The organism is Cryobacterium fucosi, assembly GCF_004403515.1.
Taxonomy (GTDB): Bacteria; Actinomycetota; Actinomycetes; order Actinomycetales; family Microbacteriaceae; genus Cryobacterium; species Cryobacterium fucosi.
Window position 1 is genome coordinate 1 of the sequence record NZ_SOHH01000095.1, and the last position, 57,671, is coordinate 57,671.

51 protein-coding genes (1 of these 51 running past the window's edge) are annotated in these 57,671 nt (G+C 69.4%); 32 read left to right on the forward strand and 19 right to left on the reverse strand.

What is annotated here, in order from left to right; all coding sequences use genetic code 11:
* A partial coding sequence (locus E3T48_RS13705) for a transposase (RefSeq protein WP_174844175.1) occupies positions 1-241 on the forward strand: 241 nt, incomplete at its 5' end.
* A 256-nt stretch (positions 242-497) separates the two neighbouring features.
* Here the strand turns inward: E3T48_RS13705 and glgB are convergent.
* Together glgB and E3T48_RS13715 are read right to left on the reverse strand one after the other, a co-directional pair.
* Positions 498-2,753, reverse strand: coding sequence for a 1,4-alpha-glucan branching protein GlgB (gene glgB / locus E3T48_RS13710; protein WP_241986819.1), 2,256 nt, complete (start codon positions 2,751-2,753; stop codon positions 498-500).
* A gap of 77 nt (positions 2,754-2,830) precedes the next feature.
* Entirely contained in the window at positions 2,831-4,825 is a 1,995-nt protein-coding gene (locus tag E3T48_RS13715; protein WP_134524667.1) for an alpha-1,4-glucan--maltose-1-phosphate maltosyltransferase, read from the reverse strand.
* 195 nt (positions 4,826-5,020) lie between these two features.
* Between E3T48_RS13715 and glgP the strand changes: the two genes are divergently transcribed.
* Positions 5,021-7,606 carry an alpha-glucan family phosphorylase gene (glgP, locus tag E3T48_RS13720; RefSeq protein ID WP_134524603.1) on the forward strand — a complete coding sequence of 862 codons (2,586 nt, stop codon included), beginning with the start codon at positions 5,021-5,023 and terminating at the stop codon, positions 7,604-7,606.
* 22 nt (positions 7,607-7,628) lie between these two features.
* On the opposite strand, the gene ybaK is transcribed toward glgP, so the two are convergent.
* Together ybaK and glgX are read right to left on the reverse strand one after the other, a co-directional pair.
* Positions 7,629-8,123: a Cys-tRNA(Pro) deacylase gene (gene ybaK / locus E3T48_RS13725; RefSeq protein WP_134524604.1), complete on the reverse strand. Its 495-nt coding sequence runs from the start codon at positions 8,121-8,123 to the stop codon at positions 7,629-7,631.
* Between the two features lie 23 nt (positions 8,124-8,146).
* A complete protein-coding gene (glgX, locus tag E3T48_RS13730) occupies positions 8,147-10,189 on the reverse strand; it encodes a glycogen debranching protein GlgX (protein ID WP_134524605.1) in 2,043 nt (680 codons plus the stop codon).
* A gap of 81 nt (positions 10,190-10,270) precedes the next feature.
* Here glgX and E3T48_RS13735 point away from each other — a divergent pair, with 81 nt between their 5' ends.
* From E3T48_RS13735 to ligA, 5 genes are all read left to right on the forward strand, one after another.
* Positions 10,271-11,458, forward strand: coding sequence for a cysteine desulfurase family protein (locus E3T48_RS13735; RefSeq protein ID WP_134524606.1), 1,188 nt, complete (start codon positions 10,271-10,273; stop codon positions 11,456-11,458).
* Positions 11,459-11,701: 243 nt separating this feature from the next.
* Positions 11,702-12,067 (forward strand): ArsR/SmtB family transcription factor, encoded by a 366-nt coding sequence (locus E3T48_RS13740; RefSeq protein ID WP_241986820.1) that lies wholly within the window; start codon positions 11,702-11,704, stop codon positions 12,065-12,067.
* Positions 12,068-12,158: 91 nt separating this feature from the next.
* Positions 12,159-12,281, forward strand: a complete 123-nt coding sequence (locus tag E3T48_RS17435) for a hypothetical protein (RefSeq protein WP_255455834.1) — start codon at positions 12,159-12,161, stop codon at positions 12,279-12,281.
* A 131-nt stretch (positions 12,282-12,412) separates the two neighbouring features.
* Entirely contained in the window at positions 12,413-13,699 is a 1,287-nt protein-coding gene (mnmA, locus tag E3T48_RS13745) for a tRNA 2-thiouridine(34) synthase MnmA (protein WP_241986821.1), read from the forward strand.
* Entirely contained in the window at positions 13,692-15,965 is a 2,274-nt protein-coding gene (gene ligA, locus E3T48_RS13755; RefSeq protein ID WP_134524608.1) for an NAD-dependent DNA ligase LigA, read from the forward strand. Before mnmA ends, ligA begins: the two co-directional genes overlap by 8 nt.
* 1 nt (position 15,966) lies before the next feature.
* Here ligA and E3T48_RS17440 read toward each other — a convergent pair whose 3' ends face one another.
* Together E3T48_RS17440 and E3T48_RS13760 are read right to left on the reverse strand one after the other, a co-directional pair.
* Positions 15,967-16,092, reverse strand: coding sequence for a hypothetical protein (locus E3T48_RS17440; protein ID WP_255455835.1), 126 nt, complete (start codon positions 16,090-16,092; stop codon positions 15,967-15,969).
* Positions 16,093-16,185: 93 nt separating this feature from the next.
* The gene (locus E3T48_RS13760; RefSeq protein ID WP_166789744.1) at positions 16,186-16,524 is read right to left on the reverse strand and encodes a PadR family transcriptional regulator; all 339 of its coding nucleotides are present in this window, start codon (positions 16,522-16,524) and stop codon (positions 16,186-16,188) included.
* A gap of 411 nt (positions 16,525-16,935) precedes the next feature.
* On the opposite strand from E3T48_RS13760, the gene E3T48_RS13765 reads away from it, so the two are divergent.
* The 8 genes from E3T48_RS13765 (at position 16,936) to E3T48_RS13800 (ending at position 25,107) form a co-directional block, all read left to right on the forward strand.
* On the forward strand, positions 16,936-18,078 hold the full coding sequence (locus E3T48_RS13765; RefSeq protein ID WP_166789745.1) for an alpha/beta hydrolase: 1,143 nt from the start codon (positions 16,936-16,938) through the stop codon (positions 18,076-18,078).
* A gap of 36 nt (positions 18,079-18,114) precedes the next feature.
* Positions 18,115-18,411, forward strand: coding sequence for an Asp-tRNA(Asn)/Glu-tRNA(Gln) amidotransferase subunit GatC (gatC, locus tag E3T48_RS13770; RefSeq protein ID WP_134507059.1), 297 nt, complete (start codon positions 18,115-18,117; stop codon positions 18,409-18,411).
* Between the two features lie 2 nt (positions 18,412-18,413).
* Positions 18,414-19,961: an Asp-tRNA(Asn)/Glu-tRNA(Gln) amidotransferase subunit GatA gene (gene gatA / locus E3T48_RS13775; RefSeq protein WP_134524611.1), complete on the forward strand. Its 1,548-nt coding sequence runs from the start codon at positions 18,414-18,416 to the stop codon at positions 19,959-19,961.
* A complete protein-coding gene (gatB, locus tag E3T48_RS13780) occupies positions 19,961-21,466 on the forward strand; it encodes an Asp-tRNA(Asn)/Glu-tRNA(Gln) amidotransferase subunit GatB (protein ID WP_134524612.1) in 1,506 nt (501 codons plus the stop codon). Before gatA ends, gatB begins: the two co-directional genes overlap by 1 nt.
* The gene (locus E3T48_RS13785; RefSeq protein WP_134524613.1) at positions 21,466-21,765 is read left to right on the forward strand and encodes a hypothetical protein; all 300 of its coding nucleotides are present in this window, start codon (positions 21,466-21,468) and stop codon (positions 21,763-21,765) included. Before gatB ends, E3T48_RS13785 begins: the two co-directional genes overlap by 1 nt.
* A 2-nt stretch (positions 21,766-21,767) precedes the next feature.
* Positions 21,768-22,865, forward strand: a complete 1,098-nt coding sequence (locus E3T48_RS13790; RefSeq protein ID WP_134524614.1) for a VIT1/CCC1 transporter family protein — start codon at positions 21,768-21,770, stop codon at positions 22,863-22,865.
* Between the two features lie 89 nt (positions 22,866-22,954).
* Entirely contained in the window at positions 22,955-24,454 is a 1,500-nt protein-coding gene (locus E3T48_RS13795) for a sensor histidine kinase (RefSeq protein WP_134524615.1), read from the forward strand.
* A complete protein-coding gene (locus E3T48_RS13800; RefSeq protein WP_134524616.1) occupies positions 24,451-25,107 on the forward strand; it encodes a response regulator transcription factor in 657 nt (218 codons plus the stop codon). Before E3T48_RS13795 ends, E3T48_RS13800 begins: the two co-directional genes overlap by 4 nt.
* A gap of 66 nt (positions 25,108-25,173) precedes the next feature.
* On the opposite strand, the gene E3T48_RS13805 is transcribed toward E3T48_RS13800, so the two are convergent.
* The 3 genes from E3T48_RS13805 to E3T48_RS13815 all read right to left on the reverse strand — a co-directional run bounded on the left by E3T48_RS13805 (position 25,174) and on the right by E3T48_RS13815 (position 27,506).
* Positions 25,174-25,662 (reverse strand): hypothetical protein, encoded by a 489-nt coding sequence (locus E3T48_RS13805; RefSeq protein ID WP_134524617.1) that lies wholly within the window; start codon positions 25,660-25,662, stop codon positions 25,174-25,176.
* Between the two features lie 133 nt (positions 25,663-25,795).
* Entirely contained in the window at positions 25,796-26,281 is a 486-nt protein-coding gene (locus tag E3T48_RS13810; RefSeq protein ID WP_134524618.1) for a hypothetical protein, read from the reverse strand.
* A gap of 133 nt (positions 26,282-26,414) precedes the next feature.
* A complete protein-coding gene (locus E3T48_RS13815) occupies positions 26,415-27,506 on the reverse strand; it encodes an SLAC1 family transporter (RefSeq protein ID WP_166789746.1) in 1,092 nt (363 codons plus the stop codon).
* Positions 27,507-27,628: 122 nt separating this feature from the next.
* Between E3T48_RS13815 and E3T48_RS13820 the strand changes: the two genes are divergently transcribed.
* From E3T48_RS13820 to E3T48_RS13855, 8 genes are all read left to right on the forward strand, one after another.
* Positions 27,629-28,120, forward strand: coding sequence for a molybdenum cofactor biosynthesis protein MoaE (locus E3T48_RS13820; protein WP_241986822.1), 492 nt, complete (start codon positions 27,629-27,631; stop codon positions 28,118-28,120).
* Positions 28,121-28,207: 87 nt separating this feature from the next.
* Positions 28,208-28,540 (forward strand): DUF2249 domain-containing protein, encoded by a 333-nt coding sequence (locus tag E3T48_RS13825; RefSeq protein ID WP_134524620.1) that lies wholly within the window; start codon positions 28,208-28,210, stop codon positions 28,538-28,540.
* 59 nt (positions 28,541-28,599) lie between these two features.
* Entirely contained in the window at positions 28,600-29,787 is a 1,188-nt protein-coding gene (locus tag E3T48_RS13830; protein ID WP_241986823.1) for a hypothetical protein, read from the forward strand.
* On the forward strand, positions 29,784-32,432 hold the full coding sequence (locus tag E3T48_RS13835; protein WP_134524621.1) for a multicopper oxidase domain-containing protein: 2,649 nt from the start codon (positions 29,784-29,786) through the stop codon (positions 32,430-32,432). Before E3T48_RS13830 ends, E3T48_RS13835 begins: the two co-directional genes overlap by 4 nt.
* A gap of 297 nt (positions 32,433-32,729) precedes the next feature.
* The gene (locus tag E3T48_RS13840) at positions 32,730-35,135 is read left to right on the forward strand and encodes a nitric-oxide reductase large subunit (protein ID WP_241986824.1); all 2,406 of its coding nucleotides are present in this window, start codon (positions 32,730-32,732) and stop codon (positions 35,133-35,135) included.
* Positions 35,135-35,950 (forward strand): hypothetical protein, encoded by an 816-nt coding sequence (locus E3T48_RS13845; protein WP_134524622.1) that lies wholly within the window; start codon positions 35,135-35,137, stop codon positions 35,948-35,950. Before E3T48_RS13840 ends, E3T48_RS13845 begins: the two co-directional genes overlap by 1 nt.
* Entirely contained in the window at positions 35,947-36,780 is an 834-nt protein-coding gene (locus E3T48_RS13850; RefSeq protein WP_241986825.1) for a slipin family protein, read from the forward strand. Before E3T48_RS13845 ends, E3T48_RS13850 begins: the two co-directional genes overlap by 4 nt.
* Positions 36,780-37,085 (forward strand): hypothetical protein, encoded by a 306-nt coding sequence (locus E3T48_RS13855; protein ID WP_134524624.1) that lies wholly within the window; start codon positions 36,780-36,782, stop codon positions 37,083-37,085. Before E3T48_RS13850 ends, E3T48_RS13855 begins: the two co-directional genes overlap by 1 nt.
* Before the next feature lie 104 nt (positions 37,086-37,189).
* Here E3T48_RS13855 and E3T48_RS13860 read toward each other — a convergent pair whose 3' ends face one another.
* Positions 37,190-38,389 (reverse strand): TIGR04053 family radical SAM/SPASM domain-containing protein, encoded by a 1,200-nt coding sequence (locus E3T48_RS13860; protein ID WP_241986826.1) that lies wholly within the window; start codon positions 38,387-38,389, stop codon positions 37,190-37,192.
* 162 nt (positions 38,390-38,551) lie between these two features.
* Between E3T48_RS13860 and E3T48_RS13865 the strand changes: the two genes are divergently transcribed.
* The 6 genes from E3T48_RS13865 (at position 38,552) to narI (ending at position 47,092) form a co-directional block, all read left to right on the forward strand.
* Entirely contained in the window at positions 38,552-39,382 is an 831-nt protein-coding gene (locus tag E3T48_RS13865) for a helix-turn-helix transcriptional regulator (protein ID WP_134524625.1), read from the forward strand.
* A 7-nt stretch (positions 39,383-39,389) separates the two neighbouring features.
* A complete protein-coding gene (locus E3T48_RS13870) occupies positions 39,390-40,088 on the forward strand; it encodes a helix-turn-helix transcriptional regulator (protein WP_134524626.1) in 699 nt (232 codons plus the stop codon).
* Between the two features lie 169 nt (positions 40,089-40,257).
* Positions 40,258-43,956, forward strand: coding sequence for a nitrate reductase subunit alpha (locus E3T48_RS13875; RefSeq protein ID WP_241986831.1), 3,699 nt, complete (start codon positions 40,258-40,260; stop codon positions 43,954-43,956).
* Positions 43,957-45,618 carry a nitrate reductase subunit beta gene (gene narH, locus E3T48_RS13880; RefSeq protein ID WP_134524627.1) on the forward strand — a complete coding sequence of 554 codons (1,662 nt, stop codon included), beginning with the start codon at positions 43,957-43,959 and terminating at the stop codon, positions 45,616-45,618.
* A complete protein-coding gene (gene narJ, locus E3T48_RS13885; RefSeq protein WP_198417678.1) occupies positions 45,615-46,322 on the forward strand; it encodes a nitrate reductase molybdenum cofactor assembly chaperone in 708 nt (235 codons plus the stop codon). The genes narH and narJ overlap by 4 nt, the downstream gene beginning before the upstream one ends.
* On the forward strand, positions 46,319-47,092 hold the full coding sequence (gene narI, locus E3T48_RS13890) for a respiratory nitrate reductase subunit gamma (protein WP_134524628.1): 774 nt from the start codon (positions 46,319-46,321) through the stop codon (positions 47,090-47,092). Before narJ ends, narI begins: the two co-directional genes overlap by 4 nt.
* Positions 47,093-47,404: 312 nt before the next feature.
* On the opposite strand, the gene E3T48_RS13895 is transcribed toward narI, so the two are convergent.
* The 7 genes from E3T48_RS13895 to E3T48_RS13925 form a co-directional block, all read right to left on the reverse strand.
* Positions 47,405-48,730 (reverse strand): MFS transporter, encoded by a 1,326-nt coding sequence (locus E3T48_RS13895; protein WP_134524629.1) that lies wholly within the window; start codon positions 48,728-48,730, stop codon positions 47,405-47,407.
* Positions 48,731-48,881: 151 nt separating this feature from the next.
* The gene (locus tag E3T48_RS13900; protein ID WP_134524630.1) at positions 48,882-49,121 is read right to left on the reverse strand and encodes a MoaD/ThiS family protein; all 240 of its coding nucleotides are present in this window, start codon (positions 49,119-49,121) and stop codon (positions 48,882-48,884) included.
* On the reverse strand, positions 49,121-49,408 hold the full coding sequence (locus tag E3T48_RS13905) for a DUF6457 domain-containing protein (RefSeq protein WP_134524631.1): 288 nt from the start codon (positions 49,406-49,408) through the stop codon (positions 49,121-49,123). The genes E3T48_RS13900 and E3T48_RS13905 overlap by 1 nt, the downstream gene beginning before the upstream one ends.
* Positions 49,405-50,121, reverse strand: coding sequence for a molybdenum cofactor guanylyltransferase (gene mobA, locus E3T48_RS13910; RefSeq protein ID WP_198417679.1), 717 nt, complete (start codon positions 50,119-50,121; stop codon positions 49,405-49,407). Before mobA ends, E3T48_RS13905 begins: the two co-directional genes overlap by 4 nt.
* Before the next feature lie 2 nt (positions 50,122-50,123).
* Positions 50,124-50,606 (reverse strand): cyclic pyranopterin monophosphate synthase MoaC, encoded by a 483-nt coding sequence (gene moaC, locus E3T48_RS13915; protein ID WP_134524675.1) that lies wholly within the window; start codon positions 50,604-50,606, stop codon positions 50,124-50,126.
* Positions 50,603-51,937, reverse strand: coding sequence for a molybdopterin molybdotransferase MoeA (locus tag E3T48_RS13920; RefSeq protein WP_241986827.1), 1,335 nt, complete (start codon positions 51,935-51,937; stop codon positions 50,603-50,605). Before E3T48_RS13920 ends, moaC begins: the two co-directional genes overlap by 4 nt.
* A gap of 3 nt (positions 51,938-51,940) precedes the next feature.
* Entirely contained in the window at positions 51,941-53,152 is a 1,212-nt protein-coding gene (locus E3T48_RS13925) for a ThiF family adenylyltransferase (protein ID WP_134524632.1), read from the reverse strand.
* 175 nt (positions 53,153-53,327) lie between these two features.
* Between E3T48_RS13925 and fdhA the strand changes: the two genes are divergently transcribed.
* The 3 genes from fdhA to fdhD all read left to right on the forward strand — a co-directional run bounded on the left by fdhA (position 53,328) and on the right by fdhD (position 56,810).
* On the forward strand, positions 53,328-54,542 hold the full coding sequence (gene fdhA, locus E3T48_RS13930; RefSeq protein WP_134524633.1) for a formaldehyde dehydrogenase, glutathione-independent: 1,215 nt from the start codon (positions 53,328-53,330) through the stop codon (positions 54,540-54,542).
* Between the two features lie 192 nt (positions 54,543-54,734).
* On the forward strand, positions 54,735-55,853 hold the full coding sequence (moaA, locus tag E3T48_RS13935; RefSeq protein WP_134524634.1) for a GTP 3',8-cyclase MoaA: 1,119 nt from the start codon (positions 54,735-54,737) through the stop codon (positions 55,851-55,853).
* Between the two features lie 78 nt (positions 55,854-55,931).
* Positions 55,932-56,810, forward strand: a complete 879-nt coding sequence (fdhD, locus tag E3T48_RS13940) for a formate dehydrogenase accessory sulfurtransferase FdhD (RefSeq protein ID WP_134524635.1) — start codon at positions 55,932-55,934, stop codon at positions 56,808-56,810.
* Here fdhD and E3T48_RS13945 read toward each other — a convergent pair.
* Together E3T48_RS13945 and E3T48_RS13950 are read right to left on the reverse strand one after the other, a co-directional pair.
* Positions 56,792-57,325 carry a dihydrofolate reductase family protein gene (locus tag E3T48_RS13945; protein WP_134524636.1) on the reverse strand — a complete coding sequence of 178 codons (534 nt, stop codon included), beginning with the start codon at positions 57,323-57,325 and terminating at the stop codon, positions 56,792-56,794. The genes fdhD and E3T48_RS13945 overlap by 19 nt on opposite strands.
* A gap of 128 nt (positions 57,326-57,453) precedes the next feature.
* A protein-coding gene (locus E3T48_RS13950; RefSeq protein ID WP_134524637.1) for an FdhF/YdeP family oxidoreductase crosses the window boundary here: on the reverse strand, positions 57,454-57,671 show its final stretch. 2,098 nt of this gene lie beyond the right edge of the window; only the last 218 of its 2,316 coding nucleotides appear in the window; its start codon lies beyond the right edge, outside the window; its stop codon occupies positions 57,454-57,456.

A 57,671-nucleotide genomic window follows, 5' to 3' on the forward strand; every position in this document is an offset into this window, starting at 1 on the left:
CTGGCTGGTGCTGGCCACGATCGCGTTCAACCTCTCCCGCGCCATCGGCACGCTCGCCAGCACGGAGCTCGGCAAAGCGCGCAGCGGCACCATCCGCCGTAAACTCATCTCCATCCCGGCACGCCTCTCGACCTCGGCCCGGAAAATCGCCCTGCATTTGCCGAGCAGCTGGCCCTGGGAAACCGGATGGCAAACGCTGTTCACTGCGGCCTGCGGACCACCGCGAACCGCGACCATCTGACCACCCAGCCGAACGGCGCAACAGGACCAGGAACACCACCGGCAGCAAGGCCGGACGCACCGCCATGCCCGCGAGCAGAAAGCCCCGATCAATGGTTGGCGGCCTCACTCAACCAGGCTGACCGGTGGATCGAGGCTANACCAGGCTGACCGGTGGATCGAGGCTAAAGCCCAGCCCTCTTCCTCCCGGCGAGAGTGCAAAATCGGCCCCTTCACGCGAACTGAAGGGGCCGATTCTGCACTCTCGCGGACGTGGGTCAGCGGCGCAGGCGCAACCAGAGGCCGGCGAGCGGCGGCAGGGTGAGGGTTGCGGATGCCGGCCGGCCGGCCCAGGGCTCGGCCAGAGCCTGCACGGCACCGAGGTTTCCCACGCCGGAGCCGCCGAAGGTCTCCGCGTCCGTGTTGACGATCTCGTCCCACACACCGGCGAACGGGAGTCCGACCCGGTAGCCGGTGTGCGGCTGCCCGGAGAAGTTGAACAGGCACGCGACGGGGTTGCCGTCGTTGTCCCAGCGCAGGAACGAGATCACGTTCTGGGCGGCGGCACCGCCGTCGAGCAGCTCGAACCCGCCCGGGTCGTTGTCGCGCGCCCACAGGCTCGGATTGTCCCGGTAGGTGCGGTTGAGCGCGCCGACGAGGTTGAAGAGCCCGCGGTGGGCCGGCTGGTCCAGCATCCACCAGTCGAGGCCTCGTGACTCGCTCCACTCCGACCGCTGGCCGAATTCCTGGCCCATGAAGAGGAGCTGCTTGCCCGGGTGCGCCCACATGAACGACAGGTAGGCGCGCACATTCGCGAGTTGCTGCCACGAGTCGCCCGGCATCTTCGCGACGAGGGAACCCTTGCCGTGCACGACCTCGTCGTGGCTGATCGGCAGCAGGAAGTTCTCGCTGAAGGCGTAGACGAAGGAGAAGGTCATCTCGTTGTGGTGGTACGAGCGGTACATCGGGTCAACCTGCATGTACTCCAGGGAGTCGTGCATCCAGCCCATGTTCCATTTGAATCCGAAGCCGAGCCCGCCGCCGGAGGTCGGCGCGGTCACCCCGCCCCAGTTCGTCGACTCTTCGGCGATCATCACCGTGCCGGGGTTGCGCTTGTAGGCCGTGGCGGTGATCTCCTGGAGCAGGCTGATCGCCTCGAGGTTCTCGTTTCCGCCGTAGATGTTCGGCTCCCACTGGCCGTCCTCGCGGGAGTAGTCGAGGTAGAGCATGGAGGCGACCGCGTCGACCCGCAGGCCGTCGATGTGGAATTCCTCCAGCCAGTAGAGCGCGTTCGCGACGAGGAAGTTGCGCACCTGCTTCTGGCCGAAGTCGAAGACGTAGGTGCCCCAGTCCAGCTGCTCGCCGCGGCGCGGGTCGGGGTGTTCGTAGAGGGCCTGGCCGTCGAACCGGGCCAGGGCGAAGTCGTCCTTCGGGAAATGCCCGGGGACCCAGTCCATGATCACTCCGATCCCGGCCTGGTGCAGCCGGTCGATCAGGTAGCGCAGGTCGTCGGGGTGGCCGAACCGGCTGGTCGGCGCGTAATACCCGGTGACCTGGTAGCCCCAGGAGCCGCCGAACGGATGCTCGGACAACGGCATGAACTCGACGTGCGTGTAGGCGAGCTCCTCGAGGTAGGAAATGAGTTCGTCCGCGAGGTCGCGGTAGCCGAGCCCGGGCCGCCACGACCCGACGTGCATCTCGTAGATGCTCATCGGGCGGTCGTGCTGGTCGGTCGCCCCGCGCGCGGTCAGCCAGGCGGCATCCGCCCACTCGTACCGGGTCTCGCCGATGACCGACGCCGTCTTCGGCGGTATCTCCGTGTACCGGGCCATCGGGTCGGCCTTGCGCACCCAGTCGCCCGACTGGGCGAGCAGCTCGAACTTGTAGTTGGAGCCGGCGGTGAGTCCGGGCACGAACAGCTCCCAGACGCCGGTGCTGCCCATGTTGCGCATGGAGTGCAGCACGCCGCTCCAGCCGTTGAAGTCGCCGATCACCCGCACCGCTCGCGCGTGCGGAGCCCAGACCGAGAAGGACGTCCCGGTCGTTGTGCCCATCGCGCCGGCTTGCGGCCGGTAGTGCGCGCCGAGCACGTCCCACAGGCGTTCGTGGCGGCCCTCGCCGATCAGGTGCAGGTCGAGTTCACCCAGGGTGGGCAGGAACCGGTACGGGTCGTCGACCACCCAGGTCGGGGCGTCGCTGTAGCGCGCCTCCAGGGTGTAGTCGTGCAGGCCCAGCGTGCTCACGCCCTGCCAGATCCCGTGACCGAGGTGCGCCAATTCGATGTGCGCGCCGGTGGACAGGATGGCGAAGACCTCTGTGGCGAGCGGCCGCAGGGCACGGATGACCGTGAGCGGGTCGCTGATCGTTTGAGGACCGTTGCCCGACTGGCTCAGCAGGTGCTGGCCGAGGATCTCGTGCGGGTTGTAGTAGCGTCCTTCCGCGACCGCCTCGAGGATCTGGGCGGGGATGACGGGCAGCGCCGGCGAGACATCCTTCGCCGTTGCCGCGTTTGCCACGGCTGGGGCCTTCGTCACGGCTGGGGCCTTCGTCACGGCTGGGGCCTTCGCCCCTGCTGCGTCCTTCGGAACGGATGGATCCTGGTGGCCGTGCTTCATGTGACTGGTCCCTTCACGTGCAGGATGTGCACCGGTTCGGTGAATGCGTCGAGGCGCACGAAGTTGTCGGCGGTCCAGGTCCACCTGGCCCCGGTGATCAGGTCCTCGACCTCGAACGACGCGCCCTCTGCAATGCCGAAGCGGGTGACGTCGAGGTGCACGACGGTCTGCCGCACCGAGTGCGGGTCGACGTTCGCGACGATGACCAGCGCGTCGGGCTCGCCCGTGCCGGTGAACGGCGCGTCGAGGAACTTGCTGTAGACCAGCATCGCCTCGTCTTCGCTGGTGTGGACGTCGAGGTTGCGCAGCTGGCCGAGGGCCGGGTGCTCGGCCCGGATCCGGTTGAGCAGGGTGAGGTACGGCGCCAGTGAGGCGCCGCTCTTCTCCGCCTCCGCGAAGTCGCGGGGGCGGTACTCGTACTTCTCGTTGTCGATGTTCTCTTCCGCGCCGGGTCGCGCCACGGACTCGTAGAGTTCGAATCCGCTGTACAGGCCCCAGGTCGGCGCGGCGGTGGCGGCCAGGGCGGCGCGGATCTTGAACGCGGCCGGGCCGCCGAACTGGAGGTACTCGGAGAGGATGTCGGGGGTGTTCACGAACAGGTTGGGGCGCACGAAGTCGGCCGTCTGATGGGCGAGACCGTCGAAGAACTCCTCGAGCTCCTCCTTCGTGTTCCGCCAGGTGAAGTAGGTGTACGACTGCTGGAAACCGACCTTCCCCAGTCCCTGCAGCAGCGCCGGGCGGGTGAACGCCTCGGCCAGGAAGAACACGTCGGGCGCCTCCTCGGCGACCGCGGCGATCAGCCACTCCCAGAAGTCGAGCGGCTTGGTGTGCGGGTTGTCGACGCGGAAGATCTTCACCCCGGCGGCGATCCAGTGCCGCACGATCCTCAGCACCTCGGCGCGGATGCCGGCCGGGTCGTTGTCGAAATTGATCGGGTAGATGTCCTGGTACTTCTTCGGCGGGTTCTCCGCGTAGGCGATAGAACCGTCAGGCAGAGTGGTGAACCACTCCGGATGCTCCGTCACCCACGGGTGGTCGGGGGAGGCCTGGAGCGCCAGGTCGATCGCGATCTCCACGCCGCTCTCCTTCGCCGCGTCGAGGAAGAAGCCGAAGTCCGCCAGGGTGCCCAGGTCAGGGTGGATGGCGTCATGTCCGCCCTCGGCGGAGCCGATCGCCCAGGGAGATCCTGGGTCGTCCGGGCCGGCATGGAGGGTGTTGTTCGGCCCCTTGCGGTAGGCGCGGCCGATCGGGTGGATGGGCGGCAGGTAGACCACGTCGAACCCCATGGCGGCCACCGCCGGCAGACGCTTCGCGGCCGTGCGGAAGGTGCCGCTCTGCCAGGAACCGTCTTCGCGGCGCACGGCCCCCTCCGAGCGGGGGAAGAACTCGTACCAGGAGCCGACGCCGGCGCGGGTGCGTTCGACCAGGATCGTGCGCGGCTCCGAGACCGACTCGAGGCCGGTGATCGGTCGCACGGCGACGGCCGCGAGCAGCTTGGGGTCAGACAGGACGGTGAAGCGTGAATCGACGGATGCGGTGACGTCGCCCAGGGTCTTCGCCGCCGTCGTGAACAGGCGCCGCTCGGCCACCGGCCGGCCCGTGTCGGTGCCCGCGGTCGCGAGCATCTCCGCCCCGATCAGGAACATGAGCTCGACGTCGATCCCCGCGGGGATCTTCACCGACGCGTTGTGGTGCCAGGTCGCCCACTCGTCGGCATAGGCGCGGACGCGGTACTGCCACCGGCCCTGGCTGCCGAGGAGGACCTCGGTTTCCCAACGGTCGGTTCCCGGTGCGCCTGGGCTCATCGGGTGCCGGGTCAGCGTGCCGTCCGGGCTGGTCAGCAACAGCATGGCGCCGATCAGGTCGTGGCCCTCCCGGAACGCCGTCGCGCCGAAAGGCACGACCTCGCCCGCGAACGCCTTGACGGGCCAGAGGTTGTCCGGCAGTTGCGGGGAGAGGTCCAGGATCGGGATGCGCCCGATCCGCGTCATCGCAGGCGTCGCCCCCACCCCCTGCCGTGCCGCCGTGGTGCTGGTCTTCGGGATGGTCAGGGTCGCACCGGAGGATTCAGGAGCCGCGCCTGCGCGTTTTACTGTCTTAGCCACGTATTGACCGTAGCGCGAAATGTCGGCCCGGTGCGGTCCGCATTGACGCAATGGGCACATCCCGGCCCTAGGCTTAGGTGCGTGAAGGCGATCCGCAAATTTACCGTCCGTACCGTCCTGCCCGAGTCGCTTGCAGCGCTCGATGAGCTGGCGGGCAACCTGCGCTGGTCCTGGCATCAGCCGACCCGCCAGCTGTTCGAGCACATAGCCCCCGAGCTGTGGCGTGAGGTCGGCGCCGACCCGGTGGCGCTGCTCGGGTCCGTCGATCCGGCCAGGCTCGAGACGCTCTCCCGCGACCACGACTACGTGTCCTGGGTGAACTCCATCTGCGGCGACCTCAGGGACTACCTCGAGCAGCCGCGCTGGTACCAGGGCCTCGAGGGCGAGAAGCCCGAGTCGATCGCGTATTTCTCCCCGGAGTTCGGTATCGCCGCCGCGTTGCCGCAGTACTCGGGCGGGTTGGGCATCTTGGCCGGAGACCACCTGAAGAGCGCCTCCGACCTCGGCGTGCCGTTGGTCGGCGTCGGCCTGTTCTACCGGGCGGGCTATTTCAGCCAGGCGATCTCGCCCGACGGCTGGCAGATGGAAAGCTACCCGCTCCTCGACCCCGACGGGTTGCCGCTGTCGGTGCTGCGCCGGGCCGACGGCTCGGCAGTGCAGGTGTCGCTCGCCCTGCCGGACAACCGCACGCTGCACGCCCGGGTCTGGCAGGCCATGGTCGGCCGGATCCGCCTGCTCATGCTCGACACCGACATCCCGGAGAACGCGGACGACCTGAGGCTGGTCACCGACCGTCTCTACGGCGGCGGCGGCGAACACCGCCTGCTGCAGGAACTGCTCCTCGGAATCGGCGGCGCGCGCGCCGTCAAGCTGTGGAGCAACCTCAACGGGCGCCCGGACCCCGAGGTGTTCCACACCAACGAGGGCCACGCCGGATTCCTCGGCCTGGAGCGCATCTCCAGCCTGATCGGCGAGGGCCTGAGCTTCTCCGAGGCTCTGCAGGTCGCCCGTGCCGGAACGGTCTTCACCACCCACACGCCCGTCGCGGCCGGCATCGACCGGTTCGATCGGAGCCTGGTGCGGCGCTACTTCGAGACCGACCTGCTGCCCGGCGTGGCGGTCGACGACCTCCTCGCCCTGGGCGCCGAGAACTACCAGGACGGGTCGCCCGACGTCTTCAACATGGCGCTGATGGGCCTCCGCCTCGGGCAGCGCGCCAACGGCGTGTCCAAGCTGCACGGCGAGGTCAGCCGGCGGATGTTCAAGGGACTCTGGCCGGGCTTCGACGCGGAAGACGTGCCGATCGCCTCGATCACCAACGGCGTGCACGCGCCGACGTGGACCGACCCCGCGCTCCTCGCGCTCGCCCAGCACCGCCTCGGCACCAGCGACACCTCCGAGGCCGACTGGGCGTCAGACGCCGTGTCAGACGACGACCTCTGGCAGGTGCGCGGCCAGATGCGCCTCCAGTTCGTCGAGGATGCGCGCCGGCGGATTGCGACCGCCTGGCTCGCACAGAACCCGGGAGGGATCGTGCCGTCCTGGACCCAGAACGTCTTCGACCCGAGCGTGCTCACCATCGGCTTCGCCCGCCGGGTCCCGACCTACAAACGGCTCACCCTGATGCTGCACGACCCCGAACGGCTCCGTGCGCTGCTGCTGCACCCCGAGCACCCGATCCAGATCGTGATCGCCGGAAAGTCCCACCCCGCGGACGAAGAAGGCAAGCGCCTGATCCAGAAGGTCGTACAGTTCGCGGCCGATCCTGAACTGCGCACCAGGATCGCGTTCCTCCCTGACTACAACATCGGCATGGCCCAGTTGATGTACCCGGGCACCGACGTCTGGCTCAACAACCCGCTGCGGCCCCTCGAAGCCTGCGGCACGTCCGGGATGAAGGCGGCCCTGAACGGCGCGCTCAACCTCTCGATCCTCGACGGTTGGTGGCCGGAATACTACGACGGCAAGAACGGCTGGGCGATCCCGTCCGCGGACGCCGCCGGCGATTCCGCCGAACGCGACCGGATAGAGGCAGACGCGCTCTACGAGCTGATCGAGCACCACGTCGCCCCCCGGTTCTACGACCGCAACGCCGACGGCGTGCCCGAACGGTGGGTGTCGTCGATCCGGCACACCCTCGCCGGGCTGTCCCCCGAGCTGAACGCGGGCCGGATGGTGCGGGAGTACGTTCAGAAGCTCTACCGCCCGGCCGGCCAGGCCGAGGCCAGGCTCTCCGCCGACAACTACCGTGCCGCGCGCGAGCTGGCTGTCTGGAAGGGCCGGATCGTCGCGGCCTGGCCTGGGGTGGCCGTGGCCCACGTCGAATCGGGCGGCGTCGCGACCGTGCCGCAGGTCGGCGACGAGCTGCACCTGCGCGCCCACGTGCAACTGAACGGCCTGGAGCCGGGCGACGTGACCGTGGAGGTCGTCTACGGGAAGAGCCTGGGCAACGACGAGCTGAGCGACGTCAGCACCCTGGCCCTCGATGCCGCGATCGATCCGGACCAGGAGACGACAGGCAGTCCGGCCCCCGGCAGCGCGACCCTGTTCACCGGCATGGTCCAGCTCGACCGCGGCGGCGCGTTCGGCTACACCGTGCGGGTCGTGCCCCGCAACGATCTGCTGATCAGCCCGGCGGAGATGGGTCTGATCGCCGTCGCCGGCTGAGCCGGCGGGGGGAGACCGGCGTTCAACCGCGGGAGATCGCCGCGAACACGGCGTCGGTCACCCGGGCAAGGTCGGCCGGGGCGAGTTCGATGTCGAAACCGCGGCGACCGCCCGAGACGAAGACGGTGTCGAAGAGCTGGGCGTCCTCGTCGATGACCGTCGGCAACGATGTCTTCTGTCCGATCGGGCTGATCCCGCCGACGACGTAGCCGGTCTTGCGTTCCGCGGTCCTCGGATCGGCCATGACGGCCCTCTTCGCGCGGACGGATGCGGCCAGCGCCTTCAGGTCGAGCTGGCCGGTGACCGGCACGATGCCGACGATGAGGGCGCCGTCCGCCTCGGCGAGGAGGGTCTTGAACACCCGGGCCGGGTCGAGGCCGAGCTTCTCCGCGGCTTCGAGTCCGAAGTTCGTCGCGTGGGCGTCGTGGTCGTACAGGTGCGGGGTGAAGGAGATTCCGGCCTTCTCCAAGGCGAGCGTGGCGGGGGTTCCCGCACCGTGTTCCGCCCGCTTGCCCATGCCCCTGTTTCCCGGAACGGAGGTTAGTGGGCCCGGAAGAGCTGCATTGACGCGCCCGGGACGAGCAGCCGGGTGCCAGGGAGATGTTCGATCACGGCATCGGTGATGTCGTCGTGGCTCGAGTCCCAGAGCAGCGTGTACGAGCCCACTCCCGTGTGCTTCGGCAGCGTCACCGTGACATCCGCTTCCCGGCCCTGCACGATCAACAGGATCCGGTTGAATTCCTCGTGCTCCGGGGTGCTCGCCGCGAGGTACTGCAGCGTGCGCTCATTCGACGAATGCCAGTCCTCCTCGGACATCGAATCGCCCAGCGCGTTGTACCAGTCCATTTCGCTGGCGCTCAGGGTTGTTTCCCCCGGGCGACCGAATCGCACCGGCCGGAGGGCCGGGTTCTCCCGGCGCAGTTCGAGCAGGCGCCGACTGACCCGGTGCAGGTCGACCTGCCAGTCGTCCAGGTCCCAATTCAGCCAGGTGAGTTCGCTGTCGTGGCAGTAGGCGTTGTTGTTGCCGCGCTGGCTGCGCCCGAATTCATCGCCGGCCGTGATCATCGGCACGCCGGCCGAGAGGAGGAGCGTGGCCAGCAGGTTGCGCATGGCCTTCCGGCGGGTGGTGAGGATGGTCGTGTTCCGGGTGGGACCCTCGATGCCGTGGTTGAACGAGTTGTTGCCGTCGGTGCCGTCCCGGTTCGACTCGCCGTTGCCGACGTTGTGCTTGACGTTGTAGGCGGTGAGGTCTGCCATCGTGAAACCGTCGTGGGCGGTGATGAAGTTCAACGAGGCGAGCGGCCCGCGCTCCTCCGAGAACGTGTTGGAGGACCCCGCGAGGCGGGCCGCGAATCGTCCGATGCCGCTGCCCGCGTGACCGTCGCGCGCCGCGGCGAGGTCAGTCAGCCAGAACGAGCGCATCCGGTCCCGGTAGCGGTCGTTCCATTCCGTCCAGCCGTCGACGAAGTTGCCGGTCTGCCAGCCGCCCTGCCCGATGTCCCACGGTTCGGCGATGAGCTTCACGTCGGCCAGGTCGGGGTCGGTCCGGATCGCCGTGAGGAGTGGGTGGTCCCGTTGGTACTCGACGTTGCCGTCACGGCCGAGGGTCGCGGCCAGGTCGAAACGGAATCCGTCGATCTGCACGTCGTTCGCCCAGTAGCGCAGCGAGTCGAGCACGAGACGGTGCGGCACCTCGTGCGACACGTTGAGGGTGTTGCCGCATCCGGTGACATCGATGTACGCGCCGGCGTCGTTCTGCCGGTAGTAGGTTGCATTGTCGATGCCGCGCAGGCTGCTGACCGGGCCGTTCGGGCCTTCCTCAGCGGTGTGGTTGTAGACCACGTCGAGAATGACCTCGAGGCCGGCCTCGTGCAGCAGCTTGACCATGCCCTTGAATTCCCGGAGCACGGCCTCCGGGCCGGCGGATTGGGAGTCCGTGGTGGCGTAGTCGGCGTGCGGCGAGAAGAAATTAAAGGTGTTGTAACCCCAGTAGTTGGTCAGGCCCTGCTTGATCAGGCGCTGTTCGGAGACGAATGCGTGCACCGGGAGCAGTTCGACCGAAGTGACGCCGAGGTTCTTCAGGTAGCCGATGGTCGACTCGTGGGCGAGGCCGGCGTAGGTCCCGCGCAGGTTGGCCGGGACCGCCGGATTGAGCCTGCTCAGCCCGCGCACGTGGGCCTCGTAGACGACCGTGTGGTCGAGCGAGGTCTTCGGTTTGACCGACCCGGCCCAGTCGAAGCCGCCGTCCACGACGGATGACTGCCACTGGTCGGGGCCGACCCGCACGAGGCCCCGGGAATACGGTTCGATCAGCATTTTCTCCGGGTGGAAGGAGTTCTTCGCCGAGGCAGGACCGGAGACCCGGATGCCGTACCGACGGCCGGGGGAGAGGGTGCGGGATCGCCCGAACCACACATCGTTGGCGTCCCTGGTCATGGGGACGGTCTTGATGATCCAGTTGGGATCGGTCTGGTCGAAAATGCACAGTTCCATGGAATCGGCGTTCTTCGACCACACGCGCAGCTCGCCGCCGTTGCCCCCCAGCCGGACGCCGAGGTTGCGCAGGGGATCACCGGAAGTCATGGGTTCTAGAGTAATGAGTACAGACGGTCGGTTTGACCACAATCAGACCTGCCCATGCCCGAAAACCTGCGGAGGATCCCCATGGCGGTCTACCTGGACCACGCCGCGACGACACCGATGCTTCCCGGCGCCATCGCGGCGTTCACCGAAGCGATGACGGTCGTGGGCAACCCCGCCTCGATCCACAGCCAGGGCCAGCTCAAGAAACGGATGCTCGAGGAAGCCCGCGAAACCGTGGCGGCCAGTGTCGGCTGCGACCCGATCGAGGTCGTCTTCACGGCCGGCGGCACCGAATCGGTCAACCTCGGCATCAAAGGGCTGTTCTGGGCCCGGGCGCCCCGGCGACGCATCCTCGTTCCCGGCGGGGAACACCACGCCACCGTCGACACCGTCGAATGGCTGGAACGGCACGAGGGCGCGGTGATCGACTGGCTGCCGCTGGACGAGCACGGCCGGGTCAGCCCTGCCGCCGTCGCCCGCGCGATCGCGGCCCACCCGGACGAGATCGCCCTGGTCACGCTGCTCGCCGCCAACAACGAGGTCGGCACGCTCCAGCCCGTGGCGGAGGTCGCCGCGCTCGCCGCGGCCCACGGCATCCCGGTGCATGTCGACGCGGTGGCGGCCTACGGGCACGTCCCGATCGACTTCCGCTCCCTCAGCCGCGGGGGAGTGTCCGCGGTGAGCGTCTCGGCGCACAAGATCGGCGGCCCGGTCGGTATCGGCGCGCTGGTTCTGTCCCGGCGCGCGACCGTGGAGCCGCTGCTGCACGGCGGCGGGCAGCAGCGGCAGGTGCGCAGCGGCACCCAGGATGTCGCGGCAGCCGTGGCCTTCGCCGTGGCCGCGGCGGCGGCGGGCGAGGACCTGCCCGGGGAGAACGCGCGCGTCGCCCTGCTCCGGCGGGCCGTCGTGGACGGGGTGCTGGCAGCGGTGCCGACCGCACGGCTCAACGGCGACCCTGACCCGGCCCGCCACCTGCCCGGAACAGCACACTTCAGCTTCCCCGGCTGCGAGGGCGATTCGCTCCTGTTCCTGCTCGACGCCGCCGGCGTCGCCGTGTCGACCGGCTCGGCCTGCCAGGCCGGGATCCCGGAGCCCTCGCACGTGCTGCGGGCGATGGGCCGCAGCGAGGTGGAGGCCCGGGGGGCCCTCCGGATCACCCTCGGCCGCACCTCGACCATGGCCGACGTCGAGGCCCTGCTCGTCGCACTGCCCGCCGCCCACGCCCAGGCCTCCCGCGCCGGCATGGCCGACCGGGTCCCCGGCCGCTGACGCTGTAGCGGATGCCGGTGCGGCCGGCCTGACCTCGCGCATCCGTCACGCTCGGCCGCGGCTCGAGCGCGCCAGTTGCGCCGCTGCGCTCCAAGTGTGCCTGGCGCGCAGAGGCGCAGATGGCGCGTTGGCCGTTCCGGCCGAGGGGCGCATCCGTGGTGGAGTGTGCCGAAGGGTATACATCTCGGCCTGCATGCGTAAGAGAATACTTACAGGTAGGCGATGTGGGAAGGAGAGTGCACCGTGACTGTCGAGGACGAGATCGCCCGGATTGCTGCTCTCGCCAACCCGCATCGGTACAGGATCATCGCCATACTGGCGGAAGAGTCGCTGCATGTGAGCGAACTCGCCCGCCGCTTGGGCATGTCGCGCGCCCTGCTCTATATGCACCTGCAGCGACTCGAGGCGGCCGGCTACGTGACCGGCCACCTCGAACTCTCTGACCGCGGCACGGCCCTGAAATTCTTCGAGGTCGTGCCGTTCCACCTCACTATCGACGTCGCCGGCATCGTTGCCGCGGTGGCGTCCGCCCCGGCCGCGTCCGCCCCGGCCGCGTCCGCCCCGGCCGCGTCCGCCCCGGCCCAATCTGACACAGAAAGCTCACACTGATGGAAAGCATTCTCTGTTCGCCTGGATCGCAATTGCCGGCATCGTCGCGGCATCCGTGCGTTCCCGCGAGAAAAGATCAGAGTCCGCCGGAGTGGACGACCTTCGCGATCTCGTCGCACGGAACACAGCGAGCAACCAGGCCGTGCTCGACAAGCTCGACCGCCTGGAAACCCGCCTCGCCTCGGTCGAGAACACCCTGACCGATATTCCCTGACCCGGCGCATCCGTCGCGCTCGGCCCCCTCCGCGAGCGCGCCAGTTGCGCCGCTGCGCGCCAGGCACACTTGGTGCGCAGCGGCGAAGGTGGCGCGTTGGCCATTCGGTCCGACCCGATTACACTCGTCAGGTGAAGGTTTTGGCAGCAATGAGCGGTGGGGTCGACTCCGCCGTCGCCGCAGCCCGCGCGGTGGAGGCGGGACACGAGGTGGTCGGTGTGCACCTGGCGCTGAGCCGGATGCCCGGAACCCTCCGCACCGGCAGTCGCGGTTGCTGCACGGTCGAGGACTCGATGGACGCCCAGCGGGCAGCGAACATCATCGGCATCCCCTACTACGTCTGGGACTTCTCCGAACGGTTCAAGCTCGACGTGGTCGACGACTTCATCGCCGAATACGCGGCCGGCCGCACTCCGAACCCCTGCATGCGCTGTAACGAGCGCATCAAGTTCGCGGCCCTGCTCGAGAAGGCCATCGACCTCGGCTTCGACGCCGTCGCCACCGGGCATTACGCCACGATCCTGACGGATGCCGACGGCAACCGCGAACTGCACCGCGCCAGCGCCTGGGCCAAGGACCAGTCCTACGTGCTCGGCGTGCTCACCCAGGACCAGCTCGCGCACTCGATGTTCCCGCTCGGGGCCACCCCGTCCAAGGCGGAGGTGCGCGCCGAAGCCGCCGAACGCGGCTTCTCCGTGGCCACCAAGCCTGACTCCTACGACATCTGCTTCATCCCCGACGGCGACACCCGGGGCTGGCTGGCCGAGCGCGTGCCGCCGGCGACCGGTGACATCCTCGACCGTGACGGCAACACCCTCGGCCGGCACGAGGGTGCCGCCGCGTTCACGGTCGGCCAGCGCAAGGGCCTCCAGATCGGCACCCCGGCCGCCGACGGCAAACCGCGGTTCGTGCTCGAGGTGCGCCCGATCAGCAACACCGTCGTCGTCGGGCCGAAGGAGGCGCTCGCGATCAAGGAGATAGCCGGCACGAAGTTCACCTGGTGCGGCGTCGCCCCCGCGCACCCGGAGATCGCCTTCGACTGCGACGTGCAGATCCGCGCCCACGCCGACCCGGTCCCCGCGGTGGCGCAGGTGGTCTCGACGGTCTCGACAGGCTCGACCACCGGTGGCTCGACCACCGGAGCGGTGATCGAGCCTGTCGAGATCCGGGTCTCGACGGTCTCGACAGGCTCGACCACCGGTGGCTCGACGGCCGGCGGCTCGACGGCCTCGATAGGCTCGACCAGCGGAGGCGACGGGGTGGAACTCCGGATCCTGCCCGTTGAGCCGCTGACCGGCGTCGCGCCCGGGCAGACCGCCGTGGTCTACCTCGGCACCCGCGTGCTCGGCCAGTGCACCATCGACCGCACCGTGAGCGCCGTCCCTGTCGCCGACTCGGTCGCCGCCGCAGATGCCTGACGGCGCGGTCGCCGAAACCCCGGCCGCCCTGCACCGGGCCGCAGCCGAGGTCGCCGAACTCACCCAGCGGATCCTGGCCGCCAGGGACGCCTATTACGAGCGCAACGAGGTCGTCATCTCGGATGCCGACTACGACGCCTTGGTCAACCGTCTCGCCGTCCTCGAGCGTGAATTCGCCGAGCTGGCCAGTCAGGACAGCCCGACCCAGACCGTCGGCGGCCGTGCCGAAACCAGCCTGTTCGCACCGGTGCAACACGCCGAACGCATGCTCAGCCTCGACAACGTGTTCTCGATCGACGAGTTCCAGGGTTGGGCCGCGAAGGTCGAGCGGGATGCCGGCCGAAGCGTGCACTACCTCTGCGAACTCAAGATCGACGGCCTGGCCGTCAACCTCCGCTACGAACACGGCGTGCTGGTCACCGCGGCGACCCGCGGCGACGGTGTGGTCGGCGAAGACGTCACCGAGAACATCCACTGGGTCCCCGGGATCCCGCGACACCTGGCCGGCACGGGCCACCCCGCCCTGATGGAGGTGCGCGGCGAGGTTTTCTTCCCGGTGGAGGCCTTTCGTGAACTCAACGCAGAGCAGGCCGCGGCCGGCGAGCGGGTCTTCTCGAACCCGCGCAATGCCGCGGCGGGCTCACTGCGCCAGAAGGCCGAGGGCAAGGCCCCCGAACCGTTGCGGCTGATGCGCGCCCGGCTTGCCCGACTCCGGATGCTGGTCCACGGCATCGGCGCCTGGGCCGACCCGCCCGTGGCCGCCCAGTCCGAGGTCTACGGGCTGCTCCGCGGCTGGGGACTGCCGACCAGCACCTACTTCCGGGTGGAGCCGGCCGCCGAGCAGGCGGCGAGCTTCATCGAGTACTACGGCGTGCACCGCGCCAGCGTCGAGCACGAGATCGACGGGATCGTGATCAAGGTCGACGAACTCGCCCTGCACGCCGAACTCGGCGCCACCAGCCGGGCCCCCCGCTGGGCGATCGCTTATAAATACCCCCCGGAACAGGTCAACACCAAACTGCTCGACATCGTCGTGAGCGTCGGCCGCACCGGACGGGCCACCCCGTTCGCGGTGATGGAGAAGGTGCGGGTCGCCGGCTCCGAGGTGCGCCAGGCCACGCTGCACAACCAGGACGTGGTCAAGGCCAAGGGGATCCTGATCGGCGACACCGTCGTGCTGCGCAAGGCCGGCGACGTCATCCCCGAGGTGCTCGGCCCGGTGGTCGAGCTCCGCGACGGCACCGAACGCGCGTTCGCGATGCCCGCGAACTGCCCGGAGTGCGGCACCCCGCTTGCCCCGTCCAAGGAGGGAGACATCGACTTGCGCTGCCCGAACGCGCGCAGCTGCCCCGCGCAGGTGCGCGGACGGGTCGAACACATCGGCTCGCGCGGCGCCCTCGACATCGAGGTCCTCGGCGAGGTCGCCGCGGCCGCGCTGACCCAGCCGACCGTGCCTGCCGAGCCGCCGCTGTCCACGGAGGCCGGCCTGTTCGGCCTCACCCTGGCCGACCTGCTGCCGATCGAGGTGGTGGTGCGGGATGCCGAGACGGGGCTGCCCCGTGAGGAGGAGGACGGCTCCGCCCGCCTGCGCACGCCGTTCCGTCGCAACCCGTCGGCCGCGGAGAAGAAGCAGGGGATGAGCGGGCCGCAGCCCTCCTCCAACGCGATCAAGCTGCTGCGGGAGATCGAGCTGGCGAAGACCAAGCCGCTCTGGCGGCTGCTGGTGGCCCTCAACATCCGTCACGTCGGCCCGGTGGCCGCGCGCGCTCTCGCCGGCCACTTCGGGTCCCTCGACCTGGTCCGCGCCGCCGCTCGGGAAGAACTCGCCGAGGTCGATGGGGTCGGCGGCATCATCGCGGATGCCGTCCTCGCCTGGTTCGAGGTCGACTGGCACCGGGAGATCGTGGACCAGTGGACGCGCGCCGGGGTGCTGTTCACAACGCCCGGCCATCCGGGGCCGGGAGCCGCGGCCGCGGCCGGCGGTGTGCTGAGCGGGCTGACGGTCGTCGCCACCGGTTCCCTCGAAGGCTACAGCCGGGAGGAGGCCCAGGAGGCCATCATCGCCGCCGGCGGCAAGTCCGCGTCCAGCGTCTCGAAGAACACGGACTTCGTCGCCGCCGGGCCCGGCGCCGGGTCGAAGCTGGCCAAGGCCGAGCAACTCGGGGTCCGGATCCTCAACGCCGCCGAGTTCCACCTGCTCGTGACGCACGGCCCCGCCGCGCTCGGGGACGGTGCGGGGGAGACCCCGGCCGCCCCGGCCGACTGAGTCAGCCGGCCGCGGGTACGGTCCCGTCGTCGACCCAGCCGGGCACCATCAGGGTGAACAGCTCCGCGTCCTCGATGCTCCACACGTGGTGCATGCCCGGCGGGATCCAGCGGTCCGCGGTAGGCATCCAGACCCTCGGGGCTGCCGCCGCGGTTCACGTCCTCGAACACGCGGGCGGCATTGTCGGGCCGGATGCCGACGCCGTGTTCGAGTGGGTAGCTCACGACAGCGCCTCCACGGTCTCGCCCAGCCAGGCCAGCTCAGCTTCGGCGTGGCGAATCCCGTTCCGGAGGGTGGCACGGCGGAGGGCGTGCGCGAGGTCGACGGGTTCGCCGACGAAGAAGACCCGCACCAGGAAGGCGTCGTGGGGCGTCTCGGGGGGCAGCGGGGAGGCCGGCCACTCGCGCAGCGCGGTGAGGCCGGTCGGGGTGATCCGGTGCACGCGTCGGTCCGGGCGCCCGTCCTGGGCGATCACTTCCACTTCCGCGAGGCCCTCGGCGACGAGGAGGGCCAGCGTGCGATAGATCTGGGACTGGTCGCCGGACCAAGCAAGTATCAATTTTCGGGCAAAAGTCACCCCTTTATGGGGGGAACGCGACCGGTCAACCGCGTCGCCGTTTCAGTACTCTGGTCATGCAGGCCTTGTGTTTCACGTCGAGCTACCCAACTGCTCGGTGTTCGTGAGGGGACGTACCCGAGTTTGCTTTTAGCGGCGGCACTGATTTCCGCCTCATTGACCTTCCACACGGTCAGTGAGCCCCTTGGAGTGCGCTCGCTCACGACCCCGGCAGTCACCGCCCGGGTCTCGGCAGCCCCAGCGCCGTCGGGAGTCGTCATCCTGTCCACCCCGCTTCGGCTGGTCCTCGCGGTGTCTGGGGAGCCAGGGGTCGCGGCGCAACCGGCAACCTCCGTGCAACCGGCGGCCTCTCTGGTGGCAGGGGCGGACGCCAGCCTCGATTCGGTGCGACGGATGTCCGGGGCCAGCCTTCTCGCGGGCCTGTCGCGGCTGACCGTCAGCGACATCTCCACCTTCGTCGCCGAGTTTCCCGGCCAGGTCGACTCCCTGCTGGCCGTGCCTCCCTCCGCGACGGAGGTCACGGGGTGGTGGACCGGGCTCGACGGCACCGAGCGGTCGTCCCTCCTCGCCGGGGCGCCGCGGTTGGTCGGCAACCTCGACGGCATCCCCTTCCGGGAGCGCGGGCGGGCCAACGCCCGCTACCTGGGACGGAGCCTGGCCGAGGTGGACCGCCGCCTCGCCGGCTCGCTCGACGACGCGTCACGGGACGCCGCGACGCGCGAGCGCGCCATCCTGACCCAGGTCCAGGCCGCGCTCCGCTCGACCGATGGGGGTCCCCGCCGATCCTTGATCCTCCTGGACACCGTGGCGGGGGGCCGGGCCGCCATCGCCCTCGGGAACCCGGACACCGCCGCCTTCGTCAGCTACCTCGTGCCGGGCATGAACTACGGCGTCGAATCTCAGATCGTGAACTGGACCGCGACCGCGGAGGCCCTCTACGCCGAACAACGCACCGTGCTCGCCGAGCGGGCCGCGAGCGGTCGGGGTGCGGCCGCCGCGGGAATCGCGGTCGTCTCCTGGATCGGCTACGAAGCACCGGACCTGTTCAGCGTCGGGGGCCTCGACCACGCCGTCGCAGGCGCCGACTTCCTCGAGAAGTACTCGCAGGGCATCCGCTCCGACCGCGCCCGCAACCAGCCCTTCGTCTCGGTGTTCGCGCACTCCTACGGCTCGACGGTCGCCCTCACGGCCCTCGCGCGCGGGTCGTTCGAGGTCGACGCGCTGGTGCTGGTCGGTTCTCCCGGCAGCCAGATCCAGTCTGTGGACAATCTGAGCGTGGCCAATGGCAACGTGTTCGTGGGAAAGGCCGATTGGGACCCGGCGGTCAACAGTGCCTTCTTCGGCAGCGACCCGGGTGCGGAATCGTACGGCGCCCGGCCGCTGGGGGTCTCCGGCGCGCGCGACCGGCTCACCGGGACGTGGTTCGCCGGGTCGCTCGGCCACAACGCCTATTTCGACCGGGGCAGCGAGTCGCTGCACAACATGGCCCTGATCGGAACGGACAACGCGGATCTGGTCACCAACGGCTCCGAATAGAATTGGGGAATCCACCTCGACGATAATCGGAGCAACATGTCTGAAATCACGGCCGAGCAGGTAGCGCATTTGGCCAACCTCGCCCGGATCGACCTCAGCCCGGAGGAGATCAACCGCCTCACCACGGAACTCGGCCAGATCGTCGATTCCGTCGCGAAGGTAGCCGAAGTGGCCACCCCCGACGTTCCGGCGACCAGCCACCCGATGCCGCTGACCAACGTCTTCCGCCCCGACACTGTCGTTCCCTCGCTCACCGTCGAACAGGCGCTTTCCGGCGCGCCCGACCACGACGGCGACAAGTTCCGAGTGCCCGCGATCCTGGACGAGGAGTGAGAATGACCAACCTGATCAAGCTGTCCGCCGCCGACCTCTCCGGCCTGCTCGCCGACCGGTCGGTGAGCTCGGTGGAAGTGACGCGCGCCCACCTCGACCACATCGCGGCCGTCGACACCGATGTGCACGCCTTCCTGCACGTGGCCAGGGATGCCGCACTCGCCACCGCGGCCCGGATCGACGCCCGCCGCGCCGCCGGCGACGTCCTCGGCCCGCTCGCCGGGGTCCCGATAGCCATCAAGGACGTGCTCGCCACCCAGGACATGCCGTCCACGGCCGGCTCCAAAATCCTCGAAGGCTGGATTCCGCCGTACGACGCCACCGTCGTCAGGCGGGTGCGCGACGCCGGACTGATTCCGCTCGGCAAGACCAACATGGACGAATTCGCGATGGGCTCGTCGACCGAGTTCTCCGCCTACGGCCCGACCCACAACCCGTGGGACCTGGACCGGATCCCCGGCGGGTCGGGAGGCGGCTCCGCCGCCGCGGTGAGCTCCTTCGAGGCGCCCCTCGCCCTCGGCAGCGACACCGGCGGTTCCATCCGCCAGCCCGCCGCCGTCACCGGCTCGGTCGGCGTCAAGCCCACCTACGGCGGCGTCTCCCGCTACGGGTCGATCGCGCTGGCGTCCTCGCTGGACCAGGTCGGTCCCGTCACCCGCACGGTCTACGACGCTGCCCTGCTGCACGATGTCATCGGCGGGCACGACCCGCTCGACTCGACCTCGCTCACCGATTCCTGGCCGTCGATGGCCGCCGCCGCGCGGGCCGGCCTGGCCGACGGCGCACTGAAGGGTGTCCGCGTCGGCGTCATCAGGGAGCTCGCCGGTGAGGGATTCCAGCCCGGCGTCAGGCAGCGCTTCGGGGAGACCCTGGCCCTGCTCGCCGCTGCCGGCGCGGAGATCGTGCAGGTCAGCGCGCCGAACTTCGAGTACGCCATCGCCGCGTACTACCTGATCCTGCCCGCGGAGGCGTCGAGCAACCTGGCAAGGTTCGACTCGGTGCGCTTCGGCATCCGGGTCAACCCGGCCGAGGGACCCCTCACCAGCGAGCGCGTGATGGCGGCCACCCGCGACGCCGGCTTCGGCCCCGAGGTCAAGCGCCGCATCATCCTCGGCACCTACGCGCTGAGCGCCGGGTACTACGACGCGTACTACGGCAGCGCCCAGAAGGTGCGCACGCTCATCCAGCGCGACTTCGACGCGGCCTTCGCCCAGGTCGATGTGCTGGTGTCGCCGAGCGCGCCCACCACGGCCTTCAAGTTCGGTGAGAAGATGACCGACCCGATGGCGATGTACCTCAACGACGTCACCACCATCCCGGCGAACCTCGCCGGCGTGCCCGGGATGAGCCTTCCGATGGGGCTCGCCCCCGAGGACGGGCTCCCCGTCGGCCTGCAGATCATGGCGCCGGCGAAACTGGATGCCCGCCTCTACACCTTCGGTGCCGCCGTCGAGCGCCTGCTGGAGGCGACCTGGGGGCACACCCTGCTCAGCCAGGCACCCGAGCTCGCGCCCACCGAAATGTTCGCCAGCGAAGAGGGAGTCGTCTGATGAAAAAGGCCGAACTGATGGACTACGACAAGGCGCTCGAACTGTTCGAGCCGGTGCTCGGCTTCGAGGTGCACGTCGAACTCAACACCAAGACCAAGATGTTCTGCGGCTGTGCCAACGAATTCGGCCAGGGAGCCAACACCAACACCTGCCCGACCTGCCTCGGCCTGCCCGGCGGACTCCCGCAGGTGAACGCGAAGGCGATCGAGTCGAGCATCCGCCTCGGCCTCGCCCTCGGCTGCGAGATCGCCGAGTATTCCCGCTTCGCCCGCAAGAACTACTTCTACCCGGACACCGCGAAGAACTTCCAGACCTCGCAGTACGACGAACCGATCGCCTTCAACGGCCAACTCACGATCGAGCTCGAAAGCGGCCGCCTGGTCACGGTCGACATCGAACGCGCCCACATGGAGGACGACGCCGGAAAGCTCACCCACGTCGGCGGCCAGGCCGGTCGCATCCAGGGCGCCGACTACTCGCTCGTGGACTACAACCGCGGCGGAGTGCCGCTGGTCGAGATCGTCACCCGGATGATCGAGGGCGGCGAGGCCGACTCCCCGGAGATCGGGCGCAGCTACGTCGCCGCGATCCGCGAGATCGTGAAGGGCCTCGGCGTCTCCAACGCCCGGATGGAAGAGGGCAACGTGCGCTGCGACGCCAACGTGTCCCTCCGCCCCCGCGGATCGAACATCCTGGGCACGCGAACCGAGACCAAGAACGTGAACTCGCTGCGTTCGGTCGAACGCGCCGTGCGCTACGAGATCCAGCGCCAGGCGGCGCTGCTGGCCGCGGGCGGAACCATCACCCAGGAGACCAGGCACTGGCACGAGGACACCGGCATCACCTCCGCCGGCCGGCCCAAGTCCGACGCCGACGACTACCGCTACTTCCCCGAGCCAGACCTCGTGCCCGTCGCGCCGTCGCGTGAATGGGTCGAGGAGCTTCGTGCCACCCTGCCGGAGCCCCCGGCGGCCCGGCGCAAGCGACTCCAGGCCGACTGGGGCTTTGCCAACCTCGAGTTCCAGGACGTCGTCAACTCCGACCTGCTCGACGCCGTCGAGGCCACCATCGCCGCCGGAGCGGCCGCCCAGGCTGCCCGCAAGTGGTGGACCGGGGAGATCGCCAGGCTCGCGAACGTCGCCGGCGTGGCCGCACATTCGCTCGTGCACCCCGTGCAGGTGGCCGCCCTGATCGAACTCGTCGTGGCAGGCACTCTCACCGACCGCCTGGCCCGCCAGGTCCTCGAAGGCGTCATCGCCGGCGAGGGCACCCCGCTCGAAGTCGTCGAACTGCGCGGACTCGCGGTCGTCTCAGACGACGGCCCGCTCATCGCAGCGATCGACGAGGCACTGGCCGCCCAGCCCGACGTGCTCGCGAAGATCCGCGTTGGCAAGGTTCAGGCCGCCGGTGCCGTGATCGGAGCCGTCATGAAGGCCATGCGCGGCCAGGCGGATGCCGCCCGGGTGCGGGAGCTCGTGCTGGAGAGAGCCGGAACGGCCCAGTAATGGCATTCCGGAAGCGACAGCAGCCGGCCGAACCCGGGCGAACCGGGTTCGGCGTCGGGGTCCAGGTCGTGGTGCGGCTCGACCGCAGCCGCCACCCTGATTCCGGCACCCCGGACCCGAGCGGGGTGATCGTGGCCGGCGGAGACATGGAAGGCGCCGCACTGTATGCCCCGGTGACCCTGCGGGAGGCCGTCTGGGTGGTGCAGTTCGACGAGCCGTTCTACGGACTCGACGGGTCCGGCCCGCATGAGTCCGCCCGGGTGGCGCAGAGCTACCTCGACGCGGCCCCGGAAGCGTGAACGTGACCCACGAACGCCCGGCCGGTGCGGCGGACATCCGCCGCTGGCGACAGTACCTGGCCGACGAGCAGGCCGAGGCCGCGGTCTACCGCGACCTGGCCGCACGCCGAACCGGGGAGGAGAAGGAAATCCTGCTCGCCCTCGCCGAGGCGGAGGGCCGCCACGAAGCGCACTGGCGGGCCCTCCTGGGCGACCAGGCCGGGACGCCCAGGCGCGGCGCCATGCGCACCCGCTTCCTCGGTTTCCTGGCCCGCCGCTTCGGCTCGGTGTTCGTGCTCGCCCTGGCCCAGCGGGCCGAGTCGCGCTCACCCTACGACGACGACGACGACGCCACGAGCACGATGGCGGCGGATGAATGCATCCACGAGGAGGTCGTGCGCGGCCTCGCGGCCCGTGGCCGCCAGCGACTGGCCGGAACCTTCCGTGCCGCGGTCTTCGGCATCAACGACGGCCTGGTCAGCAACCTGGCCCTGGTCCTCGGAATCGGGGCCACCGGGGTTCCCACGGCCACAATCCTGTTCACCGGCATCGCCGGGCTGCTCGCCGGCGCCCTCTCGATGGGTGCGGGGGAGTACGTGTCCGTGCGATCCCAGCGGGAACTGCTCGAGGCGTCGACGCCGAACCCGGCAACCCGGACCGTGCTGTCCCACCTCGACCTCGCGGCCAACGAGTTGACCCTGGTCTACCGGGCCCAGGGAATGAGTCCGGAACGGGCCGAGGTGCACGCCCGTGAGGTGCTGCGCACGGTGGCGATCGCCACAGGTCCGGTGAAGGTTGCTCCGCGGGGTGGCCTCTCGCCCGCGGTCGACGAGCACGAGGCGATCGGCACCGGCCTGGGCGCGGCGACGTCGAGTTTCTGTTTCTTCGCCTCCGGGGCGATCCTGCCCGTCCTGCCCTACCTGTTCGGGCTCAGCGGACCGGCCGCGATCATCGTGGCGGCCGTACTGGTCGGACTGGCCCTCCTCGCCACGGGCGCCGTCGTCGGCCTGCTCTCCGGCGGACCGCCGCTGCGACGCGCACTGCGCCAGCTGCTGATCGGCTTCGGCGCCGCCGGCGTCACCTACCTGCTCGGACTGCTCTTCGGCACCTCGCTGGCGTGATCGCCCACGGACGACACCGGGCAGCAGCGGTCCAGGTCGCCGTCGCGCGCCGCGTATCCGGGACCGGCCGACCGCACCCATAATGAGGCATGCCCGCCGAACGGTTCCCGCGCCGCACCCTGTGGTTCCCGGCGCTCTCGGTGCGCGTGCGCATCCTCGCCTCGATCCTGCTGGTCGCCGCGGCGGGCATGACCGCCGCCGGCACGACCGCCTATTTCGTGCAGCGCGAGAGCACGCTCGACAGCATCGACACCGCCCTCGTCGGCGCGGTCGACGACGCCCGCTTCATCGCCACGGATTCGAAGGCCACAACCCTGAACGTCGTGCTCGAGGCTGTCGTTCAGCAGATCCGGCCGGGCACGAATGAAGCCACCCTGGCCATCATCGATGGCGCCGCCGCCCTCGCGCCGGGTGGGGACGTCGACTTCCGTCTGGAGGAGAACCGGGCGTTCGTCGCCCGCGTCGTCGGCGAGACCGCCACCGGGAAGGTCGTGCTCGGCAACGTCCGCACGGCCGGTCGCACGGTGCGCTACGTCGCCGCACCCGTCTTCGTCACCGGCGACCCCGTTGCCGGCGTCTTCGTCGCCGCGTTCGACCTCGATGCCGCGATGCGGCCCGTGACGGATGCTCTCCTCACGTCGCTCAGGGTCACCCTCGCCGCCCTCGTCGTTCTGGGGCTGGTCGGCTGGCTCGTCTCCGGGCGACTGCTGCGACCCATCCGCGCACTGCGGGAAGCGGCCGCACGGATCACCGCCTCGGATGTGAGCGAGCGCATCCCGGTGGTCGGTCGGGACGATGTCTCCGAGCTCACCCGCACCGTCAACGACATGCTCGACCGTCTGGAGGGCGCATTGACCGGCCAACGCCGGCTGCTCGACGACGTCGGCCATGAGCTCAAGACCCCGATCACGATCGTTCGCGGGCACCTTGAACTTATGGACCAGGATGACCCGGCCGATGTCGTTGCGACCCGAGCCCTCGCCATCGACGAGCTCGACCGGATGAACGGGCTTGTGCGCGACATCTCGGCCCTCGCGGAGGTTCACCGCCCGCTCGGCGTCACCCGCACGCCGGTCGACGTCGCGGTGCTCACCGAGCTCGTGCGCACGAAGGCGGCGGCTCTGTCCGGCCACCGCTGGGTGACGACCGAGGCGGCGGAGATCGTGGTGCCGGTCGATGCCGGGAAGCTCACCCAGGCTCTCCTGCAACTCGCCACGAACGCCGTCAGCCATGGCGGTGTGGACGGAACCATCGATATCGGAAGCGCCACCGGGCGAGACGCCGCCGGCAACCCACGTCTGCGGCTGTGGGTGAGCGACGACGGCCCGGGGATCGGCGCCGAAGCGCAGGAGCATGTCTTCGAGCGATTCCGGCGCGGGACGACGGGGCGAGGCCCGGCGGGCTCCGGCCTCGGGCTCGCGATCGTGCGGGCCATCGCCGAAGCCCACGGCGGAACGGCCACGGTCGCATCGGAGCCGGGGCGCGGGGCCACCTTCACGATCGACCTTCCCATTCCTCCGGACGCGGTCGCGCCCGATTCACGCCCGGCCGATTCAAGCCGCGCCGAACCAATGGAGTCAACGCTGTGAGCCGCATACTGATCGCCGAAGACGAACTGCGCATCGCGTCCTTCGTGGAGAAGGGGCTGGCCGCGGCCGGTTTCACCACCGTGACGGTGCGCACGGGCACCGACGCCCTCGACTTCGCGCTGACCAGCGACTTTGATCTGCTGGTGCTCGACATCGGGCTGCCAGGCATCGATGGCTACGAGGTGCTACGCCGGCTGCGGGCGGAGCAGTCGGCGTTGCCCGTGATCGTGCTCACCGCCAGGGACTCGGCCGAGGACACGCTGGCGAGCCTGCAGGGCGGGGCGAACGACTACATGTCAAAGCCGTTCCGGTTCGACGAGCTGCTGGCGCGCATCCGGCTGCGCATGACGGATGCCGCGCCCGTGACGCAGCCCGAGCTCGCGGTCGGCGGCCTCCGGCTCGACCTGCGCACACGGCGAGCGGTGCTCGGCGACCGCCAGGTCGATCTCTCGGCCCGGGAGTTCGCGCTCACCGAGGAGTTTTTGCGCAACCCCGATCAGGTGCTCAGCCGCGAGCAACTCCTCAGCCGTGTCTGGGGCTACGATTTCGACCCCGGCTCGAACATCGTCGACGTCTATGTCGGGTACCTGCGGGCGAAATTCGGCGCCGGACGGATCGAAACGGTCAGGGGAATGGGCTACCGGCTGCGCTGAGCCGGTAGCCCATTCCCTGGCGCCAGGGTGGTTCGAGCCAGCGTGGTTCGACCTGGCGGAGACTCGTTAGTCGTCGCTGCTGCCGGACTCGTCGCTGCCGGAGTCGCCGCTACCGTGTCCCGAGTTGCCGTGGTCGTCGGGGGTCGCAGGGACCGCCGGGGTGGCGGTGTGCTCGGAGTTCTCGTGCTCGGCATCCTGGTCGGACTCGTGGCTGGCCGGGTCATCGTCGGTCACGCCGACCTCGGGATTCGCGGTGCTGTCGTCGCTCGGGTCGTCGAGGTCGTTGTCGTCGAGGTCATTGTCGTCGGTGTCATTGACGTCGGTGTCATTGACGTCGGTGTCATTGACGTCGGCGTCGTCGAGGTCGGCGTCATCGTGGGTGGCCGGATCGTCGACCGAGTTGTCGTCGACCGACACGCTCGATGGGGGCGTCGGGGTGAGGTCGACGCTGCCGGGTCCGGGGTCGGCCTGGGCGGCGACGATGCCGATCGACATCAGGCCGGCGAGACCGAGGGAGGCAAGGACGATGGAGCGGTTCTTCGTCATCTTCAACATGAACAGGCCTTTCATTGGTGCCGGATGAGCCGGCGGCTGGACGCTGGGGAATCCTGTGACGCCCTTACTCTTGGGTGCCGGGATAAGGTGTGCACGAGAGATCGATGAGAGGTCTCTTAGGTTTGCGAGGAGGCTAGTCCTTTCCGCCGGACGTGCCGCTGCCTGAATCGCTGAGATCCGAACCGCCGCCAGCGGAACCGCTTGGACCGTCGTCGTGGCCGCTGTCATCCTTCGACGCGTCGTCACCCCGGTCGTCAACGACGACCGGGGCAGGAGCCGGAACGAGCTCCGGCTCCGCCACGGGTGAGGTTGAGCCCGAACCGGACGACGAGCCCGAGTCTTCGCCCGGCGTCGCGGGCAGATCGGCCGGACCGGGCGTGCCCCCGGGCAGCTGTTCCCCGTCCCGCGCTTCGGCGGCCGGTCCCGTGCCGACGTCCACGGTCACGGCCGGCACTTCGAGGACCCGGCCCGGCTGATCGGCCAGGGCGAGGGCGCTGACCATCGAGGCCGCCGCGGCCGCCGCGACCAGGATTCCCAGCCCGCCGCCGACCGCGAACAGGGACCGGCGGCGGAGGCGTCGGGGGGCACGGATGCCGGGTGCCGGTGTGTTCTCGCTCATCTTGTCCTCCACGGTTCGGCACGCACGTCGCGGTTCGGCACGCACGTCGGCAGCGTCGTCGCCGGGGTGGGTGTCCGAGCGCAAGTCTGGATTGATCCTATGAGACGCAGGCAGGGCGCGCATGAGAATGCTCTTATCCGGTCATCGGCGCATTTGCCTTCCCCTTCAGTGAAAACCCCGCGCGCGGCAGTCTCGACGCCCTGGCCGGACTGCGTCCGGTCCGGTTGGCAGGCAGGGCGACTCCGCTCCGCAACGAGGTTGCGTGGGCGCGCACCAGGAAGAGGACCGAGCGCACCGCGATGCTGCCGATCAGCGCCGTGACGACGGCAAGGACGAGGTAACCCCAGACCTGCCGGCCCGGCGCCCCGGCGAGGTCCAGCCAGTGCAGGGCATAGGTTCCACTGGACGCGGCCGTGAATGTGAACGCCCAGAAGCCCAGCGTGAATGACAGCCGCCAGTAGGTGACGACCATGGCCAGCTGCACGCCGATCAGCAGGACGAAGGTGCCCAGGAGCAGGTGCTGCGCAGTGTCAAGCCCGCCGCCGTTGACGGCGAACCAGGCGTTTCCGGCCACGGCGGGCGGGGCGGAGAAGATCGCGAAGGTGGGGAGGAGCACGGCGGGCAGCGGCGGGCGGAACGCCATCCGGGCCAGGACGATCGTGCCGAGGAGGAGCCAGAACAGCAGCCCGACGCCGATGCCGGCGATGGCGGCCACCGGCCAGCCCAGGCCACCGGCCGATTGGCCGGCGATCAGGAAGGCGGCGACGGTGGGCAGGAGATAGCCCGCGTGCACCAGGTCGACGGAGTTCTCGCGCACGGCCAGCTGAGCCACGAAACGCGCGCCGAGCACGAGCGCCAGGCCGATGCAGGCGACGGAAAGCGACCGGCCGACGAGCGGGAGGGAGACGGCGAGGTGGCTGCCGATGAGCATCCCGGTCGTCGGCGCCAGCGAGGCGAACGGACCCTGCACCGGGTCGTCGACGTCGCGGAGCACCCGACCGCCGTGGTTGCGGCTGCGGACCAGGTAGTTGCCGATGGCTGCAATCCAGACGACGGTCGCGAGGAGCCAGAGGGCGTCCCCGATGCCGGCCGGAGTGCCCAGGGTCGCGCCGGCCATCGTCCACGTCCCGGCGAGGCCGGCGAGCCCGAACGGGATGCCCAGGCTGGCCAGGGGAGCGCGGCCGGTGGTGCTCACCCGTCGGAACGACCAGGATCGTGCGGTCACAACGGGCGCTCCTCGGTTTGTTCGCCAGCGTACCCGGCTGGTCCGCGGCCACAGACGATGCTACGGGAACGCCGGCCGCGGCGGGCCGCGGTCCTGCGCCCGCCCGGGCGTACTCTGGTCCTGTGGATTCAGGACAATCGAACGAACAGGCCCTGGCGGCCGCGCCTTCCGATCCGGCCGGGCCCGCCGACCAGGCCCGGATCAACGACGTCACCGAGGTGCCCCTCGACATCCCGGCGCACGTGGCCGCCGTGTCGACAGGCTCGTGCGGGGCCGTGGTCACGTTCATCGGGCAGGTGCGCGACCACGACCCCGACGCGGCCGGTCAGGTCACCGGGCTCGACTACAGCGCGCACCCGGATGCCGGGCGCATCCTGGCCGGGATCGCCGACCGGTTCCGCACCGAATTCCCCCAGGTCAACCTCGCGGTCAGCCATCGGATCGGCCATCTCGATGTCGGCGACCTCGCCCTTGTCGCCGCCGCCGCGAGCGCCCACCGCGGCGTGGCCTTCGATGCCTGCGAACGCCTGGTCGAAGCCGTCAAGGCCGAGGTCCCGATCTGGAAGAAGCAGTACGAGGTCGACGGCTCCCACGCCTGGGTCGGACTGGCCTGAACGGCTCCCGACGCATCCGTTTATTAAACGTACGTGTATCCTCTAAAATAGAGTCGTGGCAACGCCACGCCAACGAGGAGGACCATCATGACCGCCGAGCCCATCACCCTGAGCGACCTGCGCCCCGGACACCCTGAAGCGGCGGACGCCGCCACGCCGGAGCACAACTGCCAGTGCGGCCACGATGACGCCGAGACGATCGTCCTCGACGGCCGCACGATTCCTCACGCGGTTCGCCACGCGGCCATCTTCGGTGCGCTCGAGGCGATCCAGCTCGGCTTCGCGCTCGACCTGATCGCCCCGCACGACCCGTTGCCGCTGATCGCGCAACTGGAGAAGGCCCGTCCGGGCGCTTTCGCGGTGTCGTATGTCGAACGCGGGCCGGAGGCCTGGCAGGTGCGCTTCACCCGCGTCTCCTAGCCACCCACTTTCGCGCCGCGACGGCGGCCGGCGACCACAGGAAGCGACCGGACACCACAGTGACACGCTCCACCCCCGCACCGACGAATGCCGTACGCCCCGCGCGCCGGGCCGGCGCGGTCACGCCGCGGCGCGCCGCCGGCCGGCTGGTCCTGTTGCTGGCCGGCGGGATCGCCCTGCTGGCCGGTCTCGACGGGGCCCTGTTGTTGCTGGGGCTGTCCGCCCCGATCGTGAGCGCGCGCTTGGCCGACGTGCACGGCCCGCTGATGGTCTTCGGCTTCGTCGGAACCGTCGTCGTACTCGAGCGGGCCGTCGCCGTGCGGAAGAAGTGGGCCTTCCTAGCCCCGGCATTCCTCGGCGCCGGGGGACTGGCCGTCCTCTCGCCGCTGCCGCTTCTGGTCGGCCGACTCGGCTTCGTCGCCGGCTCGGTCATGCTGCTGCCGATCTACCTGGTGATCTGGCGCCGGGCGCCGTCCACCTCCACCGCGGTGCAGGCCCTCGGCGCGATGCTCGGCCTGATGGCCACCGTGCTCTGGCTGGGCGGGGTGCCTGTCCCGCAGCTGGTGCCGGCGATGACCTTCTACCTCGTGCTCACGATCGCGGGGGAGCGGCTCGAGCTCGCCCGGATCTCGCCCACGGTCGACGAGCGCGCAGAGACCCGCCTGCTGGGGGTGGCCCTCTCGCTGGCCGCCGGGGTCGTGGCCGCGCTGTTCTGGCCGCTGATCGGCTACCCGCTGCTCGGGATCGGGACCCTCGCACTCGTCGCCTGGCTGTTCAGACACGATGTGGCGACCCGGCTCATCCGGCACCACGGCCTGCCGCGGTTTATGGCCGCCTGCCTGCTGGCCGGGTACGCCTGGCTGATCGTGGCCGGCGGCAGTTGGCTCATTCTCGGAGCGAGCTACTCCGGACCGGCCTACGATGCCGTGTTGCACTCGGTGTTCCTGGGGTTCGTGATGTCGATGATCATGGCGCACGCCCCGACGATTCTCCCGGCGGTGCTGCGTAGGCCGTTGCCCTATCGTCCGGCGATGTACGGTCCGGCGGTGCTCCTGCACGCCTCGCTCCTCGTGCGGGTCCTGATCGGCGATGCGCGCGGCGTGGCCGAGGCGGTTCAGTGGGGCGGGGTGGTGAACATCGTCGCCGTGCTCGCCTTCGTCGTGGTGGCCGTGGCCTCGGTGCTCCGCGGAGCTCCGGTGCCGCGCGTCTCCCCACCCACCCGCAAGACATTGGACCTCACCTCATGAGTCGCAGACTCTGGCACATTCTCACCGGCATCCTCGTGCCCGTCTGGCTGATCCTCACGCTCGTCGTGGTGCTCTTCCACCGGTTCCTGCCCGTGGCGCCCTGGCTCATGGTGCACCTGTTGCTGCTCGGCGCGGTCAGCAGCGCGATCCTGATCTGGAGCCAGCATTTCGCCGACACCCTGCTGCGGCGCCAGGCCTTCGGCGGGCGCGTCTCCCTCGGCGCGCGGCTCGGGGCGCACACCGTGGGTGCGATCCTCGTTGTCACGGGCATCGTCGGCGAGTGGTGGCCGGTCGTGGTGGCCGGCGGCATCCTGGTCGGCGCAAACGCACTCGCCCATTCGGCGAGCCTCTTCGTGCAGTCCCGCGGGGCACTCCCGGGGCGGTTCGCACCGCTCGTGCGCTACTACATCGCGGCCGGCATCATGCTGGCCGTCGGGGTCACGCTCGGGGTGCTGATGGCCCGCTCCGGCGTCGACGGCGAGCCCTTCGAGCGGCTCTTCGTCGCGCACATCGGGTTCAACCTGCTCGGCTGGGTCGGACTGACCGTGATCGGCACGGTCGCCCTGCTCTGGCCGACCGTGCTTCACGCCCGGGTGCAGACCACCCGCGCCTCCGCCAGAGGCACACTGCCCCTGTTCATCGCCGGGCTGGCACTCCTCGGCCTCGGCAGCCTGGTCGACCTTCGCCTGCTCGTCGCGGTGGGCGTGGGCGTGTACCTCGTCGGTCTCGGCCTCGTGCTGGCAGATGTCCTCCGTCTCGGGCGAGCCTCCCCGGCGGTGACGTTCGCGGGCTGGAGCCTGGGTGCGGCCCTCGCCTGGTTCTTCGTCTGCGTGCTCGGCTTCGGCCTGCTCGTGACCTTCGCCCCCGATTGGAGTGCCGCGGCAGACCGGTTGGAGCAACTGGTGCCCGTCTTCTCGGTCGGCTTCGCGGCGCAGATCCTGCTCGGCGCTCTCAGCTACCTGTTGCCGGTCGTGCTCGGCGGCGGCCCGCGGGTGTCGAAGGCGACGGCAACGGAGCTCGATCGCGGTGCGCTGTTCCGGGTGATCGTGGTCAACGTCGGCCTGATCCTCTACCAGCTGCCGATCGCCAGCCTGGTCAAGGTGGCGCTCTCCCTGCTCGTGGTGGGCACACTCTCCGCCTTCCTCGTTCTCATGGTCCGCGGGATGCGGGTCAACCGGCGGCTGCGCCGGGCTGCGGATGGCGTCCCGCCGGCGTCCGGGACGGCTCCCGCCGCAGCGGTGGCGCCGCCTCACCGCACCGGGGCCATCCTCACCGCGGCCGGTGCCCTCCTCCTGGCGGTGACGGTCGGGATAGCGCTCGATCCGGCGGCACTCGGCCTGGCGGGCGGCGCCGCGGCATCCGTCCCGCCGACCGGGCACACAACCACGGTGGACATCGTGATGAAGGACTCCCGGTTCGTTCCCGACACGGTCAGGGTGCCGGTCGGAGACGAGCTCGTGATCAATCTGACCAACGCCGACGACATGGCGCACAACCTCGTGCTTGCAACCGGCGTCGTCTCCGGCACGGTCGCACCGGGGGCCAGCACGGCCGTGTCCGGTGGCGTCGTCGGCGCGAACATCGACGGCTGGTGCGCGATCGCCGGGCACAAACTCCTCGGCATGGTGCTGGACGTCGTGGCGGTCGGCGCGGCTCCCGACGCCGATGCCGGGCAGGTCTCGACAGGCGGGGCCACCGAGGAGCCCGACGGGTCGACCGGGCACGGGTCGACCGGACAATCGACCGGCTCGCCGTCCGCGGCCGACGATCTCGACCTCATGAAGGAGCCGCCCGCCTCCTTCGCGGCCCGGGACGCCGTGCTGCCGCCGGCGTCCCCGGAGGCCGTGCACACCCTCACTATGAGGGTGATCAACAAGGAGATCGAGGTGTCCCCGGGGGTCACCCAGACCCTGTGGACCTACAACGGCACCGCGCCCGGGCCGACCCTGCGCGGCAGGGTGGGCGACGTCTTCGACCTGACCTTCGTCAACGACGGCACGATAGCGCACTCGATAGACTTCCACGCCGGAGCACTGGCGCCCGACAAACCGATGCGCAGCATCGAACCGGGGGAGAGCCTGAGCTACCGGTTCACGGCCACCCGATCGGGAGCCTGGCTGTACCACTGCGGCACGATGCCGATGTCGATGCACATCGCCAACGGGATGTTCGGTGCCGTGATCATCGATCCGGCCGGCCTCGACCCGGTCGACCGGGAGTACGTGCTGGTCCAGTCCGAGTTCTACCTGGGGCCGAACGGCGGTGAGGCCGACGGCGACAGAATCAAGACTCAGACACCGGACCTGATGGTCTTCAACGGCTACGCCAACCAGTACGCGGCCCGGCCGCTCCGCGCCCGGGCGGGCGAGAAGGTACGCGTCTGGGTGGTGGATGCCGGGCCCAACGTCGGGAGTGCGTTCCACGTCGTCGGCGCGCAATTCGACTCCGTCTTCAAGGAGGGCGAATACCAGTTGCGGGACGGCGGCAGCACCGGCACCGGCGGCGCCCAGGTTCTCGACCTGGCGCCGGCGCAGGGCGGATTCGTCGAGCTCACCTTCCCGGAGGTCGGTCACTATCCCTTCGTCAGCCACGTCATGTCCGACGCCGAGAAGGGCGCGCGCGGCATCTTCTCCGTTGGGCCGTGACCTTGCCCTCAATGTCCTGATAGAAAGCCCGGCGCGGCGTGTCGCACCCGCCGGCAATCTCGTAGACCGGGAGCCGGCTCGCCGCTCGTTGCACGCCGAATGACCATTCGACCGGCGCTTTCTGTCCAGGAAGGCGCGACGCGGAATCTCAAAGTCGTCATTTATGAGGACATCTGTAGTTTTAAGTCTGTGGTAGCTTTCAACTGCCCCGCGTGACCCATTCGGGGGAGGAAGTGCGACCGGCGACCATCATCGGCCACGACGACCTCGAACCAGGCAACAAGGAAAGGGGCCCCCGTGGTCCGATTGAAAACCGGGGCCGAGAAGCTGCGCTCTGAGCTGCTGGTCTCCAAGGGGTGGTTGCAGGGCGTCGCCCTCGTGATGATCTTCGGCTTCGCCGTGATGGGATTCATTGCCCTGCGCACCTACTCGGACTCGATGCCACAGCCGAAACAGGTGGTCAGCGCATCGGGCGAGGTGGTCTTCACGAGCGCCGAGATCACCGCCGGCCAGCAAACCTTCCTGAGGCGCGGCCTGCAGCAATACGGCTCGATCATGGGGCACGGCGGCTATCTCGGACCCGACTACACCGCCGACTACCTGCGACGCTCGGCCACCTTCGTGCTCGACGCGCTCACGGCCTCCGGCATCCAGGACCCGCAGGGCGCACTCGTGGAGATGATGCGCACCAACCGCTACGACGCGGCAACCGGCGACCTGGAGTTCACCACCCTGCAGATCGAGGCCTTCGACTCCCTCAAGGCCTACTACGGCGACTACTTCGGTGAACCGAGCACCAAGTACGGCCTGATTCCGAACGCGATCTCCGATCCGGAAGACATCCACGAACTGACCGCGTTCTTCGCCTGGACATCCTGGGCCGCCTCGGCGGAGAGGCCGGGACACAATTACTCCTACACGAACAACTGGCCGGCCGAGCCGCTGGTGGACAATTCCCCGACGGCGGACATCATCGTCTGGAGCGGCCTGTCCCTGGTGGCCCTGATGGTCGCCCTCGGCGCACTCTTCGCCCTCTATGGGAGGTGGAGCAAGCAGATGGGCTGGCAGCACGGCGAGGAGGCCAAGGCGCTGTCCTTCCGCCAACCGGGCGAGGTCGCGGTGACCCCGGCGCAATCCGCCACCGCCTGGTTCTTCCTGGTGGTCGCCCTGATGTTCCTCGCCCAGGCCTTCCTGGGTGCGGCCATCGAACACTATCGGGTCGACCTGACGAGTTTCTTCGGCTTCGACCTGGCCCGACTACTGCCCTTCAATCTGGCCAGGACGTGGCATGTGCAGCTGTCCTTGCTCTGGACGGCAACCTCGTTCCTCGCCGCAGGAATCTTCCTGGCGCCGTATATCTCGGGGCGTGAGCCCAGGCGCCAGCACTGGCTCGCCTATGGTCTGCTCGGCGCCCTCGCCGTGGTCATCCTCGGCTCCTTCGTCGGTGAGGCACTCAGCATCTTCGGCGTCACGGCCGTGGAGGGATCGCCGTTCTGGGACATGCAGTGGGAGTACCTCGATCTGCCCAGGGTCTGGCAGGGCATGCTCGTCGTGGGCCTGTTCCTCTGGATCGCGATCATCTACCGCGGCATCCGTGCCCGACTGAAGACCGAGCACCGGTTCAATCTGCCGTGGCTGTTCTTCTACGCCGGCCTCGCCATTCCGGCGTTCTACGCCGTCGGCATGCTCGCCGGCGCCGAGGTTCGACTGAGCGTCGCCGAGTTCTGGCGCTTCTGGGTGGTGCACCTGTGGGTCGAGGACTTCCTCGAACTGTTCACGACTGTCATGGTGGCGTACATCTTCGTGATGCTCGGCGTCGTGCGCCGCAAGATCGCCATGCAGATCATCCTGCTCGATGTGATCCTGTACTCCGCCGGCGGCATCCTGGGCACCATGCACCACCTCTACTTCTCCGGCGGGCCCGTCGAGACCATGGCGGTCGGCGCGTTCTTCTCCGTGCTCGAGGTGATTCCGCTGACCTTCCTCACCATCGAGGCGTGGAGCTTCCTGCAACTCGGAGCGCGCCAGGAGTCTCGAAGTTCCGCACCCTTCCCGCATCGCTGGGCGGTGATGTTCCTGGTTGCGGTTGGATTCTGGAACTTCCTCGGGGCGGGTGTCTTCGGCTTCCTGATCAACCTGCCGATCGTCTCCTACTACGAGATCGGCACGGCCCTCACAGCCAACCACGCCCACGCGGCCATGATGGGCGTGTACGGGATGATGGGCGTCGGACTCTCGCTGTTCGCCCTGCGCTATCTCATCCCAGCCGATCGATGGCCGGATCGGCTCGCCAAGATCTCCTTCTGGTCGCTCAACATCGGCCTCGCCTGGATGACGTTCGCGACGCTGCTGCCGCTGGGCGTGATCCAGCTCTGGTACTCGATCAACGACGGCTACTTCGAGGCGCGCAGCCTCAACTTCATCAACGAACCCGGCAATGCCGTGCTCGAGTGGCTGCGGATGCCCGGCGACCTGGTCTTCATCCTCGGTGGTGTCGTTCCGTTCGTCTGGATCGCCTGGCTGGGCGTGCGGTACCGGATTCGGGGCACGACCCAGGACGTGCCGATGGAGACGCTCTTCGTGGAGGCGCAGCCGGTGCCGGCCTTCGGCGCAGACGAGGTTCCCGAATCCGGCTACGGCACGGGGTACCGGACCCGGGGCACGGAAGAGGATGGCGGGAATCGCCCGATCGGGGGCGCGTGATGGGTGCGGTCGACCCGGAGGTCTGGTTCGCACTGGCCTACGGGGGCTTTCTGCTCCTCGTCGCACTCGTTCTGGATCTGGCCGCCCGCCGCACGGCGACGAACTCGAGCAACGCCCGTCAGGGCGGGTTCAGCTACCAGCAGGACCACGATGCGTGGAAGTGCTCGGAGGACCAATGGCTCTGGCCGATCTCCTTCGACCCGGAAAACCGGGTGACCCGCTACCGGGCGTCGCCGACAGTCTGCAATCCCTGTCCGGTGAAACATACGTGCACCACCGGCCATTCCGGCCGGGAGGTCGTTCGGAATATCGACTCCTGGCCCAGCTCCGAGGCCGAGCGGTTCCACCGCGGGATCGCCTGCGCCGTCGTCGTGCTCGGCTTCGTCTGGCCGGTCGCCGTCATGTTCCAGGGCCGTAGCACCGTGGAACTGGCTCTGCTCGGGGCCGCATCGGCAAGTATTGCCGCCGGCAGCTGGCCGTTGTGGTCCCACCTTCGGCGCGTTCCCGCCCGCTTCCCGGACCACCTCAAGTCCGAAGGACTCGATGAAAACGTCGCGGCCAGGGCCACCGCCGCGGCCGGAGAACTCGCACGGCACACCGGCTACGGCAGCGTGCGACGGACCGGGCGGCGCCCGATCCAGATCGAACCGCACTCCAGCCCGGGGGGCTCGGCCACGGCGGAGACCACCTCGGCTGCGACGAAAGGAAACACCGTGACATCCGCATTCTCCACCCGATGGGCCGAACTGGAGCGGGAGGCCGACCCAGGCGGCTCAGGCGGGGGCGCGGGTTGGACCGGAGGGGACGCACGGTGACAGGCATTCTCGTGACCGTCGCGGTCGGCCTGGCGCTGATCGCCGTCTGGCTGCTCGCTGCGTTCAAGGTTCTGCAGGAGTACGAGCGGGGTGTTACCTTCCGCTTCGGTCGCCTCCGGGCGCTCCGTCAACCCGGCGTGCAGATGATCTTCCCCGGGTTGGACCGGATGGTGCGGGTCGACCTGCGGATCGTGACGCTGACCATTCCGCCGCAGGATGTCATCACCAAGGACAACGTTCCCGCCCGCGTCAACGCCGTCGTGCTCTTCCAGGTCACCGACCCGGTGCGCTCGGTGATGGCGGTCGAGAACCACGCCGTCGCCACCTCGCAAATGGCGCAGACGACGCTACGGTCGGTCGTCGGCCGCGCCGACCTGGATACCCTGCTCGCCCATCGAGCCGACCTGAACGAGGACCTCGCGCGCAGCATCAACGCCCAGACCGAACCGTGGGGCGTGCAGGTGAAGGTGGTCGAGATCAAGGATGTCGAGATCCCGCAGGCCATGCAACGCGCCATGGCCCGTGAAGCGGAAGCCGAACGCGAGCGGAGGGCGAAGATCATCAACGCCCACGGCGAGCTGCAGGCCTCCGAGGAGCTTGGCCAGGCGGCGGAGATACTCAGCCGCAACCCGGCCTCCCTGCAGCTGCGCTATCTGCAGACCCTGCTCGAACTCGGCGCCGACCACAACTCGACCGTGGTCTTCCCGCTGCCGATGGATATCATCGGGCCCTTTCTGAACAAGGTGCCCCAATGGCTGGACAAGCAGGGTGCAGCCGGCCCCGCGTCCGGCCACGGGGACACCGATCAGACCACGGAGGAGAACCACTGATGCCTGAATCACTGATGCCTGACGCCTCACCACGCTCGGACCGGCCGACCGACAAGAACACGCCGGCGTCTGCGCAGGACCGTGCCCGCTGCATCCGATTGATGCTGATCGGCGCCTTTGTCGGAATCTTCGCTCCGATCGCCGGTTTCCTCGGCGGCACGATGGTGGGGATCGACGACACCGTCGGCCGTTTCGGGCCGATCTTCGTCTGGCTGTTCGCCGGCATGGTCGTCGGTGGCATCGGTGTTGCGATCGGGGTTCTCGGCGCCCTGCGCTGGGTGAAGGGGAAGCACCACCTCCAGTGAGCCCGGCCACCTCGTCGCCCGTCGAATTCGACGGAGATTTTCGCGATCTGCCGCAGCAGGGCCCGGTTTATGGCCGGAAACGGGAAAATGTCCGTCGAATTTGACTAGGCGGCGGGGGTGGCGGCCGCGTTCTGGGACGGCGCGGGAATGGCGCCGGTGGCGGGCTGGTAGGCGCAGCTGGGGTCCTCGGCGAGGGGATCCCCGGAGACCGCGTAGGCGTGCGACCGGGAGCCGCCGCAGACGGTGCGGAATTCGCACCGGCCGCACCGGCCGCCGAAGGAATCCGGGGTGCGCAGCTCCTGGAGTAGCCGCGCCTCCCGGTAGATTTCGGGGAACGGGGTGTCCCGGACCGAGCCGACCGCAACGGGTAGGAAACCGCTCGGGTAGACCTTGCCCACGTGGTCGACGAAGGCGAACCCGCGGCCGGAGTTCACGTCGATCGGGGGCCGGGGCATCCGTCGCCGGGGCTCATTCCCGGTGAGCAGCCCCTCCGTGGCCTCCCGCAGGGCCGCGCGGAGCGGACCGACCGGGAACACCGAGTCGAGGTCGGCCACGCCGGCCCGCTGCAGGGCGATGCGCCGGTAGTGCGGCGCCTCGGTCGCCTTGATCGCGACCAGGTCGGAGACGTCGTGCAACCAGTGCAGCACCTCTTCCTCCTCGGCCGCGGTCAGGGCGTCCAGGAGCTTCCCCCGGCCGGTGGGCACCAGGAAGAAGACGCTCCACAGGGTGGTCCCGAGGTCCAGCACAGTCCTCAGGATCCCCGGCAGCTCGTGCACGGTGTCCCGGGTGACGGTGGTGTTGATCTGCAGGCGATAGCCGACGTCCCGCACCATCCGGGCCGCGACCATGGTGTCGTCGAAGACGCCGTCCACGCCCCGGAACGCATCGTGGGTGGCGGCGGACGCGCCGTCGAGCGACAGCGAGACCGCCTTCGCGCCGGCCTCGTGCAGCCGGGCCAGCACCTTTCGGGTGAGGCGCGGGGTGACCGAGGGGGAGAGGGCCATGCTCAGGCCGAGGCTGGTGCCGTGGGCGACCAGTTCGGGCAGGTCCGGTCTTTCGAACGGGTCACCCCCGGTCAGCACGACCAGGGGGCGGGGGGTGCCGAAGGAGGCCAGGTCGTCCAGGAGCTTCCGGCCCTGTTCGGTGCTCAGCTCGAACGGGTTGCGGGTGCGGATCGCGTCCGCCCGGCAATGGGTGCAGACGAGCTGGCAGGCGCGGGTGACCTCCCAGATGACGATGAAGGGGCGTTCGCCGGCGTCGTGGTGCATGAGACGGATCGGTCGTTTGGCTGGTGACGTGGTCACGGGTGTCCTCTGCTCTGGGCCGGTCCGGATCGGCCGGCGGTGCTGCGTGCGGAGGAGAAATGGGTGGTTTCGGGCGACGTCGGGGTCTCCTGACAGGTCTGTGCCCGGGGCCGATTTTGGCCCTCATTTGTTTTTACCATACTTATAGGGAAAACTAATTTCATGCCGACCGAAGCGATCGATCCCCGCGGCCACGCCGTGCTGTCGGGAATCAGCAGGGTCGCCGTGCTCGAGGTTCTGCGGGCCAGCACCGAGCCGCTCAGCGCGGATGCCATCGCCGCCCGGGTGGGGCTGCATGCGAACACGGTGCGCTCCCACCTCGACCGCCTGACCGAGGCCGGGCTGGTCACGGAGGCAGCGGAGGCGCTGGGCAGGCCAGGTCGGCCCCGGCTGCTTTTCCGCTCCGCGCCGTCACCCGAGGACGCACCCGTGGACTCCTACCGTGTGCTGGCCGGCATCCTCGCCGAGGGCATGGCCGCCGGCGCGACCGGCGCGCAGGCGACGGGTGCACCGGCCGGTGCAACGCCTGGTGCGCGGACCGGTGCCGACGCGGCCGCCCTGGCCGGCAGTCGTTGGGGACGGCGACTCGCCACCGCCCGCAACGAAGCCGACTCGGCGGCCTCCGCCGATGCGGCCGCCCCGTCCGCCGGCCGGGCCCACGCGCTCGAACGCGTCGTCGCGATCCTGGACCAGGTCGGCTTCTCGCCCGTGCTCGGCGGGCCGGACCACGGCGCGCCCACCGGGACGGCATCACTCGCAGACGACGCCCCCGTCGTCATCGAATTGCACCGCTGTCCTTTCATCGACGTGGCGCGCAGCCAGGCCGACATCGTCTGTTCCCTGCATCGCGGCCTGATCCAGGGTGCCCTCGAGCGCCTCGACGCGCCGTTCGGACGGGTCGCCCTCGAACCGTTCGCCCGCCCCGGCGTATGCCTGGCCCGCCTCGAGCCCGAACCGCTGCAGGCTTCCCTTTCGGCCGCCCACGCTGAATGATTGACAAATGACGTCTCGCCAGCCGTCGAGCTACCGCACGCTCGCCTCGTTCAGCAGGATCCAGCTCCTGCACTTCCTTCAGCAGCGCGGCACGATGACCGTCGGTGACCTCGCCGAGGCCACCGGCCTCCACCACAACACCACTCGGGAACACCTGCAACGCCTGATCGGCGACGGCTTCGTCACCTGCGAGCCCGAGATCACCGAGACGAAGGGCCGCCCCCGAATGCTCTACAGCGCGGCCGGCGGAGCCGACCGACAGGCCGGCTGTGTCCGGGAGGCGAAGGCCGACGCCGCCGAGCGCCGCGGCGACCTGGTGCGGCGGATGCTGCCCCTCCAGGCCATCCTGCACTCACCGCTGCAGCGACAGCTCGACGCCCTCGACGACCACCTCGACCAGACCGGGTTCGACGCGACCCTCGACTCCGACGGCGAGCATGTGCACCTGCACGACTGCCCGTACAGCGAGATGGTCAAGGCGCACCCGGAGGTGTGCCGGGTGCACTTCGGCCTGATCAAGGGTCTGCTCGAACAGGCGGAGGGTCCACTCGCCGCCGAGGCGCTGCATCCGCTGGTCGGATCGAACCTGTGCACGCTTGACCTGCACCGCGCCGAACCGGTACCGGCCGACGAACCCGAACGCGAACCCGAACGCGAACCCGCAGGCGCACCCGCAATCATTTATCACGGTGTTTTCGGCTTGTAGCCCTCTGCCCGGACCGTGAGACTCGGATGCGAGGGTGGTCGCTGACTGCGGCGACGCCCGGCACCGCAAGGGGTACCTCGTGAAACCAGCCAAGACCTCCGCCTTCTCGAAGCCCGCCCGCGGCAAGCCGGCCGGTAGACCCGGCACCGACGGGCCCCTCACCGACACGATCCTGAACCTCGGCCGGTTCCTCCGCCGGGGCGAGACGTCACCCGACCTGCGCTCGCTCTTCCTCGAGGGCGGCCGGGACGCGGACAGCTTCTATCGTGACCGCTGGACCCACGACAAGGAGGTGCGGTCCACCCACGGGGTGAACTGCACCGGCTCGTGCTCGTGGAAGGTGTACGTCAAGGACGGCATCATCACCTGGGAGACCCAGCAGACCGACTACCCCTCGGTCGGGCCGGATTCGCCGGAGTACGAACCCCGCGGCTGCCCGCGCGGCGCCGCCTTCAGCTGGTACACCTACTCGCCGACGCGGGTGAAGTACCCCTATGTGCGCGGGGTGCTGCTCGACCTGTACCGCGAGGCGAAGGCCCGCACCGGCGACCCGGTGCTCGCCTGGGCCGACGTCACCGGCAACCCCGAGTCCGCTCGCGCGTACAAGAGCGCCCGCGGCAAGGGCGGCCTCGTGCGGGCCAGCTGGGACGAGGCCGCGGAGATCGTCGCCGCCGCCCACGTGCACACGATCAAGAAGTTCGGACCGGACCGGATCGCCGGGTTCTCGCCGATCCCCGCGATGTCGATCGTCTCGCAGGGGGTCGGCAACCGGTTCATCACCATGCTCGGCGGCACGATGCTCTCCTTCTACGACTGGTACGCCGACCTGCCGGTCGCATCGCCCCAGGTGTTCGGCGACCAGACCGACGTGCCGGAATCCGCCGATTGGTGGAACTCGTCCTACCTGATCATGTGGGGCTCGAACGTTCCCGTCACCCGCACCCCGGACGCCCACTTCATGGTCGAGGCCCGCTACAAGGGTCAGAAGGTCATCACCGTCTCACCCGACTACGCCGACAACTCCAAGTTCGCCGACGAGTGGCTGGCCGTGCACCCGGGCACCGACGGCGCCCTCGCCATCGCCATGGGCCACGTCGTGCTGAAGGAGTTCCTGGTCGACCGGCGCACGCCCCGCTTCGTCGACTACATGAAGCGCTACAGCGACTCCGCCTACCTGATCGCCCTCACCCCGCGCGGCGACGCCTACGTGCCGGGTAAATTCCTGACCGCGGATGCACTGCCCGACACGTCCTCGACCGTCGCCAGCGCCGCGTTCAAGCCCGTGCTACTCGACCAGGACGGCCGGGCGATCGTGCCGAACGGGTCGATCGGCCACCGCTTCTCCGAGACCGACGTCGGCAAGTGGAACCTCGACCTGGAAGGCGTCGATCCTCTGCTCTCGATCATGGACGCTCCGGACTACGACCGGGCATCCGTCGAAATCGACCTGCCACGGTTCGATATCGCGCCGGAGACCGAAGACGCCGGTGAGCGGCAGGCGGGCGGTGCCGGCATCATCCGTCGCGGCGTGCCCGTGCGGATGGTCGGCGGCCAGTTGGTCACGACCGTCTTCGACCTGCTCCTGGCCCAGTACGGCGTCGGCCGGGACGGGCTTCCCGGGGTGTGGCCGACCGGCTACGACGACGCATCCTCGCCCGGCACCCCCGCCTGGCAGGAGGGCCTCACCTCGGTGCCGATGCAGGCCGCCGAGCGGATCGGCCGCGAGTTCGCCCAGAACGCGGAGGACTCCGGTGGGCGCTCGATGATCCTGATGGGCGCCGGCACCAACCACTGGTTCCACTCCGACACCATCTACCGCGCCTTCCTCGCGCTGACCACGATGACCGGCTGCCAGGGCGTGAACGGCGGCGGCTGGGCCCACTACGTCGGCCAGGAGAAGTGTCGCCCGGTCACCGGCTGGGCGCAGTACGCCTTCGGCCTGGACTGGGTGCGCCCGCCCCGCCAGATGATCGGCACCGGCTACTTCTACCTGGCGACAGACCAGTGGCGCTACGATGGCCTGTCCGCCGACACCCTGGCGAGCCCGCTCGGCGTGGGAACGTTCAAGGACCGCACGACGGCCGACTGCCTGGTCGAGTCGACCCAGCGCGGTTGGATGCCCAGCTACCCCACCTACAACCGCAACTCGCTCGACCTCGTCGACGACGCCGAGCGCGCCGGCGTCGACCCGGCCCAGTACGTCGTCGAGTCCCTCGGCGACGGCAGCCTCGCCTACTCGGTCGAGGACCCGGATGCGCCGGAGAACTTCCCCCGGGTGCTCGTGGTCTGGCGGGCGAACGTGCTCGGCTCCTCCGGAAAGGGCAACGAGTACTTCCTCAAGCATCTGCTCGGCACCACCTCGGCCATCCGCGCGCCTGAGTCCCCGCCGGAGAAGCGCCCGAAGACGATGAAGTGGCACGAGTCCGCGCCGGAGGGCAAGCTCGACCTGCTGGTGACGAGCGACTTCAGGATGACGTCGACGACCGTGTTCAGCGACGTGGTGTTGCCCCCCGCCACCTGGTATGAGAAGAACGACCTGTCGACGACGGACATGCATCCGTTCATCCACTCGTTCAACCCGGCGATCGCCCCGCCTTGGCAGGCGAAGACCGACTTCGACATCTTTCACGTCCTCGCCGAGAAGATCTCGGAGTACTCGGTGGAGCATCTCGGAGTGCGGAAGGACCTTGTCGCCGTTCCGCTCTCGCACGACACCCCGGATGCGATGGCCACCCCGCACGGGATCGTGCTGAACGACCAGCCGCTCATCCCCGGGATCACGATGCCGAAACTCGTCGTGGTCGAACGCGACTATCCGGCCTTCGCCGCCCGGCTCGGCGCCCTCGGGCCGCTCACCGCGAAGCTCGGCATGGTCACCAAGGGGGTCAAGTTCAACCCCGACGTCGAAGTCGAATACCTCGGCAAGAAGAACGGTCTCGTGGCGAGCGGCCCGGCCGCCGGCCGGCCGAGGCTGACCACGGCCATCCACGCCTGCGAAATGGTACTCGCCCTCTCCGGCACGACCAACGGCCGGCTCGGCACCCAGGGCTTCCGGCAGCTGGAGGAACGCACCGGCATGAAGCTCGCCCACCTGGCCAGCGACAACGAGGGCCGCCGCTTCTCCTATCCGGATGTGCAGGGCGCGCCGGTCCCGGTGCTCACCTCCCCTGAGTGGTCGGGCAGCGAGCACGGCGGGCGCCGGTACAGCGCGTTCACGATCAACGTCGAGCACCTCAAGCCGTGGCACACCCTGACCGGGCGGCAACACTTCTACCTCGACCACGACTGGATGATCGAACTGGGGGAGCAGCTGCCGATCTTCCGGCCGCCGCTGGACATGCACCGCCTGTTCGACGACTCGATCGTCGGCTCCACGGCCGCCACCGGCGCCACGGGGTCGAAGGGTCGCGCCGAGGTGGCCGTGCGCTACCTGACCCCGCACTCGAAGTGGTCGATCCACTCCGAATACCAGGACAACCTGATGATGCTCTCGCTCTCCCGCGGCGGGCCGACCATCTGGATGTCGCCGCTCGACGCCGACAAGATCGGCGTGCGCGACAACGAGTGGATCGAGTCCTACAACCGAAACGGCGTCGTCGTCGCCCGCGCGGTCGTCTCGCACCGGATGCCGGAGGGCACCGTGTACATGTACCACGCGAAGGACCGCACGATCAACGTGCCGATCGCCGAGACCAGCGGGATGCGCGGCGGCACGAACAACTCGCTCACCCGCATCCTGCTCAAGCCCAGCCACCTGATCGGCGGCTACGCCCAGCTGTCCTTCGCCTTCAACTACCTCGGCCCGACCGGGAACCAACGCGACGAGGTCACCGTGATCCGTCGACGCAGCCAGGAGGTTGAGTACTAGATGCGCGTCATGGCTCAAATGTCGATGATCATGAATCTCGACAAGTGCATCGGCTGCCACACCTGCTCTGTGACCTGCAAGCAGGTCTGGACCAACCGCACCGGCGTCGAATACGTCTGGTTCAACAACGTGGAGACCAAGCCGGGCGTCGGCTACCCGCGCCGCTACGAGGACCAGGAGAAGTGGAAGGGCGGCTGGATCCGCAACAAGCGCGGCCGGCTGAAGCTGCGCTCCGGCGGCCGGCTGAAGCGCCTGGCCACGATCTTCAATAACCCGGACCTGCCGGTCATCGATGACTACTACGAGCCGTGGACCTACGACTACGACATGCTCACCACGGCCCCGCTGAGCACCGAGAGCCCGGTCGCCCGGCCGAAGTCGCTGCTCACCGGCAAGAACATGGATATCAAGTGGTCGGGCAACTGGGACGACGACCTCGGCGGTTCGCAGGAGACCGCGGCCGACGACCCCATCCTCGCCACCATGAGCGAGCACGTGAAGATGGAGTTCGAGAACACCTTCATGTTCTACCTGCCGCGCATCTGCGAGCACTGCCTGAACCCGGCCTGTGTCGCGGCCTGCCCGTCGGGCGCCATGTACAAGCGCGAGGAAGACGGCATCGTGCTCGTCGACGAAGACGGATGCCGCGGCTGGCGGATGTGCGTCTCGGCCTGCCCCTACAAGAAGGTCTACTTCAACCACAAGACCGGCAAGGCGGAGAAGTGCACGCTCTGCTACCCGCTGATCGAGCAGGGTAAGCCGACCATCTGTTCCGAGACCTGTGTCGGCCGGCTGCGCTACCTCGGCCTCATGCTCTACGACGCCGACGCCGTGCTCGCGGCTGCCAGCATCGAGAACGACCAGGACCTCCTCGAGGCGCAGCGCGGGGTCTTCCTCGACCCGTTCGACCCCGCCGTGATCGCCGCGGCGAAGGCAGGCGGCATCGAGGACGACTGGATCCTCGCGGCCCAGAACAGTCCGATCTACAAACTCATCTCCGAGTACAAGGTGGCGCTGCCGCTGCATCCGGAATACCGCACCATGCCGATGGTCTGGTACATCCCGCCCCTGTCGCCGGTGGTCGACGTGATCTCCACCACGAACAACGACGGGGAGGATGCCCGCACTCTCTTCGCCGCGATCGACAAGTTGCGCATCCCGGTCGAATACCTGGCCGGGCTGTTCTCGGCCGGCGACGTGGTGCCGGTGGAGTCGTCGCTCCGGAAGCTCGCCGCGATGCGCTCGTACATGCGCGACATCAACCTCGGACTAGACCGTGACGAGTCGATCCCGGCAGCCGTCGGCATGACCGGCGTCGAGATCGAGGCGATGTACCGGCTGCTCGCGATCGCCAAGTATGAGGACCGGTATGTGATCCCCAAGGCCCACGTCGAGACGGCGCGCGAGCTGGAGAACCTCGCCTGCTCGCTCGACACCGACGGCGGGCCCGGCATGGGCGGCCCCGCCACCGCGGCCGGACCCTACGGGAAGACGCCGGGGATGCCGCTGAACGCGACGGTCGACAACTACAACGAGATGGTCGGCAAGGGCGGCGAGCGCACCAAACCGACCACGCCCGGCCGGGTCAACCTGCTCAACTGGACCGGGGGAGGCGTGCCGGAGGGCATGTTCCCGCCGAAGGCCACGGGGAGCCCGGCATGAGGCTCCCGGGGCTCCCACCGCTCAAGCTCCCGCTCCGCGGGGTGACCGCGATCCCGTTGTCCGAGGAGGACGGCAGGATGGCGCACATGGCGGCATCCATTCTGCTGGACTACCCCACGGAGGAGCGGCGCGCGCGCTTCGCTGCCGTGGCCGAGTCGGTGACCCTGCTGCCTGGCCCCCTGCGGCTCGCCTTCGAGGCGTTTTTGGCCGCGGCGGGCACGATGAACCAGCAGGAGCTCGAGGTACACTTCACCGCGACCTTCGACCTCAAGCGGAAGTGCTGCCCGTATCTCAGCTACTACGCGGCCGGGGACACCCGCCGGCGTGGGATGGCCCTCGTGCGTTTCGTCGAGGCGTATCGCGCCGCCGGCTGGGAGGTCGCCGCCGACGAACTGCCCGATTACCTGCCGATGGTGCTCGAGTTCTCCGCGCTGAGCGATTCGCCGATCGCCCAGGAGCTGCTCTCCGCACACCGGGACGGCATCGAGGTGCTGCGGAGCGCTCTGGAGGCCGTGGAGAGCCCCTACTCGCACGTGGTGGAGGCGGTGTCCCTGTCGCTGCCCGGCATCGACGAGGCGACCCGGCAGCGCTACCTCGACCTCGTCAACGAGGGACCACCGACCGAGACGGTCGGCATGACCTTTCTGGGCAATCTCAAACCGTTTTCGCCGTCCGGCGCCACCAGTGAGGAACTCAGGGTATGAACCCGCTCGACTTTCTACTCTGGGTGGCGTTCCCCTACGCCGCCATGGCCGTGTTCGTCGTCGGCCACCTCCTCCGCTACCGGCACGACCAGTTCGGCTGGACCTCCCGGTCGAGCCAGACCTATGAGAACCGGCTGCTTCGCTGGGGGTCGCCGATGTTCCACTACGGCATCCTGATGGTACTCGGCGGTCACATCGTCGGACTGCTCGTGCCCAAGGAATGGCTTGAGTTCTTCGGAGTTACCGAGGAGATCTACCACGTCGGCGCCACCTCGCTCGGCAGCGTGGCTGCCGCGCTCACCCTGGCCGGCCTGGCGATCCTGATCTACCGGCGCCGGCTCAACACGCGCGTGCTCCTCGCCACCACGGTGATGGACAAAATCATGTACCTGCTGCTCGGGGCCACCCTGCTCTTCGGGACCGTGGCCACAGTGCTCTTCCAGGTCTTCGGCGCAGGCTACGACTACCGGGGCAGCATCTCGCCCTGGGTGCGCGGTCTGCTCTCAGCCCAGCCTGACCCGGCCCTGATGAGCGACGTGCCGCTGTTCTTCCAGCTGCACGTGCTCTCGGCGACCCTGCTGTTCCTGCTCTGGCCCTTCACTCGCCTGGTACACGTGTTCTCGGCGCCGCTCGCCTATTTCGTGCGCCCGTACATCGTCTACCGGTCCCGGGACGGGCACCGGGGCTCAGGCTCCCGCAAGGCCCGCCGCGGCTGGGAGAAGAGCGAGCTGCCCGCATCCGCCCGCGACCGCGAGGCCACCCGCCGCTGAGTCGCCCGCGCGCCGGCCGCCCCACGGGCCCCGCCTGTTCTCCATGACTCCTCCCCTTGCTGCCGCCGACGAAAACGCGCCGCGGATATCCGCGGTGAATCGCGGCATCCGCCCTGTCAGCGACCCGCTTTGTGCATAACTCCTGCAATTCGGGAACGGGAACGAACGTCGGCCCCGGAATTCCGGGGATGCTGGCCCACGAGCTGACAAATTGCAGGAGTTATGCGCGGGGCAGCACGGAGCCCCGCTCCGGAGAGCGGGGGCCGGGTGGATGGGGCGGTGGCGGGCGGCGGGGGAAACAGGGGCGCGCGGTCAGCCGGGGAAGGGCGCCCCGGGGCGAGCGTAGTAGTGCCAGGCGAGCCAGGTGCAGAACACGCTGAACACGGTCACGGCGATGAAGAAGGCGGTGGGGCTGATCATGGTGAGCGAGATGCCCACGATGAAGGGGCCGAAGGCCGCGATCGCGGAGGTCCAGGCGATGGCGCCGCCGGCCTGACGCTTGGGGAAGATCATCGGCATCTGCTTGAAGGTGCCGGCGTTCGCCAGGCCCGCGAAGAAGAAGATGGTGATCATTCCGGCGAGGAAGCCCCAGAATTGGTCGACGCTCGTCGGGTTCAGGAAGAAGGCCGTGACCGCCGTTCCGACGACCATGCCGGCCCCGCCGACGAAGGTGAAGATGGCGCCGCCCCATTTGTCGCAGAGCGGGCCGCTGGAGGCACGGACGAGGGCGCCGACGATCGGGCCGATGAACGCGAACGCGAGGGGGTTCGGGGCGTTCGGGAAGTCACCGTAGACGTTCAGGATGATCAGGCCCATCTGGGCGGCGAGCCCACTGTAGGCGCCGAAGCTCATCAGATAGATGGCCGTCATGATCCAGGTGTGCTTGATCTTGAAGATGTCCATCTGTTCACGGAAGTTGGCCGTGACGGGAACCCGACGCAGGAAGACCGCCGCCAGGACGACCGCGAGCAGTGCCCACGGGATGAGCACCAGGCCGCCGTTGTGCAGCCAGACCAGGTCGCCCTTCGCACTGCTCTGCGGGGTGAGTGCGGCGGTGCCGAGCAGTCCGAAGCCGACCACCCAGGGCAGGATCAGCTGCATGAGCCCGATCCCGAAGTTTCCGAGACCGGCCTGCAGGCCGAGCGCGGTGCCGGCGAGGCGTTTGGGGAAGAAGTAGCTCGTGGACGCCATGAATCCGGAGAAGGTGCCACCGCCGATCCCGGCGGCGAACGCCAGGGCGAGCAGCACCCAGTAGGGCGTCGAGGTGTCGCGGGCGGCGAGGGTCCATCCGAGCATGGGCAGCACGAGCAGCGCCGAGGACACCGACACCAGGGTGCGCGTGCCCAGGATCGGCGGGAGGAACATGAAGACCAGGCGCAGGAGCCCGCCGGCCAGTCCGGGGATGGCGACAAGCCAGTACAGCTGCCCCGGGGCGAGCGTGTAGCCGATGTCATTGAGGCGAGGCGCGATCGCGCTGACCAGGTACCAGGTGGCGAAGCTCAGCGTGAGGCTGAAGGTGGTGATCCAGAGGGTGCGCCAGGCGAGCCGGGAATCCCAGGTTTCTTCATGCTCCGGATCCCAGTTGGACAGGTCCGGATTGAGCTTCGAGGCGACGAGTGCGGAAGAGGCGGCTGACATGAGCTTCCTTGGCCTGGGTGTGCGGTCGGGCGCCGACGGCCCGCGTACCTTCCACCCTGACCGTGCGCGCGCGCCGCGACAACGCGTGAACACCGTGAAAAATCGGCATTTCCGGTTCCGGGCCGACCGGCTCGCCCGTCGGCCGGGAGCGTCAACCGCCGGCGAAGGGCGGGAGCACGTCGACGGTGTCGGTCGCGGCAAGGGCGACCGCGTCATCCGTCGCCCGTGTCCCGTTGACGAGGAGAGAGCAGAGCCCGAGGATGCGGTCGAACTCGGGCCCGAATTGCGCGCCGAGCACGGAGCGCAATTCGCCGATCGTGCCCGCGTCGATTGTGGCGCCGTCGCCGGCGGCGGCTTCGGCGGCCCCGGCGAAGAATCGCACGGTGGCCATCAGCGACCGGCCTGCGGCTGGTCGCCGGCCCAGGTCAGGGCCAGCTCGGTCGCCAGGGCGGCGGCGCGTTCGATGTCCGCGGCGGTGCCGCCGTTCCGGGCGGCGGCGAGCCCGACCAGAAAGGTGCTCAGCGGTGCGGCCGGCCTGGCCACACCGTGGGCCACATCGCGGGCCACGTCGAGCAGCAGGGCGACGGGGATGTCGGCCGGGTCGAGGCCGAGGGCGGTGGCGAGGGCGGACAGCCAGTCGTCGAGGGCTTCCGGCGGAAGCGGTGCCTGGGTGCTCATGTGATGTCACTCCTCGGTGGGTTGCTCCGCGACGGGTTCAGGAGCGCGGTGCTCTGCAGAACATCCTGCCACGTGTCCACGTCGCGCCCGGCCCGTTCGGTGTCGCGGATGCCGCGCAGCGAGAGCCCGGAGAGCAGCTGCCGCACGCTTGCGCCCCGCGCTTCGCTCCCGAGCCGCCGCACGCCCTCACGGAGCGCCTCTCCGCGGTAGATCCCGGCCAGCCACTGCTCCCGGCCGCCGGCGTCGACCAGGTGGAACCCGTCGAGGTGCGGCGACCCTGGGCCCAGGTCGGCGGCCGCCCCGACCAACAGCCGCGCGGCATCCGCTGCCCAGGGCAGGTCGCAGGCGAGCACGAGCAGCCAGGGCGTCCCCTCCGCGTCGGAATCCGCCGCAGCCGCCTGGCCCGGCGCGGCCTGGTCCAGCGCAGCCAGCCCGGCGACGATGCCGGCTACCGGCCCGCCGAACGGCGGATCCTCCAGCGCCCAGATGAGTGGCGCGGAGTGCGGGCCGGCCGCGTCGCGCGCGGTGTCCGGCCCGACGACGACGACGCGCCGTGCGAGCCCCCTGGCGTCCAGCACCCGGGAGAGCAGGGTGCGGCCGGCCACCTCGATGGCCGGTTTGAGGGCGCCGCCGAGGCGGCTGCCGCGGCCTCCTGCGAGCACGATCAGGTCGACGGCGGGCGGGGCGGCGGGCTGCGAGGCGGGGAGCGGCACGGTCAGCCGTCGCTGCGGTGCCAGTCGCCGGACTTGCCACCGGTCTTGGTGATCAGGCGCACGTTCTCGATCAGCACCGACTTGTCCAGGCCCTTGACCATGTCGACGACGGCCAGCGCGGCGATGGAGACCGCGGTCAGCGCCTCCATCTCCACTCCCGTGCGGTCGGCGGTGCGCACGGTGGCGGTCACCCGCACACCCTCGTCCTCGATCACGAGATCGACGGCGGCGCCGTGCACGCCGATGACGTGGGCGAGGGGGAGCAGGTCGGCGCACTTCTTGGCGCCCTGGATGCCGGCGATCCGCGCCACCGCGAGCACGTCACCCTTCGGGGTGCTGCCGTCGCGGAGCGCGGCCACGACCTTCGGGCCGCAGCTCACGAACCCGGCCGCGGTGGCGCTGCGCACGGTGGGCTGCTTGTCGGTGACGTCCACCATCCGGGCCTGGCCGGCCGAATCGAGGTGGGTGAACGGCTGCGGGGTCATGGGAGTTGTGGGCACAGCAACAGCATGACAGTCAGGAGGTCACCCTCGTCAATCCGGGTGACGTCCTCCGGAACGAGGGCGAGTCCGGTGGCGTGGCCGAGACCGGCCACGAGGTGCGAGCCAGAGCCGCCCGCTGCCGCGGGTCGCACCCGGGAGTCCGCCCCCGTGCGCTCGATGGTCACCGGCATGTACTGCGCGCGCCGCGGGGGTGAGTTCCAGCCCTGTGCGGCGGACGCGGTGATCGTGGGCCGGTGCAGTTCGGCGTGGCCGGCCAGCCGACGGAGGGCCGGCCGCACGAACACCTCGAACGACACGTAGGCGCTGACCGGGTTGCCGGGGAGCGCGAAGATCACCGGTCCGGGGGGCCCGTCGTCTCCGGCCGGCCAGCGGCCGAATCCCTGCGGCTTGCCCGGCTGCATCCTGACCGGGCCGAAGGTCATGGTGGGCAGCGGCGCGAGCACGGCCTTGACCACGTCGTAGGCTCCCACGCTGACCCCGCCGGAGAGCACGATGGCGTCGACGGTGTCGGCGAGGGTGGCCAGAAGGTCCCGGAGGGTGTTCTCGTCGTCGGGCACCGCCCCGATCCGGATCGGCACGGCCCCGGCCTCGGCCACGGCGGCGGCGAGGAGGTAGGAGTTCGAGTCGGGAATCTGGCCGCGCCGGGGGACGTCGCCCGGGGTGACCAGTTCGCTTCCGGTCGAGATCACGGCGACCCGCGGGGCCGGATGGGCCAGCAGCGACGATCGGCCGGCGCTCGCGGCGGCGGCGATCCGGGTCGGCCAGAGCACCGAGCCGGCCGTGAGCACGGTGTCGCCGGCCTGGGCGTCCTCCCCGGTGCGACGGATGTGCGCGGCCGGCTCCGGCGCGCGCAGCACCGTGGCGAGGTAGAGGCCGCCGCGGTCGGTGTCCTCGATCGGCACCACGGCATCCGCGCCGTCGGGGAGAGGCGCCCCGGTCATGATCCGGGCGGCCTGCCCGGGGGCCAGGCTCGGATTCTCGCTCGTCCCGGCGGCGAGGTCGGCGACCACCTGCAGGGTGACCGGGTTCTCGGCCGAGGCGTGCAGCAGGTCGTCCCGGCGCACGGCGTACCCGTCCATGGCCGAGTTGTCGAACGGGGGCGTCGCGGTGGCGCTCCGGATGTCCTCGGCCAGCACCAGCCCGCGTGCCGCGTCGAGCGAGGTCAACTCGGGTGTCAACGGGGTGGCGATCTCGAGCACGGCGGCCAGGTGCTCCGCCACGGTCTCGGCATCGGACGGGGCGGCGCAGGCATCCGCCGGGCGGGCGTCGCCGTGCCGGTCGCCCGCTCCGGCAGCGTGCGTGCGCGGGATCACCGGTCAGCTCCTCGCCGGGTGGGGTTCGGCTGCGGCCCACTTGCTGCCTTCGCCGGGCGCGGTGCCAGCGGCCACCGCGGCGTCCCAGGCGACGATACCGCCCGTGAGCAGGGACAGGCCAGCGAAACCGGCCCGGTGCAGGGCGGTCGCGGCGGTCTGCGCACGCGATCCCTGGTGGCAGTGCAGCACGAGCGGCACGTCCGTCGGCAGGGTCGCTCGGCCCTCCTCGGTGAGGAGGCGCGCCAGGGGAAGCAGCACGGCGCCGGGCACCGCGCTCTCGGCGTGCTCGCCGGGTTCCCGCACGTCGACGACGAGGAACGGGTCGCCGCCCGACTCCCGCGCGGCCAGGCGGCCGGCGAGCTCCGTCGCGGTGAGCTGCGGCCAGTCCGGGACCGGTTCCGGATCGGCCGGGGCCGGCCGGGGGTCGGCGGCGGCGACTCCGGTGCCGATCAGCGGAACCTCGCTGAAGCGACCCGAGAGGGCGTCGATCACGAGGATGCGCCCGATCAGCGGGGTGCCGATTCCGGCGATGAGCTTGATCGCCTCGGTGGCCATCAGCGAGCCGACCTGGCCGCACAGCGCGCCGAGCACACCGGCCTCGGCGCAGTTGGGCACCTCGCCGTCGGCGGGCGGGTTCGGGAAGAGGTCGCGCAGGTGCACCCCGGCGAGCCCGCTGCCCTTCGGGGGCGTGGCCCAGAACACCGACAGCTGGGCGTCGAAGCGCAGCACGGATGCCCAGACCAGCGGCAGTCCGAGCGCGGCGCAGACGTCGTTGACCACGAACCGGGTCGGGAAGTTGTCGGTGCCGTCGATGACCACGTCGTAGCCGCCGATGATCGCCGCCGCGTTGTCCGCGGTGAGCCGTTCGGCGTGCTGCACCACGGTCGCCTCCGGCGCGATCGCCGCGATCGACTCCGCCGCGCTGACCACCTTGGGCCGGCCGACATCCTGCGTCCCGTGCACGATCTGCCGCTGCAGATTGCTGGGCTCGACGTCGTCGCTGTCGACGATGCCGATGGTGCCGACCCCGGCGGCGGCCAGGTAGATCAGGGCGGGGGAGCCGAGACCCCCGGCGCCGAGCACAAGCACCCTGGCGTTGGCGAGGCGGCGCTGGCCGAGCTCGTTCAGCTGGGGGAGGCGGCGTTGGCGAACGGTGCGTGCGGACTCGGCGGCGCTGAGCTGCGCGACCGGCTCGACGAGAGGTGAAAGGGCCATGCCCCAACGCTAGGCGCAGATCCGGGTGACGAGATCCCGATTCGAGAATCCCCTTGAATTCTCAGGGTCTTTGTAGTCGAGTGGTCGGGCACCAACTAGAGAATCCATGCAGTCTCGCGCGGCCGTTGCGGTCGCGTTTCGAGGTAATTCGACAAGGAACTAGGAAGGTACTTTCATGACGGGGAACAGGGCAGTCGCCTACAAGAGCCCGGGTCACGTCGAGGTCATCGACATCGACTATCCGAGCTTCGAACTGAAGGACGGGCCGGGGGTGAACCCGGCGAACGTCGGCAGGAAGGTGCCTCACGGCGTCATCCTCCGCACGGTCACCACCAACATCTGCGGCTCGGACCAGCACATGGTGCGCGGACGCACGACCGCACCGATGGACCTCGTCCTCGGGCACGAGATCACCGGCGAGGTGGTCGAGGCCGGGCCCGACGTCGAGTTCATCAAGGTCGGGGACATCGTCTCGGTGCCGTTCAACATCTCCTGCGGGCGATGTCGGAACTGCAAGGAGCGCAAGACGGGAATCTGCCTCAACGTCAACCCCGACCGACCCGGCAGCGCCTACGGCTACGTCGACATGGGTGGCTGGGTCGGAGGGCAGGCCGAGTACGTGCTCGTGCCGTACGCGGATTGGAACCTGCTGAAGTTCCCAGACCGCGACCAGGCGCTGGAGAAGATCATGGACCTGACCATGCTCTCCGACATCTTCCCCACCGGCTACCACGGAGCGGTGAGCGCGGGCGTCGGGACGGGGTCGACGGTCTACGTGGCCGGGGCAGGCCCGGTCGGCCTCGCGGCCGCGGCATCCGCGCACCTGCTGGATGCCGCCGTGGTCATCGTCGGCGACCTCAACGAGGAGCGGCTGGCACAGGCGCGCAGTTTCGGATGCGAGACCATCGACCTCCGCAACGGCGACCCGCAGGACCAGATCGAGCAGATCCTCGGGGTTCCCGAGGTCGACGCCGGGGTGGACGCGGTCGGCTTCGAGGCGCGCGGCCACGGCCAGAGCGCGGGCGAGGAACGGCCGGCAACGGTGCTGAACTCGTTGATGACGATCACGGCCGCCGGTGGCGCCATGGGCATCCCCGGGCTGTACGTCACCGGTGACCCGGGCGGGGTCGATGAGGCGGCGAAGGTCGGCTCGCTGTCGATCCGGCTGGGACTCGGTTGGGCCAAGTCGCTGTCGTTCACCACGGGGCAGTGCCCGGTGATGAAGTACAACCGGCAGCTGATGATGGCGATCCTGCACGACAAGGTGCAGATCGCGAAGGCGGTCAACGCCAGGGCGATCACCCTCGAGGATGCCCCGCGCGGGTACGCCGAATTCGACGCCGGCGCGGCCACGAAGTATGTCCTCAACCCGAACGGCTACGTGAAGTAGGCGGCGCCGCCCCCCCGGTGGTCGAGCTTGTCGAGACCTGGATCTCGACAGGCTCGATCACCGTGCGCCGGGCTCGATCACCGTGCGCCGGGCTCGATCACCGTGCGCCGGGTCGAGCCCCCGGTGGTCGAGCTCGTCGAGACCCGCCCATCAGGGCCTTTCCTTCCCAGCCGTCGCGATTAGTGTGGAGACATGACCGGCGCCGAAGTCCAGGAACCCGTCCCCAGGTTCTACCGTTCCCTGGCGGACCTCCCCGCGGTGACCGACGAGCCCACCGGCCGGGTCACCGACACGATGAACCGGCCGCTGCACGACCTGCGCATCTCCGTCACCGACCGCTGCAACTTCCGCTGCGTCTACTGCATGCCGAAGGAGGTCTTCGGCAAAGACTTCGCCTTCATGGAACGCGACGAGCTCCTCTCCTTCGAAGAGATGACCCGGTTGGCCAGGATCAGCGTCGCCCACGGGGTCGAGAAAATCCGCCTCACCGGCGGGGAACCGCTGCTGCGCAAGGGCCTGGAGGAATTCGTCGCCATGCTCGCCGCCCTCCGCACCCCGGACGGCCGGCCCATCGACATTGCGCTGACCACGAACGGGTCGGCGCTCGCCGTGAAGGCGCAGGCGCTGAAGGATGCCGGGCTCACCCGCGTCACCGTCTCACTCGACTCGCTCGACGACACCACCTTCCGAATGATGAACGACGTCAACTTCCCCGTCGCGAAGATCCTGCACGGGATCGACGTCGCCCACGAGGCAGGACTCGGCCCGATCAAGATCAACATGGTGGTCAAGCGCGGCCAGAACGAGCACGACATCGTGGCCATGGCCCGGCACTTCCAGGGCACGCCTTACATCCTGCGGTTCATCGAGTTCATGGACGTCGGTTCGAGCAACGGCTGGGAGATGGGCGCGGTGGTGCCCTCCCGCGAAGTGATCGGGCTGATCAACGTGGAACTGCCACTGGACGAGGTGGCACCGAACTACGACGGCGAGACCTCGAGGCGCTGGCGGTACCGCGACGGGAGCGGCGAGATCGGCGTGATTTCGAGCGTCACCCAGTCGTTCTGCCGGTCCTGTTCGCGGGCGAGGGTCTCCACCGACGGCAAACTGTTCACCTGCCTGTTCGCGACCGAGGGCCACGACCTGCGCGCCCTGATGCGCGGCGGCTGCACCGACGAACAGCTCGCCACCGTGATGGCGCAAATCTGGCGGGAGCGCACCGACCGGTACTCCCAGCTGCGCAGCGCGAAGACGATCCAGTTGCGGGCGAGCGGAATGAAGAAGATCGAGATGTCGTACATCGGCGGTTGAGACCGTCGCGTCCGGCAACGCACTGATCACACGACCGGCGGCGCCACGACCAGTGGCACGACGAAGGGACATTGACTGATGAGCAGGATCACCGTGCGGCGCAAGGTCGTTCGCCTGACGGTCGGGCACACCCCCATCACCCGGGAAGACCTGCTCGCCGTCGAGGAGCCGCTGGAGATCCGGGTGAACGGCCGATCCCTGGCCATCACCATGCGCACCCCGGGCAACGACTTCGATCTGGCCGCCGGATTCCTCGTCTCGGAGGGCGTGATCACGAAGGGCGAACACTTCTTCGCCGCCCGATACTGCGCCGGCGCCACCGACGAGGGACTCAACACCTACAACGTGCTCGACGTGTCACTCGCGCCCGGGGTCTCCCCGCCTGACCCGAGCCTGGAGCGGTCCTTCCTCACCACCAGCTCCTGCGGCCTCTGCGGCAAGGCGAGCATCGACGCCGTGCGCACCAGGTCCTCCTTCCCGGTGGCGGATGACCCGGTGCGGGTCGACGCGGAACTGCTCACCTCCTTCCCCGACCAGTTGCGAACCATGCAAACCGTGTTCGAGAAGACCGGCGGACTGCACGCCGCCGCGCTGTTCGATGGCGCCACCGGTCGGATGCTCGTGCTGCGCGAAGACGTCGGCCGTCACAACGCGGTGGACAAGGTGATCGGCTGGGCGCTGAAGGAGAACCTGCTGCCACTGACCGGAATGGTGCTGATGGTGTCGAGCCGGGCCAGCTTCGAACTTGCCCAGAAGGCGATGATGGCCGGCATCCCGGTGCTCGCCGCCGTGTCGGCGCCGTCGTCGCTTGCGGCCGAGTTCGCGGCCGAGGTGGGCCTGACGCTCGTCGGCTTCCTCCGCGGGAACTCGATGGTGATCTACGCCGGGGCAGAGCGGATCGTCGAGGATGCCCCGGCCGAGGCTCAGCGCCGCGAGGGTCAGCGCACCACGGCGTAGCGTTCCTGGACCATGCCGCCGCCGATCGGCGCGACGCCCAGGGACTCGAGCTGGACATCCGCCGGGAGCGCCCCGAACAACGAAATGCCCTCGCCCAGCAGCACGGGCACCCGGCTGATCACGAGGTCGTCGATGAGGCCCACGGCGAGGCAGGACTGGATGACCCGGCCGCCGTCGATGTACACGCGCTCGGCGCCCGCGGCGGTGAGGGCGGCGATTGCCTCGGGAAGGCTGCGCACCACCGTGACGCGGTCGTCGACCGCGGTGAGGGTGCTGCTGAGCACGATCACCTTCATCCGCGTGTACGGCCAGGGGTCGAACGCCGCCACCGCCTCGTAGGTTCCGCGGCCCATCAGCATGTGGTCGATCGTGGCCGCGAACTCCGAGTACCCGCCGTCGCCGGTGGGCCCCGGCCGGTCGATGAGCCAGTCGAGCGCACCGTTGGGTCGGGCGATGTAGCCGTCGACGCTCGTCGCGATGAAGACGTGGCCGGTCCAGGTGCGCTGCTCGGTCATGGGGGATCCTCCGTGGGTTGTCGGGCCATTGTCGCAGGGGCTACCTCGGCGCGCCCGAGACCGCAGCCCGCGACCGCCGCCGCGGTCGCGGGCTGCGGAAGCGGGCGCGGCGCGCGGGTCGGCTCAGCTCAGCTCAGCTGCAGCACCTCGGCCGGCTCGTGCGCGATGAACCGCACGGCCATGGCCTTGTAGCCGGGGGTGTTCGACTCGCGGGCGACCAGCTCCCGGTGCATCAGGGCGTTCGCCTCGGGGAAGTATGCCGCCGCGCAGCCGCGCGGGGTCGGGTAGACCACCAGGCGGAATTCGTTCGCCCGGCGTTCCTCGCCCCGGAAGGTGCTGATCACGT

What these genes read in the sequence shown, in the direction of transcription:
- E3T48_RS13715 (WP_134524667.1), bottom strand. Translation starts at nt 4,825, where the DNA reads ATGACGCGGATCGGGCGCATCCCGATCCTGGACCTCTCCCCGCAACTG.
- ybaK (WP_134524604.1), bottom strand. Translation starts at nt 8,123, where the DNA reads ATGGGCAAGCGGGCGGAACACGGTGCGGGAACCCCCGCCACGCTCGCC.
- glgX (WP_134524605.1), bottom strand. Translation starts at nt 10,189, where the DNA reads ATGACTTCCGGTGATCCCCTGCGCAACCTCGGCGTCCGGCTGGGGGGC.
- E3T48_RS13735 (WP_134524606.1), top strand. Translation starts at nt 10,271, where the DNA reads ATGGCGGTCTACCTGGACCACGCCGCGACGACACCGATGCTTCCCGGC.
- ligA (WP_134524608.1), top strand. Translation starts at nt 13,692, where the DNA reads ATGCCTGACGGCGCGGTCGCCGAAACCCCGGCCGCCCTGCACCGGGCC.
- E3T48_RS17440 (WP_255455835.1), bottom strand. Translation starts at nt 16,092, where the DNA reads ATGCCTACCGCGGACCGCTGGATCCCGCCGGGCATGCACCACGTGTGG.
- E3T48_RS13765 (WP_166789745.1), top strand. Translation starts at nt 16,936, where the DNA reads ATGTCCGGGGCCAGCCTTCTCGCGGGCCTGTCGCGGCTGACCGTCAGC.
- gatC (WP_134507059.1), top strand. Translation starts at nt 18,115, where the DNA reads ATGTCTGAAATCACGGCCGAGCAGGTAGCGCATTTGGCCAACCTCGCC.
- gatA (WP_134524611.1), top strand. Translation starts at nt 18,414, where the DNA reads ATGACCAACCTGATCAAGCTGTCCGCCGCCGACCTCTCCGGCCTGCTC.
- gatB (WP_134524612.1), top strand. Translation starts at nt 19,961, where the DNA reads ATGAAAAAGGCCGAACTGATGGACTACGACAAGGCGCTCGAACTGTTC.
- E3T48_RS13785 (WP_134524613.1), top strand. Translation starts at nt 21,466, where the DNA reads ATGGCATTCCGGAAGCGACAGCAGCCGGCCGAACCCGGGCGAACCGGG.
- E3T48_RS13795 (WP_134524615.1), top strand. Translation starts at nt 22,955, where the DNA reads ATGCCCGCCGAACGGTTCCCGCGCCGCACCCTGTGGTTCCCGGCGCTC.
- E3T48_RS13805 (WP_134524617.1), bottom strand. Translation starts at nt 25,662, where the DNA reads ATGTTGAAGATGACGAAGAACCGCTCCATCGTCCTTGCCTCCCTCGGT.
- E3T48_RS13810 (WP_134524618.1), bottom strand. Translation starts at nt 26,281, where the DNA reads ATGAGCGAGAACACACCGGCACCCGGCATCCGTGCCCCCCGACGCCTC.
- E3T48_RS13825 (WP_134524620.1), top strand. Translation starts at nt 28,208, where the DNA reads ATGACCGCCGAGCCCATCACCCTGAGCGACCTGCGCCCCGGACACCCT.
- E3T48_RS13835 (WP_134524621.1), top strand. Translation starts at nt 29,784, where the DNA reads ATGAGTCGCAGACTCTGGCACATTCTCACCGGCATCCTCGTGCCCGTC.
- E3T48_RS13845 (WP_134524622.1), top strand. Translation starts at nt 35,135, where the DNA reads ATGGGTGCGGTCGACCCGGAGGTCTGGTTCGCACTGGCCTACGGGGGC.
- E3T48_RS13855 (WP_134524624.1), top strand. Translation starts at nt 36,780, where the DNA reads ATGCCTGAATCACTGATGCCTGACGCCTCACCACGCTCGGACCGGCCG.
- E3T48_RS13865 (WP_134524625.1), top strand. Translation starts at nt 38,552, where the DNA reads ATGCCGACCGAAGCGATCGATCCCCGCGGCCACGCCGTGCTGTCGGGA.
- E3T48_RS13870 (WP_134524626.1), top strand. Translation starts at nt 39,390, where the DNA reads ATGACGTCTCGCCAGCCGTCGAGCTACCGCACGCTCGCCTCGTTCAGC.
- narH (WP_134524627.1), top strand. Translation starts at nt 43,957, where the DNA reads ATGCGCGTCATGGCTCAAATGTCGATGATCATGAATCTCGACAAGTGC.
- narJ (WP_198417678.1), top strand. Translation starts at nt 45,615, where the DNA reads ATGAGGCTCCCGGGGCTCCCACCGCTCAAGCTCCCGCTCCGCGGGGTG.
- narI (WP_134524628.1), top strand. Translation starts at nt 46,319, where the DNA reads ATGAACCCGCTCGACTTTCTACTCTGGGTGGCGTTCCCCTACGCCGCC.
- E3T48_RS13895 (WP_134524629.1), bottom strand. Translation starts at nt 48,730, where the DNA reads ATGTCAGCCGCCTCTTCCGCACTCGTCGCCTCGAAGCTCAATCCGGAC.
- E3T48_RS13900 (WP_134524630.1), bottom strand. Translation starts at nt 49,121, where the DNA reads ATGGCCACCGTGCGATTCTTCGCCGGGGCCGCCGAAGCCGCCGCCGGC.
- E3T48_RS13905 (WP_134524631.1), bottom strand. Translation starts at nt 49,408, where the DNA reads ATGAGCACCCAGGCACCGCTTCCGCCGGAAGCCCTCGACGACTGGCTG.
- moaC (WP_134524675.1), bottom strand. Translation starts at nt 50,606, where the DNA reads ATGACCCCGCAGCCGTTCACCCACCTCGATTCGGCCGGCCAGGCCCGG.
- E3T48_RS13925 (WP_134524632.1), bottom strand. Translation starts at nt 53,152, where the DNA reads ATGGCCCTTTCACCTCTCGTCGAGCCGGTCGCGCAGCTCAGCGCCGCC.
- fdhA (WP_134524633.1), top strand. Translation starts at nt 53,328, where the DNA reads ATGACGGGGAACAGGGCAGTCGCCTACAAGAGCCCGGGTCACGTCGAG.
- moaA (WP_134524634.1), top strand. Translation starts at nt 54,735, where the DNA reads ATGACCGGCGCCGAAGTCCAGGAACCCGTCCCCAGGTTCTACCGTTCC.
- fdhD (WP_134524635.1), top strand. Translation starts at nt 55,932, where the DNA reads ATGAGCAGGATCACCGTGCGGCGCAAGGTCGTTCGCCTGACGGTCGGG.
- E3T48_RS13945 (WP_134524636.1), bottom strand. Translation starts at nt 57,325, where the DNA reads ATGACCGAGCAGCGCACCTGGACCGGCCACGTCTTCATCGCGACGAGC.